Consider the following 57,671-nt stretch of genomic DNA (forward strand, 5'->3'; position numbering starts at 1 on the left):
GTGCATCCAGGAGGATTCGAACCTCCGACCGCTCGGTTCGTAGCCGAGTACTCTATCCAGCTGAGCTATGGATGCATCGAAAATGGCGGTGAGGGAGGGATTCGAACCCTCGATACAGCTTTTGACCGTATACTCCCTTAGCAGGGGAGCGCCTTCAGCCTCTCGGCCACCTCACCTTACGCTTTCTTTCGAACCGTGCGTCTGAACTTGTTTCTGCTCATCGGCACTGCGTGGCGCACATATTACTTTCCCGGACTTTTAAGTCAAACAATTTTTCCGAAACTTTGTTTGATTGAGCAAATCACACACAATTGGGGCAAAATGAAGACAAAAAGAGTGAATTATCAACAATGAGAGAGGATGACGTTAACTAAATAGGGAGAAAGCGGGAGAGAAGAAAAGAGAGGATTTTTAGACAAAGCGGTAGCGCCTCGCACAGGTGCGAGACGCTGAATCCGTTAAACGCTGGTTTGTTGCGTTTTTTCAGCCTGGATGCGTTGATAGATCTCTTCGCGATGCACAGACACTTCTTTCGGTGCGTTAACCCCAATACGTACCTGGTTACCTTTAACACCCAGCACCGTTACAGTTACCTCATCACCGATCATGAGGGTTTCACCAACTCGACGAGTTAGAATAAGCATTCTTTGCTCCTTGAAAGATTAAAAGAGTCGGGCTTGTACAGGCTCCCGGCATTATCCATCATTTAACGCTGCACATTGACTATGAGAGATACACCAATGCACATCGATGCGCCAATACATTCTGCTGATAGTTAGTTTAGCCGAAATACACTACATCAGCCTGACTTTGTCATTTGCTGCTTTAGCATCGTATTAAAAAGCGCCGGAACCAGAGTTCTGACGCTTTTTACAATGCCTTGTTCTAAGTCATTAAAGGCGGCTGTTAACCCAGCTCTCAACGCCTGCCAGAGCGCCTTTCAGCCCTTTAGCATCTGTACCACCCGCTTGTGCCATATCAGGACGGCCACCGCCCTTCCCGCCTACCTGCTGTGCCAGACCGGCGATCAACTCGCCCGCTTTAATACGGTCAGTCAGATCTTTGGTCACACCGGCAATCAGCGACACCTTACCTTCGGCAACCGTCGCCAGCACGATAATCGCAGACCCGAGTTGATTCTTGAGGTCATCAACCATGGTACGCAACATCTTAGGCTCGACATTGTTGAGCTCGCTGACCAGCAGTTTCACGCCCTTAACATCGATGGCATTGCTACTCAGTGAAGCGCTCTCCTGGGCAGCTTGCTGGTCGCGCAGTTGCTGCAACTCTTTCTCCAGAGCCCGCACATGGTCAACGAGACCACGCACTTTCTCGTTCAGGTTGCTGCTGTTCGCTTTAACCAGTTGCGCAAGATCCTGCAGCTGACTGCTTTGCGCATTAACCTGTGCCAGCGCGCCTTCACCCGTAATAGCTTCGATACGACGGATACCTGCTGCCGTACCTGACTCAGCCTGAATACGGAACAGGCCGATATCACCGGTGCGTGCAGCGTGAGTACCACCACACAATTCGACTGAGAAATCACCCATGGTCAGAACGCGCACGCGCTGATCATATTTCTCGCCAAACAGTGCCATTGCACCTTTAGACTTCGCCGCATCCAGATCCATCACTTCCGTTTCAACCGGCAGGTTGCGACGAATCTGCGCATTGACGATATCTTCGACCTGACGAATCTCCTGAGGTTTCATCGCTTCGAAATGCGAGAAGTCAAAACGCAGGTATTTGTCGTTAACCAGCGAGCCTTTTTGCGCCACATGCTCACCTAAAACCTGACGCAATGCGGCATGCAATAAGTGGGTAGCAGAGTGGTTCAGACGGATGCGCGCACGACGTGCCGCATCAACCTGCGCCTCAAGACGATCACCGATACGCAACTGCCCTGCGGTCAGCTTACCGACATGACCGATTGCCTGACCATATTTTTGTGTATCCTGGACGCTAAATTCAGCATTCTTCCCTTTCAGCAGACCGGTATCGCCTACCTGACCACCTGATTCGCCATAGAATGGCGTTTCATCCAGCACGACCACGGCATCCTGACCTGCGGTCACTTCATCTACCGCTTCGCCCGCAACATAGAGCGCTTTTACCGTGGCAGCTAAATCGAGCTGGTCATAACCTTTGAATGATGAGGCGGCATCAATGCGAATAACATTGCTGTAGTCAGCACCGAAGCCACTCGCTTCACGTGCGCGCTGACGCTGCTGCTCCATCGCCTGCTCAAAGCCCGCTTCGTCGATTTTCAGATTGCGTTCGCGGCAGACGTCAGCCGTTAAGTCAGCCGGGAAGCCAAAGGTATCGTAAAGACGGAAGACGATTTCGCCATCCAGCGTGTCGCCCTGCAGTTTTTCCAGCTCTTCATCCAGCAGCGCCAGTCCGCGCTCCAGCGTTCTGGCAAACTGGTCTTCTTCGCTTTTCAGCACCTGCTCAACCTGAGCCTGCTGACGCTGCAACTCTTCGCCTGCCGCGCCCATGACCTCAATCAGTGGTGCAACCAGCTTATAGAAGAAGGCTTCTTTGGCGCCCAGCATGTTGCCATGACGCACGGCACGACGAATGATACGACGCAGCACATAGCCACGGTTCTCATTCGACGGGATCACACCATCGGCAATCAGGAAAGCACAGGAACGGATGTGGTCGGCAATAACGCGCAGCGATTTGTTGCTGAGGTCAGTTGCACCGGTAACCTGTGCAACGGCCTGAATCAGTTTCTGGAACAGGTCGATTTCATAGTTGGAGTTAACATGTTGCAGAACGGCGGAAATGCGCTCAAGGCCCATTCCGGTATCAACCGACGGTTTTGGCAGCGGCAGCATGGTGCCATCTGCCTGACGGTTGAACTGCATAAAGACAATGTTCCAGATTTCAATGTAACGATCGCCATCTTCTTCCGGGCTGCCTGGTGGGCCACCCCAGATGTGATCGCCGTGATCGTAGAAAATCTCGCTGCATGGACCACAAGGACCGGTATCGCCCATCTGCCAGAAGTTATCAGACGCGTATGCGCTGCCCTTGTTGTCACCGATGCGAATAATGCGCTCGCGCGGCACACCGATTTCATTCGCCCAGATATCAAAGGCTTCATCGTCGGTTTCATAGACCGTCACCCACAGACGCTCTTTTGGCAGGCTGAACCACTGCTCGCTCGTCAGCAGTTCCCAGGCAAAACCAATCGCCTCTCTCTTGAAGTAGTCACCAAAGCTGAAGTTACCCAGCATTTCAAAGAAGGTGTGATGACGTGCGGTGTAACCGACATTTTCAAGATCGTTGTGTTTACCGCCTGCGCGTACGCAGCGCTGTGACGTGGTCGCACGTGTGTAATCACGTTTGTCCTGCCCGAGGAACACATCTTTAAACTGGTTCATCCCGGCGTTGGTAAACAACAAGGTTGGATCGTTATTCGGTACGAGGGAGCTGCTGGTTACAACCTCATGTCCCTTGCTATGAAAAAAGTCGAGAAACGCTTGACGGATCTCAGCAGTGCTCTTGCTCATATATGTCCTGGAATCACGCTAACGAACGTTCCCTCTGATCGGCGCGACCACACTTTCGTGGTGCCTGATTAGTGGAACAAAAAGTGGGAATAAGATAAATTTTCTTCAGTGGGAAGTAAAATTACATCGGCTTTTAGTCATCAAAATTTCTGAAAACGGATTGGATATCTTCGGTCATAAAGCCCTTTGACTGCAGATAGCGTAGTACTTTCGCTTTCTCTTTCCACTCTGTGGGCAATGGGTGTCCGAATTTTCGTTCCGCCAGCTGAGCCGCGCACACCGCCCAGTCGACTTCCGTCTCTTCCATCGCAAGATCAATGGATTCACGGTCAATGCCTTTCTGGGCCAGTTCGAGGCGCACACGTTGCGACCCAAAACCTTTGCGGCTTCGACTCTGAATAAAACGCTCGGTAAAACGTTCGTCATTGAGCCAGCCGCTCTCCTGGCACCAATTCAGTACCTGTTCAAGCAGCGCTTCAGTGACAATTTCAGGCTCTTTTTTCTGTGCCCATGCGGAACGCTGCGCTGATTGTTGCAGCTTACGGGCTAATTCTGCACGGCTGTGATCGCGCTGGCCAAGAATACGCATCGCACGGTCCAGCAGACGGGAATAGGAGACGACATCAGGTTGGGGCTGAGAGGGTTCAGTCATACTGCGCACCTTGTACAAACAGGAGTGAGATTATGGCGACAGAACAGGACAGAGGGAAGGCAAGAAGAGTAATGGCGGGGGGAAACAACGATGGGAGAGGCTTTCGCCCCTCCCGCATCAGTGATTAGAAGTCTTCGTTCGCTTCACTTGCTGCGTTTTCTTTCTCGGCAGCCTTGTCAGCTGCTGCGAGTTTTTCATCCGCGCCGTTGAGCAGCATCTCACGCAACTTCAGATCAATTTCGTTTGCCACAGCAGCATTCTCTTTCAGGAAGTTGCCGGCATTCGATTTGCCCTGACCAATCTTGTCGCCGTTATAGCTGTACCACGCACCCGCTTTTTCAATCAGCTTGTGCTTCACGCCCAGGTCGACCAGCTCACCAAAGGTATTGATACCTTCGCCATACATGATCTGGAACTCAGCCTGTTTGAATGGCGCGGCGATTTTGTTTTTCACCACTTTAACGCGGGTCTCACTGCCGACCACGTTATCGCCCTCTTTGATTGCGCCGATACGACGGATATCAAGGCGGACAGAAGCGTAGAACTTCAGCGCGTTACCACCGGTGGTGGTTTCCGGGTTACCAAACATCACACCAATTTTCATACGGATCTGGTTGATGAAGATCAGCAGGGTATTAGACTGCTTCAGGTTACCGGCCAGCTTACGCATGGCCTGGCTCATCATACGTGCCGCGAGGCCCATGTGAGAGTCACCGATTTCACCTTCAATTTCTGCTTTAGGCGTCAGAGCGGCAACGGAGTCGACGATGATGACATCAACCGCACCAGAGCGCGCCAGCGCATCACAGATTTCCAGCGCCTGCTCACCCGTATCGGGCTGAGAACAGAGCAGGTTCTCAATGTCTACGCCCAGTTTCTTGGCGTAAACCGGATCGAGCGCATGCTCAGCATCGATAAAGGCACAGGTTTTGCCTTTACGCTGCGCAGACGCGATAACCTGCAGGGTCAGCGTGGTTTTACCAGAAGACTCCGGTCCGTAGATCTCAACGATACGACCCATTGGCAGACCGCCTGCGCCTAACGCGATATCCAGCGACAGCGAACCAGTAGAGATGGTTTCCACATCCATTGAGCGGTCTTCACCCAAGCGCATGATGGAGCCTTTACCAAATTGTTTCTCAATCTGGCCAAGCGCGGCAGCTAAAGCCTTCTGTTTGTTTTCATCAATCGCCATTTCAACTCCTAATCAAGCCGGGTAAACACGCACTCAGGGTGCCTGTACTCTTTCTGTTGCCAGTAATTATACTGTATAGTCATACAGTATCAAGTTTAATTTGTCAGAAATTCGCCATACAGCGTCTGTAAGGCCCATGCCACCGACTGGCGGCGAACGGCCTCACGATCGCCGTTAAAATGTTGCTTCAACGCCAACACGTTGTCCTGTGGACCGGCAAAGCCGAACCACACCGTACCCACCGGTTTTTCTTCATTGCCGCCATCCGGGCCCGCAATACCGCTGACAGAGATCGCGTAGTCAGCATGGGCCGCCTTGCGGGCACCCTGCGCCATCTCGCGCACCACCGCTTCACTGACCGCGCCATACTGCGCCAGCGAGTCAGCCTGCACATCCACCATCTGTTGTTTTGCTTCATTGCTGTAGGTCACAAAACCGCGTTCGAACCAGGCGGAACTGCCGCTGATATCGGTAAAGACTTTAGCAATCCATCCACCCGTGCAGGATTCCGCACAGGTTACGGTGGCATTGCGTTGCTTCAGCTTCTCACCTATCTGCGCACTAAGCGCCTGCAACTGCTGATCATCCATTACCATTTCTCCCTGGGTTGTGGATTGAAGGTGGTGCAGAAAGTCTGCTTTTTCAAGGACGCTTATCCCGATTGCACTGTTTTTGCGACCGGCTTTCCATCGTACTTACTCTTTTTTCATCGCAACCATGAAAAGACGCGGGAAAGCGAGCAGAACCTGACCATCGGCCTGAGCCGGATAGGCGGTAAGCAGACGCTGATGATAATCAGACAGAAAAGCTGTCTGTTCAGACGCATCCAGCGTCGCCAGGAAAGGCCGTAAGCCCGTCGCCTGCAGCCAGCTGATAATCGCCTGCGCATCGGCCATTACGTGATAGTAGGTGGTACGCCAGATATCCACCTCACAACCGGCCTGCACCAGCAGATTGTAGTACTCGCCTGTTGAAAGCAGCTCTGTACGTTCAACTGCACTGGCATTGATGCGTGAATGCCAGCGCTCTGTTGCCGCCACCTCGCGCATCAGTTGATGCGAGGGCTCATTAAGGTTATCAGGCATCTGGATAGCCAGCACGCCTCCGATTGCCAGCTGGCTGACAAGATGAGGAAACAGCAGGGTGTGGTTGTCGAGCCATTGCAGAGAAGCGTTGGCATAAATAACCTGCTGCGGCACCTCTGCCTGCCAGCTGCGAATATCTGCCTGAACAAAACGGCAGTGCGGCAGGCGTTCGCTGGCCTGAGATAACATCGCCGCTGAACTGTCGAGTCCGGTGACCTGCGCCAGCGGCCAGGTATCGGCGAGCAGTTCGGTACTGTTGCCGGGCCCGCATCCCAGATCGGTTACCTGCTCAACCTGTTCAAGGCTAATGCGCGCCAGCAATTCGCGGGCTGGACGGGTTCGTTCCGCTTCAAATTTACGATACAGCACAGGATCCCACTCTTTCATCATGACCTCTCGCTCAGTTATCAGATGCATCCGCTTACTGAGACGGACGAAAGACGAAAAAGTGCGACACGTTGCTCACTTTTGAATCATGTGCTGGCAGAGACGGACTGGAATAATTAAGTTAAAACACTGTTTCATTTTTTTAACGCCCCATCCAGGAGTTCGCTATGAGTGAAAAATCGGCTTTTGCCGGCGTCTGGTGCCCTAGCGTCACCCCGTTCAATGCGCAGGGTGAACTCGATATCGACGCGCTCGGACGACATTTTGCCCGCCTCAATGATTCCGGTCTGGATACCTTGTTGGTGATGGGCAGCATTGGTGAATTCGCCTCACTGACACAGCAGGAGCGTTTACAGCTGATCAGGGAAGCCAGGCCGTTGTCACCCCTAAAAATGGTGGCAAATGTCTCGGCGACCTGTATCCCTTACATGCTGGAACTGACTGAAGCCGCCTGGAAAAATAACTTTGACGCAGTGATGGTGCTGCCGCCCTACTATTACGGCCAGACGCAACAGCAACTGATGCACTACTTCGAAGCACTTGACGCGCAGCTTGGGGGAAAATGGTTTGCCTATAATTTTCCGGCACGCACCGGCTGTGATTTGACGCCGGCGCTGATTGCCGCGCTGGCAGCAAAGTTACCCAACTTTGTGGGTATCAAAGATACGGTGGATTGCCTGTCGCATAACCGGGCGATGATTGAGGAGACCAGCAAAGTGCGCAGTGATTTCGCCGTGCTGTCAGGCTATGACGAATACCTGCTTCCCAATCTTCTGGCGGGCGGCGCCGGGGTGATTTCAGGTCTGAATAATCTTGTACCAGAGTACTTTGCGCAGATGATGGCCGCGTGGCGAAATGGCAATCTGTCTGAGCTGACGCGTCTGCAGCAGCAGATCGGCAGGCTGATGGCAATTTACAGTATTGGCGATGATTTTGTGACGACGATTAAGACGGCCGTGGCACGTCGTTATGACTCAATGAACAGCGCCTCACGCAACTACGGGGGTGCGCTGAATGCGGAACAGTGCGCCGCGATCGATCGGCTTTTCAGCTAACTGAATAACGGGCGCATCCCTGCGCCCCGGATCTCAGTTCTTTTTCACGAACTCAGATTTCAATTTCATCTGACCAAAACCGTCAATTTTACAATCGATGTTGTGATCCCCTTCCACCAGACGGATGCTTTTCACTTTGGTACCAATCTTCAGCGATGAGGAGCTGCCCTTCACCTTGAGATCTTTAATCACCGTGACGCTGTCGCCATCTGCCAACAGATTGCCATTGGCATCACGCACTTCCAGCGATCCGTTGCTGCTGTCACCCTCTCCTTCGGTCCAGATATGACCGCAGGAGGGGCAGTTGAGGTTATCGCCATCTTGCCAGGTGTAATCGGCGTGACAAGCTGGGCAGGCAGGTAAAGACATAACGACTCCAGAGATATCAGTGGCTGTGTGGCCTGAAAAAGGGCGTCATCATATAACCTTACAGTTAACAAGGATAGCCTTTATAACAGGCCACCCTGCCGTGCCTTGCTCACCGCCTCACCCAGCTGCCACACCGCCATCGCATAATGGGTGCTGTGGTTGTAGCGGGTAATGACATAGAAATTCGGTAAGCCGTACCAGTACTGGTAGCTGGTGCCTAAGTCGAGGCGCAGCAGACTGACCTGATCGTTTCCGTCCAGCGAGCCCTGTGGTGACAGGCCTGACGCCGCCAGCATGCTCACGCTGTAACGGGTTTTGAAGCCATCTTCCAGCATCGGTGCCTGACCGCTGGCCGGAACCGCCACATTTTCGCCGCTGCGCCAGCCGTGCTTCTGGAAGTAGTGCGCCACGCTGCCGATAGCATCCTCCGGATCCCACAGGTTTGCGTGACCGTCGCCGTTGAAGTCAACCGCATAATCATTGTAAGACGACGGCATAAACTGGCCATAGCCCATCGCCCCGGCGAAAGACCCTTTCAGCGCCAGCGGGTCATCCTGCTCTTTACGCGACATCAGAAGGAAGGTTTCCAGCTCGCTGCTGAAGTACTCGGCGCGGCGCGGATAGTTAAACGATAAGGTTGCAAGCGCATCCAGGATCCGCGTTTTCCCCATCACGCGACCCCAGCGGGTTTCCACGCCAATGATGCCGACAATAATTTCTGGCGGCACACCATAGACCTGCTGCGCACGTTGCAGCGCATCCTGATACTGGTTCCAGAACGCCACACCGTTTTGTACGTTATCGGGCGTAATAAACTTGTTGCGATAGCGGATCCAGGCACCGTTAGGCCCCGGCGCAGGTGTGTAGCTCGGCGCCTGACGATCCATCAGCCGCAGCACATAATCCAGTCGCTTAGCCTGACCGATGATGTTGTGCAGCTGCTCACGATCAAAGTCATGCTTCTCCACCATCTTATCGATAAATTGCTCTGCTGCCGGATTACCTGCGAAGTCGCCGAACATCGCCTGTCCGCTGTGGGACGGCTGCAGTAAAAAACCGCCCTGTGGTGCAGCCAGCATCTTCTGCTGGGACGGAACTTCAGGTTTGCTGCTGCAGGAGGCCAGAAGCGGGATGAACGCAAGGAGGGCTAACTTGAGACGCATCGGTTATCCATAAACGAGGGGTAAATTCAGATGCGGTAATAGTAGTCGTTCAGCGCAATGACATACAGTCCGGAATGTTAAAAAAATGTCAACGCCGCAGTGGATCAGACAGGGCTGCGGGGCGGTATCTCCCCCGCAGCCATCGGGCGTTTAGCGGCGGTTTCTCACCAGCTGATAACGACGGGTCAGATACTCAACCGGCGCGCTCCAGATATGCACCAGTCGGCAGAACGGGAACAGCAGGAACAGCGTCATGCCCAGCACCATGTGCACGCGGTAGATAAACGCCACGCCTTCCAGATGCTGCGACGCGCCACCGTGGAAGGTCACCACTGCCTGAGCCCAGCCCACCAGCTTCATCATCTCACTGCCGTCCATATGCTGAGCGGAGAACGGAATGGTCAGCAGGCCCAGCGTGGCCTGAGCCACCAGCAGTGTCAGGATCAGAATGTCGCCGACGCTACTGGTGGCCCGCACCCGAGGATTGGTCAGACGGCGCTTCAGCAATAGCGCGCCACCCGCCAGCGTCAATGCACCAAACAGGCCTCCGGCTATCATCGCCAGCTTCTGCTTCACGTCGATTGGCAGGAACGATTCATACATCCAGTGCGGCGTCAGCATCCCGACGATATGGCCGAAGAAGATACCGATGATGCCGATATGGAACAGGTTAGAGGCAAGACGCATTCCTTTTTTGTCCAGCATCTGACTGGAGCCGGCCCGCCAGCTGTACTGCCCATAGTCATAGCGCAGCCAGCTCCCCACCAGGAAGACCGTTCCGGCAAGATAGGGGTAAATATCGAAGAAAAAAGTGTTAATAAAATTCATGCTGATTCTCCCGTGCTGCGCGCCGTCGCCGCGGCAATATCCAGATACTGCGGCGCAACCGCATCGGCGAAGCGACGCTGATGCATCGCCTGCTGCGCCGAGGCGCAACCCTGTTCGCCGAGAAATTTAATCTGCTCCTCTTCCCAGACCGCATCCAGTGCTGTCGGGGTATCGTCCCGCGCTTCCTGCGCCACCTGGGGCTTGAGGGCCGCAGGATCGACCGCGCTACCGGATAGCGTCAGTAACACCCTGAAAAGGTCAGCATAAGGACTCTGACGCGCTTCCAGCCGCGCAGCCAGCAAAGCCAGGATCGGCACGATGTCATCCAGCCCCTGACGCGCGGCTTCATCGCTTTTACAGGCGAGATATTCCAGGTAAAGCGGCAGATAATCGGGCAACTCTTTGCTGTCCAGCTCCAGACCGTCGGCCCGGTACTGTTCAAGCAGATCGACCATCGCCTGACCGCGATCGCGGGATTCCCCGTGTACATGTTCAAACAGCAGCAGCGAGGTGGCGCGGCCGCGATCAAACTGCTCGCAGTAATCAGCCTGCACATCCAGTATTGGCCGGGCGCAGAGCTCATGGATAAAGCGCACCAGCCGTGCGCTCTGCTGCAGGTTAAGTTCACTGGCCTCTTCCAGTACCGCAATCAGGTCGGGATAGTGCGTAAACAACGCCTCGTCCGGGTAGTCCAGCAGGCGTGACAGAACACGCAGCGTCATCATGAGGCCTCCTCGGGACGGCTGGTTTTTTTGCTGACATCGATGGCATCAATACGCCGGCTGTTGAACAAATTGAATTTGGTGTCACTGCCGTGGCAGCCATCGCCAAAGCTAAAACCGCAGCCTTTGCTTTCCGGGAAGGCTTCACGTGCCAGTTCGCGGTGGCTGGAGGGCACCACAAAGCGATCTTCATAGTTTGCGATCGCCAGATAGCGGTACATCTCCTGCGCCTGCGCTTCGGTCAGACCGACCTGCTCCAGCGCCCGGATATCATGCTCACCGTCCACACTTTCTGCGCGCTTGTAATGGCGCATCGCCAGCATGCGTTTCAGCGCCAGCAACACCGGTGCGGTGTCACCTGCGGTCAGCAGGTTCGCCAGGTACTCAACCGGAATGCGCAGGCTTTCCACATCCGGCAGCACGCCGGTGTGCGCCAGCGCCCCACCATCCACCACCGACTGAATCGGTGACAACGGCGGCACATACCAGACCATCGGCAACGTGCGGTATTCAGGGTGAAGCGGCAGCGCCAGCTTCCACTCCATCGCCATTTTATAAACCGGGGATCGCTGTGCTGCGTCGATCACGCTCTGCGCGACGCCATCTTTCAGCGCCTGCGCAATCACCACGGGATCATTAGGATCAAGGAAAATATCCAGCTGGCTCTGATAGAGATCTTTCTCGTTTTCTGCGGCGGCAGCCTCTTCAATGCGGTCAGCGTCATAGAGCAGCACGCCGAGGTAGCGAATACGGCCAACACAGGTTTCTGAGCAGACGGTGGGCTGACCCGCTTCGATACGCGGATAACAGAAAATACATTTTTCTGACTTGCCGCTTTTCCAGTTGAAGTAGATCTTCTTGTACGGACAGCCGGTCAGGCACATGCGCCAGCCGCGACATTTATCCTGGTCGATCAGCACGATGCCATCTTCGCCGCGCTTGTAGATCGCGCCGCTAGGACAGGTCGCCACACATGCCGGATTAAGGCAGTGCTCACACAGGCGTGGCAGGTACATCATGAAGGTGTGTTCAAACTGGCCGTAAATCTCCTTCTGGATGTTATCGAAGTTTTTATCCTGCGCGCGTTTGGCAAACTCGCCGCCGAGGATCTCTTCCCAGTTCGGGCCGTTTTCGATCTTTTTCATCCGCTGACCGGTGATCAGCGAACGCGGGCGTGCGATCGGCTGATGTTTACCGGCCGGCGCAGTGTGCAGATGCTGATAATCGAAATCGAACGGCTCGTAATAATCATCCAGCGCCGGCACATCCGGGTTGGCGAAGATCTTCGACAGCAGGCCGACGCGACTGCCCATGCGCGGTTCCAGCTTGCCGTTGATCTTACGGATCCAGCCGCCCTTCCACTTCTGCTGATCTTCCCAGGCGTGCGGATAGCCGACGCCAGGTTTGCTTTCGACGTTGTTGAACCAGGCGTATTCCATGCCCTCGCGGCTGGTCCAGACATTTTTACAGGTCACCGAGCAGGTGTGGCAGCCGATACATTTGTCGAGGTTCAGCACCATGCCAACCTGTGAGCGAATTTTCATGGTTTTACCTCCTGCTGGCTGCCCTGGCAGGCATCGTTGCCTTCCCCATCTAACCAGTTAACGTTGTTCATTTTTCTCACCACCACGAATTCATCGCGGTTGGAGCCGACAGTGCCGTAGTAGTTAAAGCCCCAGGAGAGCTGCGCATAGCCGCCGATCATATGGGTCGGTTTCGGGCAGGTTCGCGTCACCGAGTTATGAATACCGCCACGCTGGCTGGTGATTTCCGAGCCGGGGATATTCACGATGCGCTCCTGGGCGTGGTACATCATGGTCATACCGGCCGGGATGCGCTGGCTCACGACCGCACGCGCAGTCAGCGCGCCGTTGGCGTTGAACGCCTCGATCCAGTCGTTATCCACAATGCCCAGCTCGCGGGCGTCATCTTCACTCATCCAGACGATGGGTCCGCCACGTGACAGCGTCAGCATCAGCAGGTTGTCGCTGTAGGTTGAGTGAATGCCCCACTTCTGGTGTGGCGTCAGGAAGTTCAGCGCCTTCTCCGGATTACCGTTGGGCTTGCTGTTCAGCAACGGCTTCGCCGCGCGGGTATCAATGGGCGGACGATAGACCATCAGGCTTTCCCCGAAGGCGCGCATCCACTCATGATCCTGATAAAGCTGCTGACGGCCGCTCAGGGTGCGCCACGGGATCAGCTCATGAACATTGGTGTAGCAGGCGTTGTAAGAAACGTGTTCATCTTCAAGACCTGACCAGGTCGGGCTGGAGATAATTTTGCGCGGCTGCGCCTGGATATCGCGGAAGCGGATTTTCTCGTCTTCTTTGTTGAGTGCCAGATGCGTGTGGTCACGACCCGTAATAGCGCCCAGCGCCTGCCAGGCTTTCACCGCCACCTGACCATTGGTTTCCGGTGCCAGCGCCAGGATCACTTCTGCTGCATCGATCGCCGTATCAATATTCGGCCGTCCTGCCGCCGGGCCATCCGCTTTGACGTAGTTCAGCTGTTTGAGGAAATCGACTTCTTTGCTGGTGTTCCAGCTGATGCCTTTGCCACCGTTACCCAGGCTATCCAGCAACGGTCCCAGCGAGGTAAAACGCGCCCAGGTCGCCGGATAGTCGCGCTCGACCACCATAATATGTGGCGCGGTTTTGCCTGGAATCAGGTCGCACTCCCCTTTTTTCCAGTCTTTTGCCTCAAACGGCTGCGCCAGTTCGGCTGGCGAATCATGCAATACCGGCAGCGTAACCACGTCAGTTTCAACGCCTAAATGGCCAGGGCAGAGATCAGAGAAAGCTTTGGCAATGCCTTTGTAGATCTCCCAGTCGCTTTTTGAATCCCAGGCAGGATCGACAGCGGCCGAAAGCGGATGAATAAACGGATGCATATCCGAGGTATTCATATCGTCTTTTTCATACCAGGTGGCGGTAGGCAACACCACGTCGGAATAGAGACAGGTGCTCGACATGCGGAAGTCGAGTGTGACCACCAGATCCAGTTTGCCTTCGGCGCCCTGGTCCAGCCATTCAACTTCTTCGGGCTTCACGCAGCCCTGCTGGCCCAAATCTTTGCCCTGAATACCGTTTTCGGTACCCAGCAGGTATTTCAGCATGTACTCATGCCCTTTACCGGAAGAGCCAAGCAGATTGGACCGCCAGACAAACAGGTTGCGCGGGAAGTTCTGCGGGTCGTCCGGCTGTTCAGCGGCGAACCGCATGGTGCCCTGCTTCAGGCTCTCCACGGTATAATCCAGCGGTGACTGACCGGCGGCTTTCGCCTGTGCCGCGATGTGCAGCGGGTTGACGTTAAGCTGAGGCGCAGACGGCAGCCAGCCCATACGTTCGGACCGTACGTTAAGGTCGATCAGGCTGCCGCTGTAGCGGCTTTTGTCCGCCAGCGGTGACAGCAGTTCGCTGGTGGCCAGGGTTTCATAACGCCACTGACTGGAGTGGTTATAGAAGAAGGAGGTGCTGTTCATCTGCCGTGGCGGACGCTGCCAGTCGAGTCCAAAGGCCAGCGGGGCCCAGCCGGTCTGCGGACGGAGTTTTTCCTGGCCGACATAGTGCGCCCAGCCACCTCCGCTCTGACCCACGCAGCCGCAGAAAATCAGCATGTTCATCAGGCCACGGTAGTTCATATCCATGTGATACCAGTGGTTCATACCGGCACCGACGATGATCATTGAACGGCCACGGGTTTTCTCAGCGTTTTCGGCAAACTCACGGGCAATGCGGATGATGTTCTGACGGGAGACGCCCGTAATCTGCTCCGCCCAGGCCGGACTGTAGGCTTTGATCTCATCGTAGTTTTGCGCGCAGTTGGCATCACCCAGACCGCGCTCCAGACCATAGTTTGCCAGGGTCAGGTCGTAAACGCTGGTGACCAGCGCTTCGCTGCCATCGGCCAGTTTCAGGCGTTTCACTGGCAGTTTGTGCAGCAGGATCTCATCCAGCGCGACGCTGTTGAAATGCTCACTGGTGATGCCGCCAAAGTAAGGGAAACCGACCTCAACCACCTCATCGTGGCTGCCGAGCAGGCTAAGCTGCAGTTCCACTTCTTTTTGTGACAGACCGTCGCGCTGCTCCAGGTTCCATTTGCCTTTTTCGCCCCAGCGGAAGCCGATAGATCCCTGCGGCGCGGTAAGCTCGCCGGTCGCCTCGTTGATTGCGACGGTTTTCCATTCCGGGTTATTTTCCTGACCCAGACCATCCACCAGATCGCTGGCGCGCAGCTGACGGCCTGCTGCGAAGTAGCCGCCCTCGCGCGGTTCCAGCATGACCAGCATCGGCATATCGGTATAACGTCGCACGTAGTCGCGGAAATAGCCAACCTCGCGATCAAGATGAAACTCTTTCAGCATCACATGGCCCATTGCCAGCGCCATCGCGCTGTCGGTGCCCTGCTTCGGACTCAGCCACTGATCGCACAGCTTCGCGACTTCAGCGTAGTCCGGGGTGATCGCCACGGTTTTCGTTCCCTTATAACGGACTTCGGTAAAGAAGTGGGCGTCCGGGGTGCGGGTCTGCGGCACGTTAGAGCCCCAGGCGATGATGTAAGAGGAGTTGTACCAGTCAGCCGATTCCGGCACGTCGGTCTGCTCGCCCCAGGTCATCGGTGACGCTGGTGGCAGGTCACAATACCAGTCGTAAAAGCTCAGGCAGGTGCCACCAATCAGCGACAGGTAACGTGCGCCTGCCGCATAAGAGACCATCGACATTGCCGGAATCGGCGAGAATCCGACAATGCGGTCAGGGCCGTAAGTTTTCGCGGTGCAGATGTTCGCAGCGGCGATCATCTCATTGACTTCCTGCCAGCTGGAACGAACAAAGCCCCCGCGGCCACGCGCCTGCTTATAACTTTTTGCTTTTTCCGGATTGCTGATGATGGATGCCCAGGCCTCCACCGGATCGCTGTGCTGCGCTTTCGCGTCGCGCCACAACTGAATCAGCTTCTTGCGCATCAGCGGATATTTCAGGCGATTAGCGCTGTAGAGATACCAGGAGTAGCTTGCACCGCGTGGACAACCGCGCGGCTCATGGTTGGGCAGATCGGGACGGGTACGTGGATAGTCGGTCTGCTGGGTCTCCCAGGTGACCAGACCGTTTTTCACGTAGATTTTCCAGCTGCATGAGCCGGTACAGTTAACACCGTGGGTGGAGCGCACGATTTTATCGTGCTGCCAGCGGCTGCGATAGCCATCTTCCCAGTCGCGGTTGCTGTTTAAGGTCTGGCCATGCTGGCCGGAAAACGGCTCGGCCAGCTGTTTAAAATAACGAAATCGATCAAGAAACTTGCTCATCCGGAATACTCCTGAAGGCGTTGTATGACATTGCTGACTCTGCATCTGTCGTGACACAGAAAGGAAAATTTTGCCGGTGTGCCACACCGGCTTTATCGTTATCAGGCGCGGGCTTTTCGTCCGTAAACCAGCCAGGTCACTGCGATACAGCAGAGGTAAAAGACCAGGAAGATTTTCATCGCGCCAGCGGGTGAACCGGTCATCGCGAGCGACAGGCCAAAGGTCTGCGGAATAAAGAAGCCGCCCAGCGCGCCAATGGCGGAGATAAAGCCGAGCGCAGCCGAGGTTTCCGTTCCAGCTTCACGCTGCGCATGCGCATCGTCGCCGCCTTCAGCTTTGATACGTTCCAGCGTCAGCTTGCGGAAGAGCACCGCAATCATCTGGTAGGTAGAGCCGCTGCCCAGACCGGAGGTCAGGAACAGGCCCATAAATACGGCGAAGAAGGCGATAAATGAGCCGTCATGTCCGTCACCCGGCAGGGTGAGGAACAGCAGCGCGGTAAACAGCGCCATCAGGATGTAGTTGACCAGCGTGACGCGGGTGCCGCCGAGACGGTCAGAGATGATGCCACCTGCTGAACGGGCCAGCGCGCCAATCAGCGGGCCGAAAAAGGCGTAATGCATGATCACAACATCAGGGAATTGCGTCTTCGCCAGCATGGCAAAACCGGCCGAGAACCCAATAAATGAACCGAAGGTCGCCAGATAGAGCAATGCCATAACCCACAGGTGTGGGCGTTTCAGCACCGGCAACTGTTCACGCAGCGAGGATTTCGCCGCTGCCAGGTCGTTCATGCCGAACCAGGCCGCCAGCGTGCCGAGTGCCAGAAACGGCACCCATATCCAGGCCGCATTTTCCAGCCAGATGCTGTCGCCGGTGACGGTGGTATGGCCTGTATCCGCAAAACCAAAAATGGCGCAGGAGATGGCCAGCGGTGCAACAAACTGCATCACGCTGACGCCAAGATTACCCAGACCGCCGTTGATGCCCAGCGCGCCGCCCTGACGGGCTTTGGGGAAGAAGAAGCTGATGTTGCCCATGCTTGAAGCGAAGTTAGCACCGCCAAAACCGCACAGCAGAGCAATCACCATAAAAGTGGTGAATGAAGTCTGGCTGTCCTGTACAGCAAAACCCAGCCACAGACAGGGAATGATCAGGATGCCAGTGCTGAAGGCTGTCCAGCGGCGTCCGCCAAAGATGGGAATAACAAAAGAGTAAGGAACACGCAGCAAGGCGCCAGAGACCGACGGCAGTGCGGTCAGTAAAAAGAGCTGTTCGGTGCTGAAGTTAAAGCCCACTTTATTGAGGTTAACCGCGACGGTGCTGAACAACATCCAGACACAGAAACCCTGCAACAGGCAGAAAACAGAAATCCACAGGTTACGGCTGGCGATACGCTTACCGCGCGCCTGCCAGAACGCCTCGTTTTCCGGCTGCCAGTCCTGAATTAATGCGCCGCGCATCGGAGTTTGCAAAGGAGCGGATTGGGTCATAAATTTCTCATCAGCAGAATAATAATTGTGCATATCCTGCGTATCCGGCCTGGCGGCTTGCTTGATACAAATCAACGGCAAGGCAGGTTACAAAGGCGCGGCAATCCCTGACCATCCCGGTTAAGTAGTTAGCTGGCTGCTTATAACCCTTATAAATCATGCGGTTTAATGGCAGCCGCAAGCGCCGTCAGCAAAGGGATGTCTGAATGGAAATAAAGGAGTAGTCCATAAGGGGTATATAGCGACCGGACTTCCCCGTTAAGATAGGCATTGTCGCCCGCCGGGGCTGACGCAGATGACAGGAACAGGAGCCATAGTGACGGACGGGAAATTTACGCTTTTACTGATCGATGACCATCCCATGCTGCGTAGTGGACTTAAGCAGCTGATTGCGCTGGATGAGCGACTGCAGGTCGTTGCCGAAGCAGGTAATGGCATTGATGGCCTGACGCTGGCACAGCTGCACGATCCCGATCTGATCCTGCTTGATCTCAATATGCCAGGCCTGAACGGACTGGATACGCTAACCCAGCTGCGTGAAATCGCCCTCTCTGGCCGGGTGGTGGTATTCAGCGTTTCAGATAATGAAGAGGATGTGATCAGCGCGCTGAAACGCGGTGCTGATGGTTATCTGCTGAAAGATATGGAACCGGAAGACCTGCTGAAAGCGCTGCATCATGCGGCTGCCGGACAGATCGTGCTGAGCGAAGCGTTGACACCGATTCTGGTTGCCCGATTACGCGAAGCGCAGCCTGGTCAGACGCGCGACATTAATCAGCTGACCCGGCGCGAACGCGAGATCCTGCAACTGATCAGCGACGGCATGACCAACAAAGCCATCGCCCGCAAACTGGACATCAGTGAAAGTACGGTCAAGGTCCACGTCAAATATCTGCTGAAGAAAATGAACCTTAAGTCGCGACTTGAAGCCGCCGTCTGGGCGCTGCAAAACGGGCTGCACTGATCTGCAACACGCCCTGATGCGGCGTGTTGCCGCCCTGCCCGCCGAAAGCTGTCGCAGAAACCGCGAGCTGTCTCGCAGCCCCACATCAGAATCAGGAAACCAGGTACTTTTCTGTCGCCAGCGGCCGCCACATTTGTCAGGATGCCAGCCAGGTTATACCCGGTCAGGATCGGGGTGATTATCAGGCTGGCATATGCACTGCCCTATTCGTTATCATCTGATCATCCAGCGCGCCTGGAATCCTTTCGGTTTCATGGGCGTTGATCGCCAGAAATTTACCGCATTAAAGATGAGCTAAAACCTTATGCAAGAGCCAACCGAAAAGGACTTTCCTTCTCACACACCCATGATGCAGCAGTACCTGCGCCTCAAGGCAGAGCATCCTGACATTCTGCTGTTTTACCGTATGGGTGACTTCTACGAGCTGTTTTATGACGACGCAAAGCGCGCCTCTCAGCTGCTGGAGATTTCACTCACCAAACGCGGTGCGTCAGCGGGTGAACCGATCCCGATGGCTGGCGTGCCCTATCATGCGGTTGAAGGTTATCTGGCAAAACTGGTGCAGCTGGGCGAGTCCGTGGCCATCTGTGAGCAGATAGGCGATCCGGCACTAAGCAAAGGCCCGGTTGAGCGCAAAGTGGTGCGAATCGTCACGCCAGGCACCATCAGTGACGAGGCGCTGCTGCAGGAGCGGCACGACAACCTGCTGGCTGCAATCGTGCAAAGTCCGCGCGGTTTTGGCTACGCCACGCTGGATATCAGTTCAGGCCGTTTCCGCCTGAGCGAGCCTGCCGATGCAGAAACCATGGCGGCAGAGCTGCAACGCACCAATCCCGCTGAACTGCTCTACCCCGAAGATTTTCAGGCGATGTCGCTGATCGATCAGCGACGTGGCCTGCGCCGCCGTCCGCTGTGGGAGTTTGAAATCGACACCGCGCGTCAGCAGCTGAACCTGCAATTTGGCACCCGCGATCTCAATGGCTTCGGCGTGGAGAATGCGCACCTCGGACTGAGTGCGGCGGGATGCCTGCTGCAATATGTCAAAGATACCCAGCGCACTACGCTGCCCCATATCCGCTCGCTGAGCATGGAGCGGCAGCAGGACAGCATCATCATGGATGCCGCCACCCGCCGTAATCTGGAGATCACCCAGAACCTGGCCGGCGGCACCGACAACACTTTAGCGGCCGTGCTGGATAAAACCGTCACGCCGATGGGCAGCCGGATGCTGAAGCGCTGGCTGCATATGCCGCTGCGTGATGCGCGCATCATCAACCAGCGTCAGGAGTCGATTGCTGAGCTGCAAAATCTCAGCGACGTATTGCAGCCAGTGCTGCGTCAGGTCGGCGATCTTGAGCGAATCCTGGCCCGCCTGGCGCTGCGTACAGCGCGTCCGCGCGATCTGGCCCGCATGCGTCATGCGTTTCAGCAACTGCCAGAACTGAACCAGCTGCTGGCCGATGTCGAAGCACCGCAGCTGCAGAAACTGCGCGCGCAGATGGGCGAGTTCACCGCGTTACGTGAGCTGCTGGAGCAGGCGGTGATTGAGTCACCGCCTGTGCTGATCCGTGACGGCGGAGTGATTGCGCCCGGTTATAACGCAGAGCTGGATGAGTGGCGCGCGCTGGCCGATGGCGCAACCGACTATCTTGACCGGCTGGAGATTCGCGAACGCGAAAAGCTGGGACTGGATACCCTTAAAGTCGGCTTTAACGGTGTGCATGGCTACTACATCCAGGTCAGCCGAGGACAGAGTCATCAGGTTCCGATGCACTATGTCCGTCGTCAGACGCTGAAAAACGCTGAGCGCTACATCATTCCAGAACTGAAAGAGTACGAAGACAAGGTCCTCACCTCCAAGGGCAAAGCGCTGTCGCTGGAGAAAAGCCTGTATGAGGCACTGTTCGACCAGCTGCTGCCGCACCTTGAAGCACTGCAGCTGAGTGCTGCCGCGCTGGCAGAGCTGGATGTGTTGAGCAACCTGGCGGAACGGGCCTGGTCACTGAACTATTGCCGTCCGGTCTTGCAGGAAAAAGCCGGGATTAAAATCAGCGGGGGTCGCCATCCGGTGGTGGAACAGGTTCTGAAAGAGCCGTTTATTGCCAACCCGCTGTCGCTGGCACCCCAGCGCAGGATGTTAATCATTACCGGGCCAAACATGGGCGGTAAGAGTACCTATATGCGGCAGGCAGCACTGATTGCACTGATGGCATGGATCGGCAGTTTTGTTCCCGCTGATGAGACGCTGATTGGGCCGCTGGATCGCATCTTTACCCGTGTCGGTGCCGCAGACGATCTCGCCTCCGGGCGCTCGACCTTTATGGTTGAAATGACCGAAACCGCTAACATCCTGCACAACGCCACCGAAAACAGCCTGGTGCTGATGGATGAGATTGGACGCGGAACCTCCACCTACGACGGTTTATCGCTGGCCTGGGCCTGCGCCGAAAACCTGGCGAATCGCATCAAGGCAATGACGCTGTTTGCTACCCATTACTTTGAGCTGACCACCCTGCCGGAAAAAATGGAAGGCGTGGTCAACGTCCATCTGGATGCGGTTGAGCACGGTGACACTATCGCCTTTATGCACAGCGTGCAGGAAGGGGCCGCGAGTAAGAGTTACGGTCTGGCGGTAGCAGCGCTGGCGGGCGTGCCTAAAGAGGTGATTAAGCGGGCGCGCAATAAGCTCAAAGAACTTGAGAACGTTTCAAACCATTCGGCTTCATCGACGGTCGATGGTTCTCAGCTACCGCTGCTGGTTGAAGAGACCTCGCCTGCCGTGGAAGCACTTGAGGCGCTGGATCCGGATACGCTGACACCGCGCCAGGCGCTCGACTGGATTTATCGTCTTAAATCGCTGGTCTGACAGTGTGGTGCACCGCGTTATTGCGCGGTGCGCCGTTAATCAACAGCAAAAATTTTCTGCTGACATAAAAAAAGCGATGGTTTTCACCATCGCTTTTTGCATTCGTACTCAGATCGTCTTATAAACGATTATTCACGAAACAGTGCTTCAATGCTGAGGCCCTGCGCCTGCAGGATTTCGCGCAGACGGCGCAAACCTTCAACCTGAATCTGGCGTACACGCTCGCGGGTTAAGCCGATTTCACGACCTACATCCTCAAGTGTTGCCGCTTCATAGCCCAACAGGCCGAAACGACGCGCCAGCACTTCACGCTGCTTGGCGTTCAGTTCGAACAGCCATTTGACGATGCTTTGTTTCATATCATCGTCCTGCGTGGTGTCTTCCGGGCCGTTGTCTTTTTCATCGGCCAGAATGTCCAGCAGCGCTTTTTCAGAATCACCGCCTAATGGCGTATCAACCGAGGTAATGCGTTCGTTAAGACGTAACATGCGGCTTACGTCATCAACCGGCTTATCCAGCTGTTCGGCGATCTCTTCCGCACTTGGCTCATGGTCGAGCTTGTGAGAAAGTTCACGCGCTGTACGCAGATAAACATTCAGTTCTTTTACAATGTGAATCGGCAGACGGATGGTACGGGTTTGATTCATGATCGCCCGTTCAATTGTCTGACGAATCCACCAGGTGGCGTACGTTGAGAAACGGAACCCGCGCTCCGGGTCAAATTTCTCTACGGCGCGAATCAGGCCGAGGTTACCTTCTTCAATCAGGTCCAGCAGAGCTAAACCACGATTGCTGTAACGACGGGCGATTTTCACCACCAAACGTAAGTTACTTTCGATCATACGGCGACGGGAAGGGATATCACCCCGCAATGCACGGCGAGCGAAGAAAACTTCTTCCTCTGCCGTTAACAACGGAGAATAGCCAATCTCCCCGAGATAGAGCTGCGTCGCATCTAATACACGCTGCGTCGCACCCTGTGAAAGCAACTCTTCTTCCGCTACGTCGCTATCACTGGCTTCGTTTTCAACGAGTGCCTTCTCGTCAAAAATTTCAGCTCCGTTCTCATCGAATTCCGCGTTCTCATGTAACTCGTTTACTTTCAGCGTATTCTGGCTCATAAGCGGCTCCTACCCGTGATTCCAGGGCAGAACATACATCTGTTTTGTTCTGCCGGATTATCGCTGCGGCAAATAACGCAACGGGTTTACGGATTTCCCCTTGTAACGAATTTCAAAGTGTAATCTGACTGAACTGGTTCCGGTGCTACCCATGGTAGCGATTTTTTGCCCCGCCTTAACTTCCTGTTGTTCCCGAACCAGCATTGTATCGTTGTGGGCGTAGGCGCTCAGGTAATCATCATTGTGTTTGATGATGATTAAATTACCGTAACCCCGGAGTGCGTTACCTGCGTAAACCACTCGTCCTGAAGCAGTGGCGACAACAGATTGTCCGCGCGTCCCGGCGATATCGATACCTTTATTGCCACCTTCGGCGGCAGAGAAGTTATCGATAATCTTCCCGTCAGTCGGCCAGCGCCAGCTTCCGACCGGCGTTGAACTGTTGGTTGTACTGCTAACCGTTGGGGGTGCGGTAACTACTGGAGCTGTTGTCGTTGCAACATTTGCTCCTTTCGAAGGCAACAATTTGCTGCCACCCGAATTACCCGAATCATCAGAATACGTAATAACAGGTTGCTGTGCAACAACAGGCGATTTAATTTGTGGTGCCACAGGGACCCCGCCCTGCGTTGCATCAGCAACGGTAATGGGATTGCCACCGGTAATCGGCTGACCCGACCCATTTCCAATCTGTAAAGTCTGGCCGACATTCAGGCTATAAGGCGCGGGAACGTTGTTGCGCTGGGCTAAGTCACGGAAATCATTGCCGGTAATCCAGGCAATATAAAACAATGTGTCGCCACGCTTAACGGTATATGTTTCACCGGAATAGCTACCCTTAGGAATATTCTGGTAACTGCGGTTGTACACTATCCGGCCATTCTGCGTCTCAACATTACTGCTGGTACTAATCATTCCACCATTGCTGGGGGTAGATGATGAATTTCTGCTTAACATTTGTCCCTGAGACGGCGCGGCTGGAATGCCACCAGAAACCTGGCCTCCTCCGGCCTGACTGTTCATCATGCCACCCTCATCGCCAACGCGACTGATAGGTGCCTGAGAATTGTCGCTGGAGCTGCAGCCTGCCAGCCAAAAACCTACCAGTGAAAGCGCCGCCAGACGGCGTAACTGAAAAAGTGTGCTTCCCGTGCTCATTAATCCCCCGTGATGGCAACTCTGATCTATCTGCTTCACTGTACCTGTCAGCAGAATGCTCTGCGTGGCGCGATAATTTCTGCATTTTTGTTGAATAAACTGGATAGTAACAACATCAGGTACGTGGTGCCATGAAACAGTTGTGAAGAAATACGAAGAGCATCAGGCCAGATCGCCCTGCACCAGCGGAACAAAACGCACCGGCTCAATGATCTCCTCGATGACCTCTTCGCCCTGACGACGCAGCCGCTTGAGTACCTGCTGCTCTTCGCCAACCGGCAGCACCATAATGCCGCCTTCTGCCAGTTGTGCTATCAGCGCAATCGGAATTTCCGGAGGTGCGGCAGTGACAATAATGGCGTCGAACGGCCCCCGTGAAGGCCAGCCCTCCCAGCCATCGCCATGGCGGGTAGAGACATTGTGCAGATCCAGCTGCTTCAGGCGGCGTTTAGCCTGCCATTGCAGGCCTTTGATGCGTTCCACTGAATAAACATGGTCCACCAGATGGGCAAGAATCGCCGTCTGGTAACCAGAACCTGTGCCAATCTCCAGCACACGCGAATGCGGATTAAGCCCGAGCAGCGCGGTCATCCGCGCGACCATGTAAGGCTGTGATATCGTCTGACCGGAGCCGATAGGTAAGGCAACATTGTCCCAGGCTTTATGCTCAAACGCCTCGTCGATAAAGCGTTCGCGCGGCACCTCGCTAATGGCTTTCAGCAGGTTTTCATCATCAATGCCCTGCTGACGCAGTTGTGACAGCAATGTCTCAATACGCCGATTCACCATGCCAGGTTCACCTCAGCTTTTGCCAGCCAGTCGCTGAGCACGTTCTGCGCGCTGTGCGCCGTTAAATCAACATGCAGCGCGGTGACAGAAACGTAGCCCTGATCAACGGCAGCGAAATCTGTATCCGGGCCTGCATCGAGTTTTTCGCCCGGTGGACCTATCCAGTAGAGGGTATTGCCGCGTGGATCCTGTTGCGCGATCACCTGATCAGCCGGATGGCGGCTGCCACAGCGCGTCACGCGGATACCTTTCAGCTCGGAGAGTGGCAGATCGGGGACATTGATATTGAGAATGCGGCCAGTGCGCAGGGGTTCATGCGTTAGCGCCCGGAGAAGCGCACAGGTCACTGCAGCTGCGGTCGCATAGTGCTGATGGCCATTGAGCGACACAGCGATTGCAGGCAGGCCAAGATGCCGCCCTTCCATCGCTGCTGCCACCGTACCGGAATAGATCACATCATCGCCCAGATTGGGACCGGCATTAATGCCTGACACCACAATGTCAGGGCGTGGCTGCATCAGCGCATTCACCCCCAGATAGACGCAATCGGTCGGCGTTCCCATCTGAACCGCGATATCGCCGTTTTCATGGGTAAAGGTACGCAGAGGTGTTTCCAGCGTTAATGAGTTAGAGGCACCGCTTCGGTTACGATCGGGGGCAACAACCTGCACGTCAGCAATCTGCCGCAGGGCTTTCGCCAGAGTCTGAATACCCGGTGCATGAATGCCGTCATCGTTGCTGAGCAATATCCGCATTTCGTTCTGACCTTTTTTTATTCGACTGGTCGCCGTGACTGAACCTGTTTTAACGGCATGGCAACAGGTGAGGAATGGACAGCGATTTTTGCATTCTAACGAGGCGCGCAAGGAAGTGGTAGGCGTAAATCACACAGCGGTGGGGGTTTGCCGCAACATTACCCACACTGCGGGTAATGTTGCAGCGAAGATTACTCATCAATCTGATCGAGCGAGTCTGCGGAGGTCAGCAGCTCCCGGACCACGCTGGTCGCAAAGCTCCCCGCGGGCAGCCAGAATGTCAGTTCCAGCGTGACGTCATCCCACCAGCGCCACTGCATATCCCGTGGCACCACCAGCATGGCGCGGCGGGCTGCATCGACCTTCTCACGTTCAATGAGGCTCAGCAGCGGCGTATCATTAGCCAGCGTCTGCTGTTCAAACGCCAGCGCATCAGCCTGCGTGCCAGCGTCCCCGCGTCCCGGCAGCGGCGCGGTAATCCGCAGCTCATGGTGATCAACCCGCCGTTGTGAGTCGGCCAGTTCTTCAGGCTGTGCCACAAACCAGCTGCCTCGACCGGTCAGCTGCAATGCATCGCCGTTGAGCACCTGAGTCAGACTGCCCTGCTGCTGCAGACGTGCACTGGTCACCTGATTAAACAGCGCACTGCGCGCGGCAGAGAGCATCAGGCTGCGCTTGTTGCGGTCACGGACAATGATCTCATTGCGCGCCCACTTTTCTGCCATCACCAGGTTATTGCCGCCGCGCCCAAAACGCTGCTCACCAAAATAGTTGGGCGCGCCCGCATCGCGGATCTGCGCCAGACGCGCTTCAACCGCATCACGATCGCTGATCTGACGGATGACCAGCCGGAACGCATTTCCGGCCAGTGCGCCGATGCGCAGCTTACGCTTGTGGCGCACCGCCTGCAGAATCTCAACCCCTTCCAGCGTAAAACCGCGCAGGTCGGGCATCGCATTGCCCGGCAGGCGAAAACAGAGGGTCTGTTCCGTCACCGCATGGCGATCTTTCATTCCGGCATAACTCATGTCGCGCGGATGAATACCCAGGTACTTAGCCAGCGCTTCTGCCACAAAACGGGTATTCGCACCTGTTTTACGGATCCGCACCAGCAGATGCTCACCTTCACCATCCGCGCCATAGCCGAGATCTTCAACCACCACGAAATCTTCGGGACTGGCTTTGATCACGCCAGAGGCCACAGGAGTGCCGTGCAGGTAATTCAGACTCATTGGCTGTCAGCTTTCAGGACTAACGCGACCGCTTCACAGGCAATGCCTTCACCGCGCCCGGTAAAGCCGAGTTTCTCGGTGGTGGTCGCTTTGACGTTGACCGCATCCATATGGCAGCCCAGATCTTCTGCGATGTTGATGCGCATCTGTGGCACATGCGGCAGCATTTTCGGTGCCTGAGCAATAATTGTGACGTCGACATTACCGATGCGATAGCCTTTGGCTTCGATACGACGCCAGGCCTCACGCAGCAGGCCGCGGCTGTCCGCCCCTTTAAAGGCCGGATCGGTGTCGGGGAATAACTTGCCGATATCGCCCATCGCCACAGCGCCCAGCAGCGCATCAGTCAGCGCATGCAGCGCCACATCGCCATCCGAATGGGCGATAAAACCGTGTTCAAATGGGATCCGCACACCGCCAATCACTAACGGACCCTCTCCGCCAAAGGCGTGAACGTCAAAACCGTGACCGATACGCATCATGCGCTCTCCTTTAATTGAATCTGACTCAGATAAAAAGCCGCCAGCGCCAGATCTTCTGGCCGGGTGACTTTGATGTTATCACTGCGTCCGCTGACCAGCAGCGGATGATAGCCGCAATACTCCAGCGCCGATGCTTCATCGGTGATGGTTGCGCCTTCTGTCAGCGCCCGCGTCAGGCAGGCAGTGAGCAGGGCATGCGGGAAGAATTGCGGCGTTAAGGCGTGCCAGAGATCGTCGCGTTCCACGGTATGGGCCACTGCGGCTTTGCCCGGCTCGCCCCGTTTCATGGTGTCGCGCACTGGCGCAGCCAGAATTCCGCCCACGTGGCTCTGTTCACGCACGTTAAGCAGTTTCTGAAGATCGTCGGGATGCAGACAGGGACGCGCAGCATCATGGACCAGCACCCAGGCGGAACCCTGTGCGGCCTGTAATCCGGCCAGCACCGATTCAGCCCGGGTCTCGCCGCCTGTGACCCTGAGCACACGCGGATCGCGTGCCAGCGGCAGTGAAGCAAAATGCTGGTCATCGGGACTGAGGGCGACAATCACCTGTCTGATGGCGGGATGGGAAAACAGACGTGCAATGCTGTGTTCCAGAAGGGTGTGCTGACCAATCGTCAGATACTGCTTCGGACAGGTTGCCTGCATGCGGCTGCCGATTCCGGCAGCGGGCACCACGGCAATCACATCCGCAAGGGAGGCCAGAGTGTTCATGTTTTATCGTTGTAGGTTTTGCGCTGATTGTTGCGCGTTACGTTTGTTCTGGTCAGGCACCAGACGATAGAAGGTCTCACCGGGCTTAATCATGCCCAGTTCATTGCGTGCACGCTCCTCGATCGCTTCCGAGCCGCCATTGAGATCGTCAATTTCGGCAAACAGCTGATCGTTTCGCGATTTAAGTTTGGCATTGTTTGCCTGTTGTACCGCGACATCATCATTGACGCGCGTATAGTCATGGATGCCATTTTTCCCCAGCCACAATGAATATTGCAGCCAGCCAAGCAGCACCAATAACAGTAACGTCAGTTTTCCCATCCCGCCCCCTAAAAACGGCCCAATCATCCCATAACTTTGCACAGGACTCCACACCAGCAGCGAAAATGGCGCGCTTTGCTGCGCCTCTGCGCAATCAGTACCGATTCTGACGGGAAAAGTTTTGTAACCTGCCGATGCGTTTGCACATCAGCACGGACGCCGTTAAGGCTTACCAGCCGGAGAGAAAGGAGAACATTAACCAGAAGAGAGTCACCACCATAATGACTGTGGCGAGGGCAGCCCAAATCCAGTGTCCGCTCAGCAGCGTATTCAGTGCGATGCCCGTGACCACGGCAACCGGCAGCAGCGCCAAAAAGAATGGCCAGGTATAGAGAAAGAAGAACAGCGTGTTAGAGCCGAACAGCAGGAAAGGAAGCGCCAGCGCACACCAGTAAGCGAGTAAGCCGATAACACCGCCCGGCAGCAATGAGCGTGGCTCATCCTGGGAGGAGTCATCTTTACGAGCGAGCATGGGTGTGACGTTCTGCATAGGCATCCTGTTGTTGCGAGGGCGGCAAACCCGAAGCGATTTGCCGCTGTCTCTTCAGGATCTGATGATATCGCGGTCGCGCAGCACGTCTAACAATTGGGCGGCCAGTTTTGTAACCAATTGTTCGCCATCCAGCTGGATTTCCGGGCTGTCGGGCGCTTCATAGACGCTGTCGATACCGGTGAAATTACGCAGTTCACCGGCACGTGCTTTGCGGTATAACCCTTTTGGATCGCGTGCTTCACACACCGCCAGCGGCGTATCGACAAACACTTCGATAAACTGACCCGGCTCCAGCAGGTCGCGCACCATCTGGCGCTCGGCGCGATGCGGTGAAATAAAGGCAGTAAGCACCACGAGCCCGGCATCCACCATCAGTTTCGCCACCTCGCCGACCCGACGGATATTCTCCTTGCGGTCATCGTCGCTGAAGCCGAGGTCACGACAGAGACCGTGACGCACATTGTCACCATCCAGCAGATAGGTGCTGACGCCAATACGGTGCAGCGCCTGCTCCAGCGCGCCTGCGACCGTGGATTTCCCCGAGCCCGAAAGCCCGGTGAACCACAGCACCACGCCCTGATGGCCATGCTGCTGTTCGCGTGAAGCACGAGTTACCGGATGGTCATGCCACACCACGTTATCATCGTGCTGAGCCATTATTGACCGCCCAGCAGGTCGCGCGCGTTCCAGTGTGGGAAGTGACGGCGCACCAGTGCATTCAGTTCCAGCTCAAACGCGCTGAACTCGCCGGTATTAACCGGAGCGTCATGGTTTGGCTGATGGATCATGCCGGCACCCACGGTCACGTTGGTCAGTCGATCGATAAAGATCATGCCGCCGGTCACCGGATTCTGCTGATAGCTGTCGAGCACCATCGGTTCGTCAAAGGTTAATTCAATGCGACCAATACCGTTTAGCGGCAGCGCATCGACCTGACGTGTCTCCAGCGAGTTAATCTCCACCTGATGCAGGACTTTCTCTACCCGTCCACGGGTTTTCTTACCGGCGATTTTCAGATCATAGCTCTGACCGGCCTGCAGAGGCTGTTCTGCCATCCAGACCACGTCAACGCTGGCAGACTGAACCGCAGCCAGCGTTTCGCTGGCATCAACCAGCAGATCGCCACGACTGATATCAATCTCATCCTGCAGCACCAGGGTGATCGCTTCACCTGCGCCCGCTTCCTGCAGATCGCCATCAAAGGTCACTATGCGGGCAATAGTCGACTCTACGCCAGACGGCAGCACTTTAACGCGCTGGCCCACCTGCACGCTGCCTGACGCCAGGGTACCGGCATAGCCACGGAAATCCAGGTTAGGACGGTTAACATACTGCACCGGGAAACGCATCGGCTGGTGATCCACCACGCGGTTCAGTTCCACTGTTTCCAGGACATCCAGCAGCGTCGGGCCGATGTACCATGGCATGGTCTGACTGGCGGATGCTACGTTATCCCCTTCCAGCGCCGACATCGGCACAAAGCGGATATCGAGGTCATCCGGTAACTGGCCTGCAAAGTCCAGGTAATCCTGTTTGATCTGCTCGTAGCGCGCCTGATCGTACTCAACCAGATCCATCTTATTAATCGCCACGACCAGATGTTTGATCCCCAGCAGCGTCGAAATAAAGCTGTGACGGCGGGTCTGATCCAGCACGCCTTTACGGGCATCGATCAGCAGAATCGCCAGGTCACAGGTTGATGCACCGGTCGCCATATTGCGGGTGTACTGCTCATGGCCCGGCGTATCGGCGATGATAAATTTACGCTTTTCAGTCGAGAAATAGCGGTAGGCCACATCAATGGTAATGCCCTGCTCACGCTCAGCCTGCAGACCATCCACCAGCAGCGCCAGATCGAGTTTCTCGCCCTGGGTGCCATGACGTTTGCTGTCGTTATGCAGCGATGAAAGCTGATCTTCATAGATCTGACGGGTGTCATGTAGCAGACGCCCAATCAGGGTACTTTTTCCGTCGTCAACGCTGCCGCAGGTCAGAAAACGCAGCAGGCTCTTATGCTGTTGCGCGGTCAGCCAGGCTTCAACGCCGCCCTGGTCGGCAATCTGTTGTGCAATTACGGTATTCATCTGGCGTCTCCTTAGAAATAACCCTGACGTTTTTTCAGTTCCATCGAACCGGATTGATCGCGGTCGATCATGCGGCCCTGACGCTCACTGGTTGTAGAGACCAGCATCTCTTCGATGATCTCAGGCAGCGTCTGCGCGTCGGACTCTACCGCGCCGGTCAGCGGCCAGCAGCCGAGCGTGCGGAAGCGAACCATCCGTTGGGTGATCTCTTCACCCGGCTGCAGGTTGATGCGATCGTCATCGATCATCATCAGCATGCCATCACGCTCCAGCACCGGACGCGGCGCGGCGAGGTAGAGCGGCACGATCTCGATGTTTTCCATGAAGATGTACTGCCAGATATCCAGTTCAGTCCAGTTCGACAGCGGGAAGACGCGGATGCTCTCGCCCTTGTTGATCTGGCCGTTGTAGTTGTGCCACAGCTCAGGACGCTGGTTTTTCGGGTCCCAGCGATGGAAGCGGTCGCGGAAAGAGTAGATACGCTCTTTGGCGCGAGACTTCTCTTCATCACGACGTGCGCCGCCAAAGGCCGCATCAAAACCATATTTATTCAGCGCCTGCTTCAGCCCTTCGGTTTTCATGATGTCAGTGTGTTTGGCACTGCCGTGGACAAACGGGTTAATCCCCATCGCCACGCCTTCCGGGTTGCGGTGAACCAGCAACTCTGCGCCCATCGCTTTCACGGTGCGGTCGCGAAACTCGTACATTTCACGGAATTTCCAGCCGGTATCCACATGCAGCAACGGGAACGGCAGCGTGCCAGGATAAAAGGCTTTACGCGCCAGATGCAGCATTACCGAGGAGTCTTTACCGATGGAGTACATCATCACCGGATTGCTGAACTCGGCCGCGACTTCGCGAATGATGTGGATACTCTCCGCCTCCAGCTGACGCAGATGAGTGAGTCGTTTTTGGTCCATGATTTTCCCTCAAGCCAGATTGACAACGGCGGACTCGCGAGCCCCCTGCTGTGCCGAATGTTTAAACCAGGCGAGTTGCCCGTGCAGATTAACCACCTCTCCGATCACCAGTAGCGCCGGAGTAGGTGCCGAGGCGGCCAGCGCCTCAAGTTGTTCTAAGGTGCCGGTCAGCACCTGTTGATCCTGACGGGTGCCGCGACTGATCACCGCCACCGGCGTTGATGGCGCGCGACCATGCTGAATCAGCGCCGCGCTGATGGCAGCAGCTTTAACCGTTCCCATGTAGATCGCCAGCGTCTGACGCGCACGCGCCAGTGATGGCCAGTCAATGTCATCCCCATCGGGACGGCAGTGACCCGTAATAAACATTACGCTCTGCGCATAATCGCGGTGGGTCAGCGGAATCCCGGCATAGGCCGTTGCACCGGCAGCCGCGGTAACGCCCGGCACCACCTGGAACGGAATGCCTGCCTGCTGAGCCGCCTGCAGCTCTTCGCCGCCACGGCCGAAGATAAAGGGATCGCCGCCCTTGAGGCGGACAACGCGCTTGCCTTTCAGCGCCAGTGAAACCAGCAACTGATTAATCTCTTCCTGCGGCAACGTGTGCGCGCTGGCTCGTTTGCCGACGCAGATGCGGTCGGCATCGCGGCGCACCAGGTCCAGCACCTCTTCACTGACCAGATGGTCGTAAAGCACCACATCCGCTAACTGCATCACCTGCAGGCCGCGCAGCGTCAGCAGGCCGCTGTCGCCCGGTCCGGCACCCACCAGGAAAATCTCGCCCTGACGGGTTGGCTCTTCCTGCAGTTCACGGTCCAGGGTACGTTTCGCCTCTTCGACGTTACCGGCTGACATCTCACTGGCGAACCGGCCATCGAAAGCGCGTTCCCAGAAGCGTCGACGGTCAGACATGCGGCTGAAGCGTGCTTTAACTTTATCGCGCCAGAGTCCGGCCACCTCAGCCATCTGGCCGAGACTGGCAGGCAACAGCGTTTCGATTTTTTCGCGCAGCATACGTGCCAGCACCGGTGCGGTGCCGCTGGAGGAGATCGCCACCACCAGAGGTGAGCGGTCAACAATCGAGGGGAAGATAAAGGTGCATTTTGGCTGGTCATCAACCACGTTAACCAGCTTCTGCCGCGCGTTAGCAGCTTCAAAGACCTGGGTGTTGAGATGGTTGTCGTCGGTCGCGGCGATCACCAGGAAAACCCCATCCAGCTGGGCCGGGTCAAATTCAGTCGCCAGCCACTCCAGCTCCTGCTTTTCCAGCAGTGCCTGCAGTTCAGGGCAGAGTTCACGCGAGGCGATCAGAACGCGCGCACGCGCACGGCGCAGTAGTTCAATTTTTCGCGCCGCAATATCTCCACCGCCGACAACCAGAACCGGGCGGCCAGAGAGATCGGCAAAAAGAGGCAAATAGTCCACGTTAACCCTGATGTTTTAACTTTGTATTAACGCGACTATACGTCGCCGGGTTTATGCAGTTGAAATTACGAATTGGAATGAGTAGTTACCGAATGGAATAAAGACTTCGCAAAGCACAGAACAATTTGGTCTTAGCAGATGAAATATAATGGCTTTTTCGTGAACAGGTTCACAGATTCACCTCTGTGCCTGTAACTGTAAAAGCAGATAAGTGCCAGCAATAAACACGCGTTACCCCATCATGTTAAGGCAGCAACTTATTCCGTTAACCAGGTCGCAGAACAAAGAGGGTATAATACGCGCGGCATGACTGACTCAGGTCCGCATGTTGAATGCCTATCGAATAATGAAAAAAGGACGCATTATGTTTTGTTCCCTCCGCCTGAGGGTAGCGACAGTTTTGTTTAGCGCACTCATTTCCCCGCTGGTTTTAGCCACGCCGACAGGTCAGTTTGCCGAACAGCAGGTCCGGCACATCGCCACTTATTTTCCTGGCCGCATGAGCGGCAGTCCGGCTGAATTGATGGCCACGGACTATCTGCAGCAACAATTTACCGCGCTGGGTTATAAAACCGATACCCGCCAGTTCAACACGGGCTACAAATGGCAGGAAGATGACGGCACGCAGCGCTGGCATAAACTGACGGCAACCTCCGTCATTGCTGCGCGCGCAGGCAGCGTGCCACAGGAGATTCTGATCGTGGCGCACCTGGATACCTGGACACCGCAAAACAGCAACCAGGTCCATCACAATCTGGGCGGCTTACGCCTGCAGGGTGTTGATGACAATGCGTCAGGTCTTGGCGTGATGCTGGAGCTGGCGCAGCAACTGAGTCGCAAGCCGCTTCACTATGGCATTCGCTTTGTGGCGCTGAGCGCCGGAGAAGCGGATCTGCACGGCCTGGATGATTATGTTGAGCGAATGAGCACCCGTGAGAAGAAGAACACGCTGCTGGTCATCAATCTGAATAGCCTGATAACCGGCGATCATCTCTATTTCAACAGCGGCATGAACACGCCCCGGGCGGTGCGCAAACAGACCAGCGATCGCGCCCTGCTACTGGCACGTCAGCAAGGCATTCCCGCTGCCAGTCATCAGCTGAATCGCAAGGACTTCAATGGCCTGAATGCCTTTGACAAGGCAGGCTTTCCGCTGCTGAATGTTACTGCCAGTAACTGGTCGCTGGGTAACAAAGATGGCGCACTACAGCGTCATCGTAGCCCGCACTTTCCTGATGGCGTGACCCGTCATCAGACTGACCTGGATAATCTGAACTATCTCGACCGCTGGCTGCCGGGCCAGATAGCCCTGCGCACCCGCGACAGTGTCCGCGTGCTGCTGCCGCTGCTCAGCGAACTGACCAATCCCAAAGTGTGAGGATCTGACATGTATGTGGTCTTTCTGAATTACATTCGTCCGATAGAAGAGGTTGAGGTGCTGCTGGCAGGCCATATTGAATGGCTTGACCGCTATTTTGAGGCAGGCAGTTTTATTGCCGCAGGACGTAAAGATCCACGCACAGGTGGCATGCTGCTGGTCAGGGAGATGGAGCGTGAAGCGCTGGATGCGATCTTAGCGGAAGATCCGTTTGTGACGGTGGCAGAGTATGAGGTGACGAAAGTGAATGTGACTCGTGCAGCGGAGGCGTTTGCCGGATTAAAAGGCGTTTAACTTTCCGCCTGAGCGTCAAGAAGCACTTCTCTCCCTGATTTCAGGGAGAGAAGCTCGGTATTACCCTTCGTGCAGACCACACTCGCGCTTGAGACCGAAGAAGCGTGTCTCTTCTTCTGCCATACCCGGCTCCCACTTGCGGGTGGTGTGGGTATCGCCCACCGAAAGATAGCCTTCATCCCACAGCGGATGGTACTTAAGCTTGTGCTGCTCCAGGTACTGATGAATCTGACGGTTATCCCAGTCGATAATCGGCAGCAGCTTAAAGACGCCACGCTGTACACCCAGCACCGGCAGATTCGCCCGGCTGCCTGACTGGTCGCGGCGGAGGCCAGCAAACCAGGTCTGTGCGCCCAGGGTTTCGATGGCGCGGTTCATCGGCTCGACTTTGTTAATCTCGTTATATTTCTCAATCCCCTCGACGCCCTGCTCCCACAGTTTGCCGTAACGCGCTTCCTGCCAGGCCGGTGAGGTCTCGGCGCGAAACACTTTGAGGTTGAGGTTGAGCTGGTCCGCCAGCTCATCAATAAAACGATAGGTCTCCGGGAACAGATAGCCGGTGTCAGTCAGGATCACCGGAATATCGGGCTGCTGGCGCGTCACCAGGTGCAGCGACACCGCGGCCTGAATACCGAAACTGGAGGAGAGCACATAAGCGCCCGGCAGATTCTCCAGCGCCCAGCTGACCCGCTCTTCCGCTGAAGACTTCTCCAGCTGCGCATTGGTCGCGGCCAGCGCCATGGCACGCTGGACTTTGGACATCTCATTCAGTGCTGCGAGGTCGGGCTGACTCATTTTGCTTCCTCCCAAAAATCGCGTGCCGGGTCCAGCACCGGCGCAACAATGCCCGCGCGGATGGTGAAGTCACCAAAGCCTTCTGCGGCCTGGCGCTCGGTGGCCCAGCGTCCCACCAGCTCATCAATCGTGGCGAGAATTTCGCTTTCGTTAATGTTTTCACGGTACATACGGGGAATACGCGTTCCGCTGCGGTTTCCGCCCAGATGCAGGTTGTAGCGGCCTGGCGCTTTACCCACCAGACCCAGCTCAGCCAGCATGGCACGGCCGCAACCGTTCGGACAACCGGTAACGCGTAACACTATGTGCTCATCGCCGACGCCATGCGCGTGCATGATGCCTTCTACTTTGGTCACAAACGCTGGCAGGAAACGTTCGGCTTCTGCCATCGCCAGCGGACAGGTCGGGAACGCGACGCAGGCCATCGAGTTTTCGCGCTGAGGCGTAACCTGATCCATCAGACCATGCTCACGGGCGATCGCTTCGATCTGCGCTTTCTCACTTTCCGGCACGCCTGCCACAATCAGATTCTGGTTGGCGGTCAGACGGAAATCACCCTGATGAATTTTCGCAATTTCAGCGATGCCGCTTTTCAGCGGTCGGCCCGGATAATCGAGCAGACGGCCATTTTCAATAAACAGCGTCAGGTGCCATTTGTTGTCGATGCCTTTGATCCAGCCAATACGATCGCCACGGGTGGTGAACTCATACGGACGAATCGGCTCAAACGTCACACCAGCACGTTTTTCAACTTCCGCTTTAAACGTCTCGACGCCAACGCGTTCCAGGGTGTATTTGGTTTTGGCGTTTTTACGATCGGTACGGTTGCCCCAGTCGCGCTGAGTCGTCACAACCGCCTCGGCCACATCAAGGATCTTCTCTACCGGGAAGTATCCAAACTCGCTGGCGGTGCGCGCGTAAGTCGCTTTGTTACCGTGCTCGATCGACAGGCCGCCGCCCACCAGCAGGTTGAAGCCCACCAGCTTGCCATTCTCAGCGACCGCAACAAAGTTCAGATCGTTGGCGTGCAGATCCACATCGTTGTGCGGCGGAATCACGACTGTGGTTTTGAATTTACGCGGCAGATAGGTTTCACCGAGAATCGGCTCTTCATCAGTGGTTGCGACTTTTTCTTTATCCCACCAGATCTCTGCATAGGCACGGGTGCGCGGCAGCAGATGCTCAGAGAGCTTCTTCGCCCACTCATAGGCTTCCTGATGCAGCTCAGACTCTACCGGGTTCGAGGTACAGAGCACGTTACGGTTTACGTCGTTGGCGGTCGCCAGCGCATCCAGTCCCACTTCATGCAGCATCTGATGCGTCGGCTTGACGTTCTTCTTCAGAATGCCGTGAAACTGGAAGGTCTGACGGTTGGTCAGACGGATGCTGCCGTAAATGGTTTTATCGGTAGCAAATTTGTCGATAGCCAGCCACTGGGTCGGCGTAATGATGCCGCCCGGCAGTCGGCAGCGCAGCATCATTGCGTGACGCGGCTCCAGCTTCTGCTCGGCACGTTCGGCGCGAATGTCGCGGTCATCCTGCTGGTACATGCCGTGAAAGCGGATCAGCAGGAAGTTGTCGCCGGTGAAACCGCCGGTCAGACCTTCTTCCAGATCTTCTTTGATGGTGCCGCGCAGATAGTTGCTCTGCTTCTTCAGACGCTCAGCGTCTGTTAATTTGCCTTCGACAACCAGCGGTCCAGGGTGTTTATCGCTCATTAGTAAACGTCTCGCTGATAACGGCGCTCAATGCGCAGCTCACTTAAAAATTCGTCGGCCGTTTCACGATCCATTCCGCCGTGTTCGACCACCACATCCAGCAGTGCCTGCTCGACGTCTTTTGCCATACGGTTCGCATCGCCACAGACATAAAGATGCGCGCCCTCTTCAATCCAGCGCCAGACTTCGGCCCCTTTCGCACGGATCTTATCCTGTACGTAAATCTTCTCTGCCTGATCGCGTGACCAGGCGAGGTCGATATTCGTCAGCAGGCCATCCTTCACATATTTCTGCCACTCCACCTGGTAGAGGAAATCGTCGGTGAAGTGCGGATTACCAAAGAATAGCCAGTTTTTACCGCTGGCACCGTCGTTGTCGCGTTGCTGCATAAAGGCGCGGAACGGCGCGATGCCGGTGCCCGGACCAATCATGATCACAGGCGCGTCCGGATTAGCCGGCAGGCGGAAATTGTCGTTGTGTTCGATGAAGACCCGGACCTCGCCCTCTTCTTCGATGCGATCGGCCAGCCAGGTCGAAGCGCCGCCGCCGCGCTGGCGACCTTCAATATCAAAGCGCACTGCACCTACGGTAATGTGAACTTCGGACTCGGTTTCGGCCTGTGAGGAGGCAATAGAGTAGAGTCGCGGCGTCAGCGGTCGCAGCAGGCCGGTCAGCTGTTCTGCGGTGAGCTCAGCCGGGGCCAGACGCACCATATCCACAATCGGATAGTGCTGCGCATACTGCTGCAGCCTGGCTTTATCATCCACCAGTGACAGCAGCTCGGCGTTGCGGGACAGCTGGGCGTACTGCGCCACGATCTGCGCAGTATTCACCGTCAGCTCGAAATGCTTCTGCAGCGCCTCAGCCAGCGGCAGGGTTTTGCCCTGAACCTCTACTGACTCATCGCCTTTCAGCCAGACCAGCTCCAGCAGCTCGCTGACCAGCGCCGCGTCATTTTCATACCAGACGCCCAGCGCATCGCCAGGCTGGTAGCGGAGACCTGAGTCGCCCAGATCGATTTCGATATGGCGCACATCTTTGTCTGAGTCACGTCCGGTGATTTTCTGATTTACCGCCAGACTGGCGCTGAGCGGAGACTCTTTGCTGTAGGGACTGGTGGTGACTTCGTTGACGCTGCCTGCCGCTGTCGCCGCAGCCTGCGCCGGGGATTCGGTCGGCACGCGCTTTTTCAGAATTTCCGTCAGCGCACTGCGCCAGGCGGAAGCCTGCTCAGCATACTCAACATCCGCATCGACGCGATCCAGCAGACGCTCGCCACCCAGCTCTGCCAGACGGTTGTCAAAATCTTTGCCCGCCTGACTGAAAAATTCGTACGAGGTGTCGCCCAGGCCAAACACCGCAAAGGCTGCACCGGCCATTTTCGGTGCCTTTTTCGACATCAGGAATTTATGCAGTGCCACCGCCTCTTCCGGCGGCTCACCTTCGCCCTGGGTGGAGGTCACCACGACCAGCATTTTTTCCTGGCCAATCTGTTTGAACTTGTAATCACCGGCGTTCACCAGGTTTACGTTGAGCTTCGCGGCCAGCAGGTCATCACGCAACTGCTCAGCCAGACGACGGGCATTGCCAGTCTGGGAGGCAGAAAGCAGCGTAATGGCGGGCACGTCTACCGGAGCGGGTGTACTGCCTGCGACGGCGCTACCTGGCGTCTGTTCTACCCGACCCCAGAAATAGCCGGACAGCCACGCCAGTTGAGTCGGGGAATAATCTGTCGTCGCCGCCTGTAAGCGGGCGAGTTGTTCCGGTGAGAGCGGAAGCATAGAACCAGGTGCCTGAGTCGTCATCGCGTTAAAAATTCCAGTATCAGAAGTCCGGACCGTAAATGGCGGAAGAGTGCGTAGGTTACCGGTCTGTATATTAACGATTAAATACACCTTCGACATATCAAATAACCAAAATGACTAAAGGGTTTTCCAGGTAGGCATAATCGTTAAAAGTGGTAAGCAAAGCGGTGATATATCAGTTGATTAGCTGGTTACCGGGAATTAACGCCGCGGGAAACGTATCGGTTTGTGCGGTGCGGGTGCGAAAAAAGCGGTAATCAGGTAGAATTCAGCGGTTTTTTAATGTCTGAGAACCACTATGTCTACCACCTTGTTTAAAGAGTTCCAGTTCGAAGCCGCGCACCATCTACCGAATGTGCCGGCCGGACACAAATGTGGCCGTCTGCACGGTCATTCGTTCCTGGTTCGTCTGGAGATTACCGGCGAAGTGGATGCGCATACCGGCTGGGTTATGGATTTTGCTGAACTGAAGGCGGCGTTTAAGCCCCTCTATAATCGGCTGGATCACTACTATCTGAATGATATTCCTGGCCTGGAAAATCCCACCAGCGAAGTGCTGGCAAAATGGATCTGGGATCAGATGAAGCCAGAACTGCCGCTGTTAAGCGCGGTGATGATCAAAGAAACCTGCACTGCAGGCTGCGTTTACCGCGGCTAAGCCTGTCGGATCGAACCCTTCGATCCGACGCTATTTCCTCTCCGTCCCGCCCTTCACGCTCGTTTCCCCGCGATTAACCACGCAATACGCTTAATCAGGCAATATTCAGGTACTTATGGGTTTGCATCGACAGACGCCAGTTACGTGCAATGCAGGTCTCGATGCAGAGTCGGGTGGCATCATCTTTGCGGCTGATCGGCTGTAACGCGATGATCCGGGCTTTAGTGTCGTCTATTCCTGCCAGCAGCAGATCCAGCGCGTCCACATCACGCTCGCGCGCCACCGGATGCTTGATTTCATCGGCCCGGCTCAGCGCCTGAGGCAGCACATCATAACCGCCGCGCATGTTGACTTTCGGGGAGACGGTCACCCAGGTCTGTTCGGAACAGTGAATCTCGTGCGTTCCGCTGGTCTCAATCTGGCACTGGAAACCGTGCTGTTCCAGCGCAGTCGTTAACGGACGCAGATCGTAAATCGCCGGTTCGCCGCCGGTAATCACCACGTGCCGGGCCGTCCAGCCCTGCTGTGCAATGGCATTCACCAGGGTCGCCGCGTCGGCATCACCCCACGCATCGCTTTCCACTGTCTTGATCAAAATATCGCCCAGCGACGTTTCCCGATCTGTCCGCTTTTCCCAGGTGTGTTTGGTATCGCACCAGCTACAGCCCACCGGGCATCCCTGTAAGCGAATGAAAATGGCAGGCACGCCGGTGTAATAACCTTCGCCCTGCAGTGTCTGGAACATTTCATTGATCGGGTATTGCATTACGGACTCGCTTGAAAAAAACAGGGCGCTGATTATGGCAGATTTGCCGCGCAGCTCAATCACGCGTTGTGCCTTTTATCCGCGCAGGACTAAAGCAAACTGTCACAACAGAGAGACGTCAGACAGTTAACAGGCTCAAAACGTGGCTGACGGGGATGCTACTTTTATACCTTTGCGATCGGGCCCTGTCATCCGCATCTGCACATTGCTCCCAACAAAAAGCCCCGCACAAGGCGGGGCTTCAGAGGCCGATGATGTCACTTAGCGCGACATCAACGCGCGGTCATTACTGACCTTTAACTTCTTTCAGACCGTTGAATGGCGCTTTAGAACCCAGCGCTTCTTCGATACGGATCAGCTGGTTGTACTTAGCAACACGGTCAGAACGGCTCATTGAACCGGTTTTGATCTGGCCCGCTGCAGTACCTACCGCCAGGTCAGCGATGGTGGCATCTTCAGTTTCGCCTGAACGGTGAGAGATCACGGCAGTGTAGCCCGCGTCTTTCGCCATTTTGATCGCAGCCAGGGTTTCGGTCAGAGAACCGATCTGGTTGAATTTGATCAGAATGGAGTTAGCGATACCTTTATCGATACCTTCTTTCAGGATTTTGGTGTTGGTGACGAACAGATCATCGCCCACCAGCTGGATTTTGTCGCCCAGCACTTTAGTCTGGTAAGCGAAGCCGTCCCAGTCAGATTCGTCCAGGCCATCTTCGATAGAAACGATCGGATACTGTTTAGTCAGATCTTCCAGGAAGTGGGTGAACTCTTCAGAGGTAAACGCTTTACCGCCTTCACCGGCCAGAACATATTTGCCATCTTTGTAGAACTCAGATGCTGCACAGTCCATTGCCAGGGTGATGTCTTTACCCAGCTCATAGCCTGCTGCTTTTACCGCTTCAGCGATAACGGCCAGGGCTTCTGCGTTAGAACCCAGGTTAGGCGCGTAGCCACCTTCGTCACCCACTGCAGTGCTCATGCCTTTGCTTTTCAGCACTTTTGCCAGGTTGTGGAAAACTTCAGAACCCATACGGATGGCTTCTTTCAGGTTTGCTGCACCAACCGGCTGAATCATGAATTCCTGGATGTCGACGTTGTTGTCGGCATGCTCGCCGCCGTTGATGATGTTCATCATTGGCAGTGGCATAGAGTATTTGCCTGGGGTGCCGTTCAGTTCAGCGATGTGCTCATACAGCGGCTGACCTTTAGAGGCTGCAGCAGCTTTAGCCGCTGCCAGTGAAACGGCCAGAATGGCGTTAGCACCGAAGTTAGATTTGTTCTCAGTACCGTCCAGGTCGATCATGATCTTATCGATGTTCGCCTGATCTTTCGCGTCTTTGCCTTTTACCGCTTCAGCAATCGGACCGTTTACTGCAGCAACGGCTTTGGTTACGCCTTTGCCCAGGAAACGTGATTTGTCACCGTCACGCAGTTCCAGCGCTTCGCGTGAACCGGTAGAGGCACCTGATGGCGCAGCGGCCAGGCCAACGAAACCGCCTTCCAGATGCACTTCAGCTTCAACAGTCGGGTTACCACGTGAGTCGATAATTTCGCGACCGATGACTTTTACGATTTTGGACATTACGATTTTCCTCAGTACAAGTTAGTCAATCCTAAGACAGGCAACGCGCGAAAAGTTCGCGCGCTGCCTGTGAAACTTACTTCGCTAAACGCTTCTGATGCTCATGCGCGGCTTTAACAAAGCCGGCAAACAACGGATGGCCGTCGCGTGGGGTCGAGGTAAACTCAGGGTGGAACTGGCAAGCCACAAACCACGGATGGTTCGGGAGTTCGATAATCTCAACCAGTTGATCATCACCCGAGCGACCTGCTACGCGCAGACCGGCTGCTTCAATCTGCTTTAACAGCATATTGTTCACTTCATAGCGGTGGCGATGGCGCTCAACGATGGTGTCAGAGCCGTAGAGCTGGCGAACCTGACTGCCCGGCGTTAACTGACACTGCTGGCTGCCCAGACGCATGGTGCCGCCCAGATCGCTCTGCTCGCTGCGGACTTCGACGTTGCCATCTTCGTCACGCCATTCGGTGATTAATGCCACCACCGGATATTTACAGTCTGGCACAAATTCAGTGGAGTTGGCGCCAGGCATGCCAGCGACATTGCGGGCAAACTCCATCAGCGCGACCTGCATACCCAGGCAGATGCCGAGGTAAGGCACGTTGTTTTCACGTGCGTATTGCGCGGTCATCAGCTTGCCTTCCACGCCACGGTAACCGAAGCCACCTGGAATCAGAATCGCATCCAAATCTTTCAGTAATTCGACACCACGTGACTCAACATCCTGCGAATCGATCAGTTTGATGTTCACAGTGACGCGATTTTTCAGGCCGCCATGTTTCAGCGCTTCGATGACTGACTTGTAGGCATCCGGCAGCTCAACATACTTGCCCACCATACCGATGGTGACTTCACCACCCGGATTGGCTTCTTCGTAAATCACCTGCTCCCACTCAGCCAGGTTGGCTTCCGGTGCATTCAGGTTGAAGCGCTTACAGATATAGTCATCCAGGCCCTGCGACTTCAGCATGCCAGGAATCTTGTAGATGGAATCAACGTCTTTCAGCGAAATAACCGCTTTTTCAGGGACGTTACAGAACAGGGCGATTTTGGCACGTTCATTGGCCGGTACGGCACGGTCAGAACGGCAAATCAGCACATCTGGCTGGATACCAATCGACAGCAGCTCTTTTACAGAGTGCTGAGTCGGTTTCGTTTTCACTTCACCCGCCGCCGCCATATAAGGCACCAGCGTCAGGTGCATATACATCGTGTGTTCGCGGCCCACATCCACGGCCATCTGGCGAATCGCTTCCAGGAACGGCAGTGATTCGATATCTCCTACCGTGCCGCCGATTTCAACCAGCACCACATCATGACCTTCACCGCCTTCAATGATGCGTTCTTTGATGGCGTTGGTGATGTGCGGGATAACCTGAATAGTTGCGCCCAGATAGTCGCCACGGCGTTCTTTGCGCAGGACTTCTGAATAGATACGGCCAGTGGTGAAGTTGTTACGACGCGACATTTTGGTGCGGATGAAGCGTTCGTAGTGACCCAAATCCAGATCGGTTTCAGCGCCGTCATCAGTGACGAAAACTTCACCGTGCTGTGTCGGGCTCATGGTGCCTGGATCCACGTTAATATACGGGTCCAGCTTCATGATGGTCACGTTCAGACCACGCGCTTCGAGAATGGCTGCGAGGGAGGCTGCGGCAATGCCTTTACCCAGAGAGGAAACGACCCCGCCGGTCACAAAAATATAATTCGTTGTCATGCTGAACCTGAGAGTTTAGGTTTAAAGACGGTGGAATAACCAGGACGGGAAAACAGTATACTGGAAACCGCTATCAGCCACAATTGATGAATCACAGCCATCCTCCAACGCATTGCTGCGTCTTAACATAGCGGATAGCTGCCGATGAAATGTTGATGTGCGTCACAAAGTTGCCGCCGCGCTGAATCGAGTAAGCGTAAACGGCGACTTTATGCACAGCGGTGGAATAATCAGCGCTTCTCGTCCTGTTTCACCTCCTGCCAGGCAGCCTCCATTTGCTCCAGTGTGGCGCCCGGCATGCTGAGACCTTGTGCATTGATAATCGCTTCCACTTCACGGAACCGGCGCTCAAACTTGTCATTCGCCTTTTGCAGTGCGGTTTCCGCTTTGCTGCCAAGATGACGCGAGAGGTTAACCGTGGCAAACAGCAGGTCGCCAATCTCCTCTTCCAGCTTCTCGCCATCCACCACGCTCTGCTGCGCCTCGTGCATCACTTCATCAATCTCTTCGTGCACTTTCGCCACCACCGGTCCCAGCGTAGTCCAGTCGAAGCCGACGTTGTGACAGCGCTTCTGAATCTTGTGGGCGCGCATCAATGCGGGCAGCGCTTTGGGGATATCATCCAGCGCGGAATGCTGGGCTTTGTCCGCACGCTCGGCAGTTTTAATCGCTTCCCAGTTTTTCAGCACGTCGCTGCTGGTTTCTGCTGTGGCATCGCCAAAAATATGCGGATGACGTCGCTCCAGCTTGTCGCTAATCGCGTGACAGATATCCTCGAAATTGAAGCGTTCCTGTTCGCTGGCCATCTGCGCATAGAACACCACCTGAAACAGCAGATCGCCCAGTTCGCCGCGCAGGTCGTCAAAATCTTCGCGCTGAATAGCGTCCAGCACTTCGTAAGTCTCTTCCAGGGTATAGGGCGCAATAGTGGCAAAGGTCTGTTCACGATCCCATGGGCAACCATGCTGTGGATCGCGCAGCGTTTTCATTATGCCAAGCAGGCGCTCAATAGCGTTCATTCAGGCGGTTCCTTGATGAGTCAGGTGATGGGCAACGATCAGAGAAGCAAGGCGTGCAACCCGGCCGGATGTGGTGAACAGCATCCGGCCGGGTTTCAGGGTGCAGAAAACGCCCGCGCAACCTCCTGTTGCCGGTTGCTTCAGAGCCTGACTGAATATCAGTGCAGGCGGCGGGCGTCAATGATATCAGAGACCTGGTTCAGTCGCGCCAGGACACGTCCCAGAACCTGGTGGTTGTAGATCTCAATATCCATATCGATAGTCGCCAGCTGCTTTTTGGTGTCGCTGCGGCTTGAGACGCCCAGTACATTCACTTTCTCGTTGGCGAGAATGGTGGTGATGTCGCGCAGTAAGCCGCTGCGATCGTTGGCGGTGACGCGCACCACCAGCGAGTAACCGCTGGAGTAGCTTTCGCCCCACACCGCATCGACGATACGTTCCGGCGCGTGCGATGTGAGTTCAGCCAGCTGGTCGCAGTCGGCGCGGTGAATGGAGATACCGCGCCCCTGGGTGATGAAGCCGACAATGTCATCCCCCGGAATCGGCTGGCAGCAGCGGGCGATGTGGTGCATCAGATTGCCTACGCCCTCCACGACTACGCGCCCACTCTCTTTGCGCGCAGGCTGAGAGTAGGCTTTCTGAGTCAGCTGGCGCAGCGCTTCACGATCTTCCTCTTCAGCACTCGGTTTGTTCAGCTTCGCCTGCAGGAAGTTAACCATCTGATTCAGACGAATATCGCCGCCGCCAATCGCCGCCAGCAACTCTTCAAGCGAGGTCACGTTATAGCGCGGCAGCAGCAGTTTTTCCGCTTCGCGCAGGCTGATATCAAGCTGATTCAGTTCGTTATCCAGAATCTGCCGTCCGGCGATAATATTCTTGTCGCGATCCTGCTTGCGGAACCAGTTGTGGATCTTCGAGCGTCCACGGCTGGTGGTAATGTAGCCCAGGTTCGGGTTGAGCCAGTCACGGCTCGGGTTCGGCTGTTTCTGGGTAATCACTTCAACCTGGTCGCCCATCTGCAGCTGGTAGGTGAACGGCACGATGCGGCCACCAATTTTTGCGCCGATGCAGCGGTGACCGATGTCACTGTGAATGTGGTAGGCGAAGTCGAGCGGTGTCGAACCTGCGGGTAGATCCACGACGTCGCCTTTTGGCGTAAAGACGTAGACCCGGTCATCAAACACCTGGCTACGGACTTCTTCCAGCAACTCGCCGGAGTCAGCCATCTCTTCCTGCCAGCTGATCAGCTTACGCAGCCAGGCAATGCGCTCTTCGTGACCCGCTGCGCCACGCGCGCTGCTGGAGGTGGGGCCCTCTTTGTACTTCCAGTGTGCCGCAACGCCCAGTTCGGCATCTTCGTGCATCTGTCGGGTACGGATCTGGATCTCCACCGTTTTGCCCTGCGGCCCAAGCACGACGGTATGAATCGACTGGTAGCCGTTGGGCTTGGGGTTGGCCACGTAGTCATCGAACTCGCTGGGCAGATGGCGATAAAGCGTATGTACCGTACCCAGTGCGCCGTAGCAATCCTGCAGGCGGTCGGCGACGATACGCACCGCACGCACATCAAACAGCTCATCAAAGGCCAGCGACTTTTTCTGCATCTTGCGCCAGATGCTGTAGATATGTTTCGGACGACCATAAACTTCGGCGCGCACGCCCTCTTTCGCCATCTCTTTGCGCAGGTTGCTGACAAAATTGTCGATGTACTGCTCACGATCAATTCGCCGCTCATGCAGTAGTTTGGCAATGCGCTTGTATTCGTCGGGATGGAGATAGCGGAAGCAATAATCTTCCAGCTCCCATTTGAGCTGACCGATACCCAGACGGTTGGCCAGAGGTGCATAGATGTTGGTGCTCTCTTTGGCCGCCAGCACCCGCTCATCTTCCGGCGCATCTTTCATTTCGCGCAGGTTCATGATGCGTTCGGCCAGCTTCAGCACTACGCAGCGGAAATCTTCCACCATTGCCAGCAGCATGCGGCGGACATTATCCACCTGTTCAGAGGCCATGGAGTCGTTGTGAATCGCTTTCAGCTGGCGAATGGCGTCCATGTCACGCACGCCGTGCACCAGCGAGACAATGCCTTTACCGACGGCGGTTTCCAGCTCTTCTTCACTGACCACTTCATCGTTAGCCAGCGGGAAAATCAGTGCTGCACACAGGCTTTCAATATCCATGCTGAGCATTGAGAGGATTTCCACCATCTCGATACCGCGCCACAGAAGCAGCGACTGATCGGGATGGCCCTGCGTCTGCGCTTCGCAGTAGCGCCAGGTCTCGGCAACGCGTTGACATGATTGCGGGTTGGCAATACCGAGACTGGCGATCCACTGGTCGAGGGCGAAATCTCCCTCGGTATTTAAATGCGCACTTCTGACCGCAACCATAACCTCTCCTGCACAACGACATTCATCGCTTATGTTTTTCTGAACAGCACCATGGATTCGAGATGACGGGTATGAGGAAACATATCCAGCATCGCGACCCTTTCCAATTGGTAGCCTGCTGACAGCAATATCTGGCTGTCGCGGGCGAGTGTTGTGGGATTACACGAAACATAGACCACACGTTCTGGTGCAAGTTTAACCACATGCGCCATTACGCCCGCAGCCCCGGCGCGTGCCGGATCGAGTAATACCTTGTTAAACCCCTGTGTCGCCCACGGCTGGCGCGACACCTCTTCTTCCAGATTATGCTGAAAGAAACTTACATTTTTAAGATTATTCAAATCAGCATTATACGCTGCCTGCCGCACTAATGCTGCAATCCCCTCCACACCAACCACATTTTGTACGAAGATTCCTACAGGAAGTGTGAAGTTTCCCATGCCACAAAACAGATCCAGCACGCGGTCTTCCGGCTGCAAATCCAGCCAGGCGATCGCCTTCGCGACCATCTGCTGATTCACCCCATCATTAACCTGGATAAAATCCTGTGGATTGAAGGTTAGCTTAAGTTGATGAGAGTGATAAAAGGGCATCGATTCACTTAACGCCGTCAGATTTTCATCGCCCGCATCCAGGAACAGCATCAGCTGATGTTTATGCGAAAACTGTTCCAGTTTTTCACGGTCATCTGTATGCAGCGCATCAAGATGGCGCAGAATCATCAGCGGGCCATTGTCCGCCAGCACCAGTTCCACATGCCCGAGACGCCTGACAGCTCGCAGGTCGCTGAGACACTGGTGCAGCGGAACCAGCAATGCCTCAAGTTCGGGCACTAAAACGGGGCAGTGCTGTATATCGACCAGATCGTTGCTGGCTTCCTGCCGGAATCCCATCTGCAATCGCTGCGCTTTATTTTGCCATTGCAGACCCAGACGCGCACGACGGCGGTAACCCCAGGGCTGACCGGCGATCACCTCATCCACCGCGACACTCTGTGAGGCGGCCTGGCTCAGCATCCGGCTCAGGGCCTGCGCTTTGCTCTGCTGTTGCAGTGCCACATCGGCATGCTGCTGCTGGCAACCGCCGCAGCGATCATAGTGCGGGCAGCGCGGTGTCACCCGAGCCGGACTGCGGCTAATCAGCCGTGTCACTTTCGCCCGGGCAAATTGACGTTTATCCTCTGTCAGCACAATCTCAGCCTGTTCACCCGGCAGGGCACCCGCGACAAACAGGGTTTTGCCCTTGTGGCGTGCCACACCTTGTCCAAACGGGTCAAGCTCCTCAATGGTGACGGTAAGGCGTTGTTGCGTCGTCACGCGCTGTTTTGCAACGTAGAATTGCGCCATAGTGTTATTTATTCTCTTTATCGAAAAACGACCTGCATAGCTTTATCGACAGCATGCACAGGGACGTTAATGCCGGAGTAGCCAGGCGACTATTATGACCAAATACAGCCTTCGGGCGCGAATGATGATTTTAATTCTGGCACCCACGCTGATGGTTGGCCTGCTGCTCAGCTCATTTTTTGTGGTGCACCGCTACAATGAGCTACAGCGACAGGTAATCGATGCCGGGGCCAACATCATCGAACCCCTGGCGATTTCCAGCGAATACAGCATGACCTGGCACAATCGTGATGCCATGCGTGAACTGGTCAGCCTGCTGCATCGTCGCCACTCCGCCATTGTTCGGGCGATCTCGGTGTTTGATAACCACAATCAGCTCTACGTCACCTCCAATCACAAGCAAAACCTCAGCCTGTTGCAACAGGATGACATCCGCGGCCTGCCCGACGATGTTTCAATGGAACGTCACGGCAGCATACTGATTCTGCGCACGCCGATTACCACCGAACGTTACGATGTGGATGAATTACCGGATGAAGATGCCAAGCCATCGGGCAATCCGCTGGGCTATGTGGCAATAGAGCTGGATCTGCAGTCGGTGCGTTTACAGCAGTATAAAGAGGTGTTTGTCGCCACGCTGATGCTGCTCTTCTGCCTCTGCCTTGCCATGCTGTTTGCTTACCGTCTGATGCGCGATGTCACCGGCCCGATCCGCAATATGGTCACCACCGTTGACCGCATCCGTCGCGGCCAGCTTGATAGCCGCGTTGAGGGTTACATGCTGGGTGAACTCAGCATTCTGAAAAACGGGATTAACGCGATGGCCATGTCGCTGACCGCCTATCACGAAGAGATGCAGCACAATATCGATCAGGCGACCTACGATCTGCGGGAAACACTGGAACAGCTGGAGATTCAGAACGTTGAGCTGGATCTGGCGAAGAAACGCGCCCAGGAAGCGGCGCGCATCAAATCTGAGTTTCTGGCCAATATGTCCCATGAGCTGCGAACGCCGCTGAATGGCGTGCTGGGCTTTACCCGCCAGATGCTGAAAACCCAGCTGCGCACGACGCAGCGCGACTATATGCAGACCATTGAACGTTCGGCTAATAACCTGCTCAGCATCATCAATGACGTGCTCGATTTCTCGAAGCTGGAAGCGGGCAAGCTGATGCTGGAGGCCATCCCCTTCCCGCTACGCGCCACGCTGGATGAAACTCTGGTGCTGCTGGCGCCGTCGGCACATGATAAAGGGCTGGAGCTGACGGTGGTGTGTGACAGCAGCGTGCCGGACAACGTGATTGGCGATGCGCTGCGCCTGCAACAGATCCTGATCAACCTGATCGGAAACGCCATCAAGTTTACCGAGAAGGGATACATCGGCCTGCGCGTCGGACAGCGGGTGATTACGCAGTCGCGCGTCGAGCTGGAGATTCAGGTTGAGGACAGCGGCATCGGCATCTCTGAGCAGCAACAGACCCAGATGTTCCAGGCGTTTCGTCAGGCTGACGCCAGTATTTCGCGCCGTCATGGCGGTACCGGGCTGGGGCTGGTCATCACCCAGAAACTGGTACGGGAGATGGGCGGCGAAATCACCTTTAGCAGCCAGCCGGATCAAGGCTCTGTCTTTGTCATTCGCGTACAGCTGGATCTTAATCCTAATGCACCCGGCATGCCGCGCGTGCTGGATGCGCTGTCACATGCGCGCATTGCCTACGTGGAACCGGATGCTTATGTTGCCAGCGCAGCGCTGGAGATGCTGAGCGCGACACCGTTGCAGATTGACTACAGCGAAACGCTGGAGGGATTAAAAGCACCTCACTATCCGCTGCTGCTGATGGCGATGCCCGTCGATATCAGCCAGCCCGAACTGCTCAACGAGCGCAGGATTAATGGGCTGCTGGATCGGGCTGACAATGTGCTGATGGCGCTTCCCAGCCCGATGATGTTGCTGGCTGATGAGCTGAAGGCGCGGGGCATTGACGGCTGCATTGCGAAACCAATCTCTCTGACGCGACTCCTGCCGATGTTACTGGATCTCCATACCCGTCAGATGAGTGAACTGCCGCCATCTCCCCGCCTGCCGCTGACGGTGATGGCGGTGGATGATAATCCCGCCAATCTTAAACTGATTGGCGCGCTGCTCGAGGAGCAGGTGCAGAATATCCTGCTGTGCAGCAGCGCTGAACACGCTATTCGCGAGGCTCGCCAGCAGCCGCTGGATGTGATTCTGATGGATATTCAGATGCCTGAGATTGATGGCATTCGCGCCAGCGAAATTATCCGTAGCCTGCCTCAACACGCCAGCACGCCGATTGTGGCAGTGACCGCCCATGCCATTGATGGCGAGCGCGAGCAGTTGATCAAGGCAGGCATGAATGACTACCTTGCGAAGCCAATTGATGAGAGCAAGTTAAGGCAGCTTCTGGCGCGCTATACGCCGCCGCCGGTGGTCCCTGTGCCTGAACTGCTGCCAATATTACCCACGCTCGACTGGCAACTGGCACTGCGACAGGCGGCGAATAAACCCGATCTGGCACGCGATCTGCTGCGGATGCTGCTGGAATTTTTACCGGAAGTGCATGCGAAGATGGCGCAGTTTATGGCGACCAATGAGGTCAACGCCCTGCGTGAGATTATTCACAAGCTGCACGGCAGCGCCAGCTACAGCGGCGTACCGCGCATGAAACAACTCTGCCATCAGCTGGAGCGAGGACTGCTGGAGGCCAGCGACATCGCGGCACTGGAACCGGAGCTGCTGGAGTTGCAGGATGAGATGGAAAACGTCGCCAGAGAAGCCCGTCAGCTGTTAGGAATTGGATAAGGCTGGCGGCAGCTGCCGCCGAACCTGCCACTGTCTCAAACGCTAACCGGCTTGCAGGGCTAACTTACAGCGCGCTGGCCAGAAAAGAGCGTGGTGCTTAAACAGACATTCTGAATATCAACGCCCTTTTCAGTCTGCTCAATGTCCGCTCAATCCGGCTGGGCTTAATAATCAGGTGCGCCTGCCGGTTACCTGAATCCGGCCAGTTTCAGCGTGGCAGCCACGTTACGTGCCGTCATCTCAACATTTTTTCCGGCACTGGCCAGTGCTTCATCCAGCGAACAGATGGTGTAAAGCACGCTGAATACCGCATCGATTCCATGTTGATGCACCACGCCAACATCCGCCGTCAGGCTGCCGGCAATACCAATCACTGGCTTGTTAAAACGTTTTGCCACGCTGGCGACACCAATTGGCACCTTGCCATTAATACTCTGGCTGTCGATACGCCCTTCACCGGTAATCACCAGATCAGCATCTTTCACCTGGTCAGCCAGCCCCAGAGCCTCTGTGACAATTTCAATGCCGCGTCGCAGTTCCGCCCGACAAAAGGCGTGCAGTGCCGCCCCCATCCCGCCCGCTGCACCACCGCCAGGAATGTGCAGGACATCAATATCCAGATCGCGATGAATAATGGCGGCGTAATGCACCAATGCCTGATCGAGCTGCTGCACCAGCGCCGGTGTCGCGCCTTTCTGCGGACCGAAGATGGCCGATGCGCCTTCTTTTCCGGTGAGCGGATTAGAAACATCACACGCCACTTCGATGCGGCACTGATGAATGCGGGCATCCAGTGCATCAATATCAATGCTGGCAAGCGCAGAGAGTGCGCCGCCTCCGTGACCAATCTCGCCGCCCTGGGCGTCCAGCAGTCGGGCGCCGAGCGCCTGCATCATCCCGGCACCGCCATCATTGGTGGCGCTGCCGCCGATACCAATGATGATATGGCCGACGCCCTTATCCAGCGCATGCCTGATCAACTCGCCGGTGCCGAATGAGGTCGTTATCAGCGGGTCACGCTGTGCTGCCGGAACCTGTTCCAGTCCGCTGGCCGCGGCCATTTCGATATAGGCCGTGGACTCATCGCCGGACAGGCCATAAAAGGCATCAACCTGCGTGCCCAACGGTCCGGTCACCTTCAGCCTGACGATTTTTCCCTTCGTCGCCGCCACCATCGCTTCTACCGTGCCTTCGCCACCGTCGGCGACCGGTATTTTCACGTAATGTGCATCGGGGAAGATGTCACGGAAACCCGCTTCAATCGCTGATGCCACATCCAGGGCGGATAAACTCTCTTTATATGAATCCGGTGCGATTACGATTTTCATAGGCAATCCGAGCGCAGTTGGGTGATTGAAACGGCTCTGAACCAGTCCGGTGTTGGGGAGACCGGCATCGGGTTTTAGCGGGCGATTTCAACCTTCGCTAACTTCTCATAATAGCAGGCCAGTGCGCTGTGGTCGGCGTTACCCTGCCCGTCATTGCGCAGCGCCTGCATCATCTCCATCACTGCTGCCGTCAGCGGCAGGTGCGCACCGATGCTGTGCGACGTATCCAGCGCGTTCGCCAGATCTTTGATGTGCAGGTCAATCCGGAAACCGGGCTTGAAGTTACGATCCATCACCATCGGCGCTTTGGCATCCAGCACCGTGCTGCCCGCCAGGCCGCCACGAATCGCCTGATAAACCAGATCCGGATTCACACCCGCTTTGGTCGCCAGCGATAACGCTTCGGACATCGCCGCAATGTTCAGTGCCACAATCACCTGGTTAGCCAGCTTAGTCACGTTGCCCGCACCGATGTCGCCGGTATGCACCACCGAGCCCGCCATCGCTTTCATGATGTCATAGCAGGAATCGAACACGGCTTTATCACCGCCGACCATCACCGAAAGCGTTCCTTCAATCGCTTTGGGTTCGCCGCCACTGACCGGCGCATCGAGCATTTTGATCTGCTTTTCTGCCAGCGCATCGTGTACCTCACGGCTCGCCAGCGGCGCAATGGAACTCATGTCGATGACCACCAGACCTGGCTTCGCCCCTTCGATAATGCCGTTTTTCCCCAGGCAGACGTCAATAACCTGCGGTGAATTAGGCACCATGGTAATCACCACATCGCACTGCTCAGCCACCTCTTTTGGCGTTTTCGCCACGGTTGCACCCAGTTTAGCCAGTTCCGCTTCGTTTTCGGTGTTGTTGTCGCGCACTACCAGCGAATACCCGGCTTTCACCAGATTTTTACTCATGGGTTTGCCCATGATGCCCAGGCCGATAAATCCAATTTTCATGACGTTTCCCCTTAATCGATTAGCGCTTAAATTTGTCGCATAACGCCTGCGAGGCGTTGCGGAACATCCCGACATCGCTGCCGACAGCCACAAAGGTGGCGCCCCACTCCAGATAGCGACGCGCGTCCGCTTCTACCGGTGCCAGAATGCCGCTCGGCTTACCGGCGGCTTTGGCTCGTTCAAAAATGTGCTTAATCACTTTCAGTACTTCGGGATGTGCGGGCTGACCGAGATAGCCCAGCGCAGCGGAGAGATCGCCCGGCCCGACAAAAATGCCGTCGACACCGTCCACCGCTGCGATGGCATCAATGTTGTCAACCGCCTGCTGAGTTTCGATCTGCACCAGCACCGTGATGTTGTCATTGATGGTGCTGTTGTAATCCGGCAGCGTGCCGTACATGTTGCTGCGATGCGACACCGAAACACCACGAATCCCGGCTGGCGGATAACGGGTTGAGGCAACAGCCCGCAGGGCTTCCTCTTCGGTTTCGACAAACGGCACCAGAAGATTGTTAAACCCGATATCCAGCAGACGCTTAATGATCACCGGCTCGTTGCAGGGCGGACGCACCACGGGCGCACTGTGGCTGCCTTTCAGCGCCATCAGCTGCGGTACAAAGGTGGTGATGTCGTTGGGCGCGTGCTCTCCATCCAGGACCAGCCAGTCGAAACCGGCCAGCCCCAGAATTTCAGTCGAGATCGGACTGGCCAGCGCGCACCAGCTGCCAATCAGGGTATCGCCCGCTAACAGGCGACGACGAAATCCATTGGGCCAGGCTGCATTACTCATGGTTGAACTCCTGTGACGATGGCTCCGCTTGGGGAGCCGAAAAGGTTAACGAACCAGGCATGGGCGCTTATTGTCGAACGTCCATCCCGGCACTAAAAACTGCATCGCTTCAGCATCGTCACGTGCACCCAGTCCCTGCTTCTGATAGAGCGCATTGGCCTGCATCACCTGATCCATATCCAGCTCTACGCCGAGACCCGGTTTCTGCGGCACCTGCACCATACCGCCTTTAATCTGGAACGGCTCTTTGGTCAGACGCTGATTGCCCTCCTGCCAGATCCAGTGGGTATCAATGGCGGTAATCGCACCCGGCGCGGCAGCGGCAACGTGGGTGAACATCGCCAGCGAAATGTCGAAGTGGTTATTGGAGTGCGAGCCCCAGGTCAGACCGAAGTCGTGACACATCTGCGCCACGCGCACCGAACCCTGCATGGTCCAGAAATGTGGATCAGCCAGCGGAATGTCGACTGACTGCAGCGACAGGGTATGGCCCATCTGCCGCCAGTCGGTGGCGATCATATTGGTGGCCGTTGGCATGCCGGTGGCGCGGCGGAACTCAGCCATCACTTCGCGACCGGAGTAGCCCTGTTCGGCTCCACAAGGATCTTCTGCGTAGGCCAGCACATCTTTAAGCTGTTTGCCGAGCATGATCGCCTCGTTGAGCGACCAGGCTCCATTGGGATCGAGGGTGATACGGGCTTCAGGAAAACGTTTTGCCAGCGCGGTAACGGCTTCAGCCTCTTCGCCGCCGCGCAGCACGCCACCTTTGAGTTTGAAATCGTTAAAGCCATATTTCTCATAAGCCGCTTCCGCCAGACGCACGACCGCATCCGGCGTGAGCGCCTCTTCATGGCGCAGGCGATACCAGTCGCACGGATCGTTCTGCTGGTTCTGATAAGAGAGCGAGGTTTTATTGCGGTCGCCGATGTAGAACAGGTAGCCGAGCATCTCCACGCGGTCGCGCTGCTGACCGTCACCCAGCAGCGAGGCGACGTTGACGCCCAGGTGCTGACCCAGCAAATCAAGCAGCGCCGCTTCGATACCGGTCACCACATGGATCGTGGTGCGCAGATCAAAGGTCTGGTTACCGCGCCCGTTCGCATCGCGGTCAGCAAAGGTGCTGCGCACCAGGCTGAGGGTATTTTTGTACTCACCCAGCGTTTTGCCGATCACCAGCGAGGCCGCATCTTCCAGCGTCTGGCGAATCTTCTCGCCGCCCGGAATTTCGCCAACACCAGTGTGTCCGGCGTTATCTTTGATAATCACAATGTTGCGGGTAAAGAATGGTGAGTGAGCGCCGCTGAGGTTTAGCAGCATGCTGTCATAGCCTGCGACCGGAATAACCTGCATGGCGGTCACTTTCGGTGTTGAACTCATCTCTTGCTCCTTATGCTGTTGCACGGCCAAATGCCGGACGCTTGCGATCAAAAGTCCAGCCAGGGACCAGATACTGCATCGCCGTGGCGTCGTTACGCGCACCGGCGGGCAGTGACTGATAAAGCTGATGGGCTTTGTTTACCTGCTCCCAGTCGAGCTCAATGCCCAGGCCAGGCGCATCCGGTACGGCAATTTTGCCGTTGCGGATTTGCAGCGGATTTTTCGTCAGGCGCTGATCGCCCTCCTGCCAGATCCAGTGGGTATCAATCGCGGTCGGGTTGCCTGGCGCTGCTGCACCCACATGGGTAAACATCGCCAGCGAAATATCAAAGTGGTTATTGGAGTGACAGCCCCAGGTGAGGCCCCATTCATCGCACAGCTGCGCGACCCGAACAGCACCGCTCAGCGTCCAGAAATGCGGATCGGCCAGCGGAATATCGACCGCATTGACCATCACCGCGTGGTTCATCTCGCGCCAGTTGGTGGCGATCATATTTGTGGCGACGGGCAGGCCGGTTGCGCGCCGGAACTCAGCCATCACTTCCCGGCCCGAATAGCCCTGCTCCGCGCCACAGGGATCTTCGGCGTAGCTCAGCACATCATGCATTCCTTTACACAGCGCGATGGCTTCATCCAGCAGCCAGGCTCCATTGGGATCGACGGTGATACGGGCATCGGGAAAACGCTGCTTGAGCGCCGCCGCCGTGGCGATCTCCTGCTCACCCGGCAGCACGCCACCTTTGAGCTTGAAATCTTTAAAGCCATATTTATCCTGTGCCGCTTCAGCCAGGCGCACGACAGCATCGCTGGTCAGTGCTTCCTGATGACGCAGGTGATACCAGTCGTGGCTGGCCTGATCACCGCTCAGGTAGGGGAGATCGGTTTTACGGCGGTCGCCAAGATAGAACAGGTAGCCCAGCACCGTGACTTCATCACGCTGTTTGCCCGGCCCCAGCAGTTCAGCCACCGGTACGCCCAGACACTGTCCCAGCAGATCGAGCAGCGCGGCTTCCAGCGCAGCCACTGCATTAACGCGCAGTTCAAAGGTCCATGCACCGTTACCGAAAGTGGTGAAGTCGGCGGACTGATTGCCTTTGTGTACCTGCTGCACCAGACGATTCATTCGGGCAATCTGCTGGCCTTTCACCTGCGGAATCGCCTCCACCAGCGTCTGATAGATGGTGTCGCCGCCCGGCGCCTCACCGACGCCGGTGTGACCGGCACTATCAGTGAGCACCACAATGTTGCGGGTAAAACAGGCGTTGTGTGCACCGCCAATATTGAGCAGCATACTGTCGTAACCGGCGACCGGGATAACCCGCATGTCAGTAATCACCGGCGAACTTTGCGTATTCATGATGCATCCTTACCAGGCCAGGTTTTCAGTTCGACACGTTTGATATCGCCGGCAATGACCAGGAAGCTGAATGCCGCGACAAAGGCGTGAATCCCCACATAAACCAGCGCGCCTTCAAATGAACCGCTGGTAGCAATGATGTAACCGATGGCGATAGGCGTGACGATGCCGGAGAAGTTACCGAACATGTTGAACAAACCACCGCTCAGGCCGCTGATCTCTTTCGGCGCGGTATCTGCCATCACCGCCCAGCCCAGCGCGCCGATGCCTTTACCAAAGAAGGCCAGTGCCATAAAGAACACCACCATCCATTCGGTATTGGTGTAGTTACACATCACCATTGAGATAGAGAGCAGCATGCCGAGAACGATTGGCGTTTTACGTGCGATATTCAGCGAGCCGGTTTTACGCATCAGCCAGTCAGAGATCACCCCGCCCAGTACGCCGCCGAGGAAGCCGCACACCGCCGGAATCGA

General features: G+C 55.9%; 48 protein-coding genes and 2 tRNA genes (1 of these 50 running past the window's edge). 7 read left to right on the forward strand and 43 right to left on the reverse strand.

Annotated elements, in window-relative coordinates:
* Position 1: 1 nt before the first annotated feature.
* From Q7C21_RS20600 to tam, 8 genes are all read right to left on the reverse strand, one after another.
* A tRNA-Arg gene (locus Q7C21_RS20600) sits at positions 2-75 on the reverse strand.
* Between the two features lie 8 nt (positions 76-83).
* A tRNA-Ser gene (locus Q7C21_RS20605) sits at positions 84-176 on the reverse strand.
* A gap of 282 nt (positions 177-458) precedes the next feature.
* A complete protein-coding gene (gene csrA / locus Q7C21_RS20610; protein ID WP_008927091.1) occupies positions 459-644 on the reverse strand; it encodes a carbon storage regulator CsrA in 186 nt (61 codons plus the stop codon).
* A 249-nt stretch (positions 645-893) separates the two neighbouring features.
* The gene (gene alaS / locus Q7C21_RS20615) at positions 894-3,521 is read right to left on the reverse strand and encodes an alanine--tRNA ligase (RefSeq protein ID WP_375151068.1); all 2,628 of its coding nucleotides are present in this window, start codon (positions 3,519-3,521) and stop codon (positions 894-896) included.
* A 133-nt stretch (positions 3,522-3,654) separates the two neighbouring features.
* Positions 3,655-4,173 (reverse strand): regulatory protein RecX, encoded by a 519-nt coding sequence (locus Q7C21_RS20620; RefSeq protein ID WP_008927093.1) that lies wholly within the window; start codon positions 4,171-4,173, stop codon positions 3,655-3,657.
* 124 nt (positions 4,174-4,297) lie between these two features.
* A complete protein-coding gene (gene recA / locus Q7C21_RS20625) occupies positions 4,298-5,368 on the reverse strand; it encodes a recombinase RecA (RefSeq protein WP_003849064.1) in 1,071 nt (356 codons plus the stop codon).
* 95 nt (positions 5,369-5,463) lie between these two features.
* Positions 5,464-5,958: a nicotinamide-nucleotide amidase gene (gene pncC / locus Q7C21_RS20630; RefSeq protein WP_003849065.1), complete on the reverse strand. Its 495-nt coding sequence runs from the start codon at positions 5,956-5,958 to the stop codon at positions 5,464-5,466.
* A gap of 105 nt (positions 5,959-6,063) precedes the next feature.
* Positions 6,064-6,840 carry a trans-aconitate 2-methyltransferase gene (gene tam / locus Q7C21_RS20635; RefSeq protein ID WP_140916657.1) on the reverse strand — a complete coding sequence of 259 codons (777 nt, stop codon included), beginning with the start codon at positions 6,838-6,840 and terminating at the stop codon, positions 6,064-6,066.
* A gap of 167 nt (positions 6,841-7,007) precedes the next feature.
* Between tam and Q7C21_RS20640 the strand changes: the two genes are divergently transcribed.
* The gene (locus Q7C21_RS20640) at positions 7,008-7,895 is read left to right on the forward strand and encodes a dihydrodipicolinate synthase family protein (RefSeq protein WP_154926990.1); all 888 of its coding nucleotides are present in this window, start codon (positions 7,008-7,010) and stop codon (positions 7,893-7,895) included.
* Between the two features lie 33 nt (positions 7,896-7,928).
* Here Q7C21_RS20640 and Q7C21_RS20645 read toward each other — a convergent pair whose 3' ends face one another.
* From Q7C21_RS20645 to Q7C21_RS20675, 7 genes are all read right to left on the reverse strand, one after another.
* Positions 7,929-8,264 (reverse strand): zinc ribbon domain-containing protein YjdM, encoded by a 336-nt coding sequence (locus Q7C21_RS20645; protein WP_003849071.1) that lies wholly within the window; start codon positions 8,262-8,264, stop codon positions 7,929-7,931.
* A gap of 80 nt (positions 8,265-8,344) precedes the next feature.
* The gene (gene mltB, locus Q7C21_RS20650; protein WP_003849072.1) at positions 8,345-9,427 is read right to left on the reverse strand and encodes a lytic murein transglycosylase B; all 1,083 of its coding nucleotides are present in this window, start codon (positions 9,425-9,427) and stop codon (positions 8,345-8,347) included.
* 150 nt (positions 9,428-9,577) lie between these two features.
* Positions 9,578-10,255 carry a respiratory nitrate reductase subunit gamma gene (gene narI, locus Q7C21_RS20655; RefSeq protein ID WP_008927097.1) on the reverse strand — a complete coding sequence of 226 codons (678 nt, stop codon included), beginning with the start codon at positions 10,253-10,255 and terminating at the stop codon, positions 9,578-9,580.
* Positions 10,252-10,980, reverse strand: coding sequence for a nitrate reductase molybdenum cofactor assembly chaperone (gene narJ, locus Q7C21_RS20660; RefSeq protein WP_140034055.1), 729 nt, complete (start codon positions 10,978-10,980; stop codon positions 10,252-10,254). Before narJ ends, narI begins: the two co-directional genes overlap by 4 nt.
* Entirely contained in the window at positions 10,977-12,521 is a 1,545-nt protein-coding gene (gene narH / locus Q7C21_RS20665; protein WP_039660777.1) for a nitrate reductase subunit beta, read from the reverse strand. Before narH ends, narJ begins: the two co-directional genes overlap by 4 nt.
* Positions 12,518-16,279, reverse strand: a complete 3,762-nt coding sequence (locus Q7C21_RS20670) for a nitrate reductase subunit alpha (RefSeq protein ID WP_375151069.1) — start codon at positions 16,277-16,279, stop codon at positions 12,518-12,520. Before Q7C21_RS20670 ends, narH begins: the two co-directional genes overlap by 4 nt.
* Before the next feature lie 101 nt (positions 16,280-16,380).
* Positions 16,381-17,772 carry a NarK family nitrate/nitrite MFS transporter gene (locus tag Q7C21_RS20675; RefSeq protein WP_033761595.1) on the reverse strand — a complete coding sequence of 464 codons (1,392 nt, stop codon included), beginning with the start codon at positions 17,770-17,772 and terminating at the stop codon, positions 16,381-16,383.
* A gap of 295 nt (positions 17,773-18,067) precedes the next feature.
* On the opposite strand from Q7C21_RS20675, the gene narL reads away from it, so the two are divergent.
* Complete coding sequence (gene narL / locus Q7C21_RS20680) at positions 18,068-18,736, forward strand: two-component system response regulator NarL (protein WP_052250649.1); 669 nt, start codon at positions 18,068-18,070, stop codon at positions 18,734-18,736.
* A 304-nt stretch (positions 18,737-19,040) separates the two neighbouring features.
* A complete protein-coding gene (gene mutS, locus Q7C21_RS20685) occupies positions 19,041-21,602 on the forward strand; it encodes a DNA mismatch repair protein MutS (RefSeq protein WP_008927102.1) in 2,562 nt (853 codons plus the stop codon).
* Positions 21,603-21,730: 128 nt separating this feature from the next.
* On the opposite strand, the gene rpoS is transcribed toward mutS, so the two are convergent.
* The 13 genes from rpoS to cysG form a co-directional block, all read right to left on the reverse strand.
* Positions 21,731-22,723, reverse strand: a complete 993-nt coding sequence (gene rpoS / locus Q7C21_RS20690; protein ID WP_003849090.1) for an RNA polymerase sigma factor RpoS — start codon at positions 22,721-22,723, stop codon at positions 21,731-21,733.
* Between the two features lie 57 nt (positions 22,724-22,780).
* Positions 22,781-23,881 carry a murein hydrolase activator NlpD gene (gene nlpD, locus Q7C21_RS20695; RefSeq protein ID WP_033743626.1) on the reverse strand — a complete coding sequence of 367 codons (1,101 nt, stop codon included), beginning with the start codon at positions 23,879-23,881 and terminating at the stop codon, positions 22,781-22,783.
* A gap of 162 nt (positions 23,882-24,043) precedes the next feature.
* The gene (locus tag Q7C21_RS20700) at positions 24,044-24,670 is read right to left on the reverse strand and encodes a protein-L-isoaspartate(D-aspartate) O-methyltransferase (RefSeq protein WP_003849097.1); all 627 of its coding nucleotides are present in this window, start codon (positions 24,668-24,670) and stop codon (positions 24,044-24,046) included.
* Positions 24,664-25,425 (reverse strand): 5'/3'-nucleotidase SurE, encoded by a 762-nt coding sequence (gene surE, locus Q7C21_RS20705; RefSeq protein WP_003849099.1) that lies wholly within the window; start codon positions 25,423-25,425, stop codon positions 24,664-24,666. Before surE ends, Q7C21_RS20700 begins: the two co-directional genes overlap by 7 nt.
* A gap of 191 nt (positions 25,426-25,616) precedes the next feature.
* Positions 25,617-26,657 carry a tRNA pseudouridine(13) synthase TruD gene (truD, locus tag Q7C21_RS20710; RefSeq protein WP_008927106.1) on the reverse strand — a complete coding sequence of 347 codons (1,041 nt, stop codon included), beginning with the start codon at positions 26,655-26,657 and terminating at the stop codon, positions 25,617-25,619.
* Positions 26,654-27,136, reverse strand: coding sequence for a 2-C-methyl-D-erythritol 2,4-cyclodiphosphate synthase (gene ispF, locus Q7C21_RS20715; RefSeq protein WP_008927107.1), 483 nt, complete (start codon positions 27,134-27,136; stop codon positions 26,654-26,656). Before ispF ends, truD begins: the two co-directional genes overlap by 4 nt.
* Positions 27,136-27,852 (reverse strand): 2-C-methyl-D-erythritol 4-phosphate cytidylyltransferase, encoded by a 717-nt coding sequence (gene ispD / locus Q7C21_RS20720; protein ID WP_003849105.1) that lies wholly within the window; start codon positions 27,850-27,852, stop codon positions 27,136-27,138. Before ispD ends, ispF begins: the two co-directional genes overlap by 1 nt.
* 3 nt (positions 27,853-27,855) lie before the next feature.
* Positions 27,856-28,173, reverse strand: coding sequence for a cell division protein FtsB (gene ftsB / locus Q7C21_RS20725; protein WP_003849108.1), 318 nt, complete (start codon positions 28,171-28,173; stop codon positions 27,856-27,858).
* A gap of 169 nt (positions 28,174-28,342) precedes the next feature.
* The gene (locus tag Q7C21_RS20730) at positions 28,343-28,663 is read right to left on the reverse strand and encodes a DUF3561 family protein (protein ID WP_140916649.1); all 321 of its coding nucleotides are present in this window, start codon (positions 28,661-28,663) and stop codon (positions 28,343-28,345) included.
* Positions 28,664-28,717: 54 nt separating this feature from the next.
* On the reverse strand, positions 28,718-29,323 hold the full coding sequence (cysC, locus tag Q7C21_RS20735) for an adenylyl-sulfate kinase (RefSeq protein WP_004571202.1): 606 nt from the start codon (positions 29,321-29,323) through the stop codon (positions 28,718-28,720).
* Positions 29,323-30,750 carry a sulfate adenylyltransferase subunit CysN gene (cysN, locus tag Q7C21_RS20740; RefSeq protein WP_286865560.1) on the reverse strand — a complete coding sequence of 476 codons (1,428 nt, stop codon included), beginning with the start codon at positions 30,748-30,750 and terminating at the stop codon, positions 29,323-29,325. Before cysN ends, cysC begins: the two co-directional genes overlap by 1 nt.
* Before the next feature lie 11 nt (positions 30,751-30,761).
* On the reverse strand, positions 30,762-31,670 hold the full coding sequence (gene cysD / locus Q7C21_RS20745) for a sulfate adenylyltransferase subunit CysD (RefSeq protein WP_375151070.1): 909 nt from the start codon (positions 31,668-31,670) through the stop codon (positions 30,762-30,764).
* Between the two features lie 9 nt (positions 31,671-31,679).
* Positions 31,680-33,095, reverse strand: a complete 1,416-nt coding sequence (gene cysG, locus Q7C21_RS20750; RefSeq protein WP_105099862.1) for a siroheme synthase CysG — start codon at positions 33,093-33,095, stop codon at positions 31,680-31,682.
* A gap of 364 nt (positions 33,096-33,459) precedes the next feature.
* Between cysG and Q7C21_RS20755 the strand changes: the two genes are divergently transcribed.
* The gene (locus Q7C21_RS20755) at positions 33,460-34,473 is read left to right on the forward strand and encodes an aminopeptidase (RefSeq protein ID WP_110411053.1); all 1,014 of its coding nucleotides are present in this window, start codon (positions 33,460-33,462) and stop codon (positions 34,471-34,473) included.
* Positions 34,474-34,482: 9 nt separating this feature from the next.
* Complete coding sequence (locus Q7C21_RS20760) at positions 34,483-34,767, forward strand: YciI family protein (protein ID WP_375151071.1); 285 nt, start codon at positions 34,483-34,485, stop codon at positions 34,765-34,767.
* 60 nt (positions 34,768-34,827) lie between these two features.
* Here Q7C21_RS20760 and Q7C21_RS20765 read toward each other — a convergent pair whose 3' ends face one another.
* The 3 genes from Q7C21_RS20765 to cysJ are packed head-to-tail and all read right to left on the reverse strand — an operon-like array spanning position 34,828 to position 39,085.
* Positions 34,828-35,562: a phosphoadenylyl-sulfate reductase gene (locus Q7C21_RS20765; protein WP_004571209.1), complete on the reverse strand. Its 735-nt coding sequence runs from the start codon at positions 35,560-35,562 to the stop codon at positions 34,828-34,830.
* Positions 35,559-37,280, reverse strand: coding sequence for an assimilatory sulfite reductase (NADPH) hemoprotein subunit (gene cysI, locus Q7C21_RS20770; RefSeq protein ID WP_004571210.1), 1,722 nt, complete (start codon positions 37,278-37,280; stop codon positions 35,559-35,561). The genes Q7C21_RS20765 and cysI overlap by 4 nt, the downstream gene beginning before the upstream one ends.
* Positions 37,280-39,085, reverse strand: a complete 1,806-nt coding sequence (gene cysJ / locus Q7C21_RS20775; RefSeq protein ID WP_033743630.1) for an NADPH-dependent assimilatory sulfite reductase flavoprotein subunit — start codon at positions 39,083-39,085, stop codon at positions 37,280-37,282. The genes cysI and cysJ overlap by 1 nt, the downstream gene beginning before the upstream one ends.
* Before the next feature lie 298 nt (positions 39,086-39,383).
* Between cysJ and queD the strand changes: the two genes are divergently transcribed.
* Entirely contained in the window at positions 39,384-39,743 is a 360-nt protein-coding gene (queD, locus tag Q7C21_RS20780; RefSeq protein WP_004571212.1) for a 6-carboxytetrahydropterin synthase QueD, read from the forward strand.
* A gap of 94 nt (positions 39,744-39,837) precedes the next feature.
* Here queD and queE read toward each other — a convergent pair whose 3' ends face one another.
* The 6 genes from queE to rlmD form a co-directional block, all read right to left on the reverse strand.
* The gene (queE, locus tag Q7C21_RS20785; protein ID WP_033761597.1) at positions 39,838-40,509 is read right to left on the reverse strand and encodes a 7-carboxy-7-deazaguanine synthase QueE; all 672 of its coding nucleotides are present in this window, start codon (positions 40,507-40,509) and stop codon (positions 39,838-39,840) included.
* Between the two features lie 286 nt (positions 40,510-40,795).
* Positions 40,796-42,091 carry a phosphopyruvate hydratase gene (eno, locus tag Q7C21_RS20790; protein WP_008927112.1) on the reverse strand — a complete coding sequence of 432 codons (1,296 nt, stop codon included), beginning with the start codon at positions 42,089-42,091 and terminating at the stop codon, positions 40,796-40,798.
* A 76-nt stretch (positions 42,092-42,167) separates the two neighbouring features.
* Positions 42,168-43,805, reverse strand: coding sequence for a glutamine hydrolyzing CTP synthase (gene pyrG / locus Q7C21_RS20795; protein WP_003854607.1), 1,638 nt, complete (start codon positions 43,803-43,805; stop codon positions 42,168-42,170).
* A gap of 230 nt (positions 43,806-44,035) precedes the next feature.
* Entirely contained in the window at positions 44,036-44,824 is a 789-nt protein-coding gene (gene mazG, locus Q7C21_RS20800; RefSeq protein WP_375151072.1) for a nucleoside triphosphate pyrophosphohydrolase, read from the reverse strand.
* 158 nt (positions 44,825-44,982) lie between these two features.
* Positions 44,983-47,214 carry a GTP diphosphokinase gene (relA, locus tag Q7C21_RS20805; protein ID WP_003854613.1) on the reverse strand — a complete coding sequence of 744 codons (2,232 nt, stop codon included), beginning with the start codon at positions 47,212-47,214 and terminating at the stop codon, positions 44,983-44,985.
* A gap of 29 nt (positions 47,215-47,243) precedes the next feature.
* Entirely contained in the window at positions 47,244-48,560 is a 1,317-nt protein-coding gene (gene rlmD / locus Q7C21_RS20810; RefSeq protein ID WP_003854615.1) for a 23S rRNA (uracil(1939)-C(5))-methyltransferase RlmD, read from the reverse strand.
* 94 nt (positions 48,561-48,654) lie between these two features.
* On the opposite strand from rlmD, the gene barA reads away from it, so the two are divergent.
* Positions 48,655-51,384 (forward strand): two-component sensor histidine kinase BarA, encoded by a 2,730-nt coding sequence (gene barA / locus Q7C21_RS20815; RefSeq protein WP_008927114.1) that lies wholly within the window; start codon positions 48,655-48,657, stop codon positions 51,382-51,384.
* 188 nt (positions 51,385-51,572) lie between these two features.
* Here the strand turns inward: barA and Q7C21_RS20820 are convergent, their stop codons facing one another.
* From Q7C21_RS20820 to Q7C21_RS20845, 6 genes are all read right to left on the reverse strand, one after another.
* Complete coding sequence (locus Q7C21_RS20820; protein ID WP_003854619.1) at positions 51,573-52,712, reverse strand: glycerate kinase; 1,140 nt, start codon at positions 52,710-52,712, stop codon at positions 51,573-51,575.
* Positions 52,713-52,786: 74 nt separating this feature from the next.
* A complete protein-coding gene (gene garR, locus Q7C21_RS20825) occupies positions 52,787-53,671 on the reverse strand; it encodes a 2-hydroxy-3-oxopropionate reductase (protein WP_003854621.1) in 885 nt (294 codons plus the stop codon).
* Positions 53,672-53,690: 19 nt separating this feature from the next.
* A complete protein-coding gene (garL, locus tag Q7C21_RS20830; RefSeq protein ID WP_003854622.1) occupies positions 53,691-54,461 on the reverse strand; it encodes a 2-dehydro-3-deoxyglucarate aldolase in 771 nt (256 codons plus the stop codon).
* A 45-nt stretch (positions 54,462-54,506) separates the two neighbouring features.
* On the reverse strand, positions 54,507-55,838 hold the full coding sequence (gene gudD / locus Q7C21_RS20835) for a glucarate dehydratase (RefSeq protein ID WP_008927115.1): 1,332 nt from the start codon (positions 55,836-55,838) through the stop codon (positions 54,507-54,509).
* Between the two features lie 10 nt (positions 55,839-55,848).
* Positions 55,849-57,195 carry an enolase C-terminal domain-like protein gene (locus Q7C21_RS20840; RefSeq protein ID WP_033763209.1) on the reverse strand — a complete coding sequence of 449 codons (1,347 nt, stop codon included), beginning with the start codon at positions 57,193-57,195 and terminating at the stop codon, positions 55,849-55,851.
* On the reverse strand, positions 57,192-57,671 hold the final stretch of the coding sequence (locus tag Q7C21_RS20845; protein ID WP_286865542.1) for an MFS transporter. It continues 882 nt past the right edge of the window; only the last 480 of its 1,362 coding nucleotides appear in the window; the start codon falls outside the window, past its right edge; it ends in the stop codon at positions 57,192-57,194. Before Q7C21_RS20845 ends, Q7C21_RS20840 begins: the two co-directional genes overlap by 4 nt.

Origin of the sequence: Pantoea sp. ANP04 (assembly GCF_041982285.1) — a bacterium.
Classification (GTDB): Bacteria; Pseudomonadota; Gammaproteobacteria; order Enterobacterales; family Enterobacteriaceae; genus Pantoea; species Pantoea eucalypti.

Bases quoted from the DNA above. Each gene is read 5' to 3' on its own strand.
- csrA (WP_008927091.1), bottom strand. From the start codon at position 644: ATGCTTATTCTAACTCGTCGAGTTGGTGAAACCCTCATGATCGGTGAT.
- alaS (WP_375151068.1), bottom strand. From the start codon at position 3,521: ATGAGCAAGAGCACTGCTGAGATCCGTCAAGCGTTTCTCGACTTTTTT.
- Q7C21_RS20620 (WP_008927093.1), bottom strand. From the start codon at position 4,173: ATGACTGAACCCTCTCAGCCCCAACCTGATGTCGTCTCCTATTCCCGT.
- recA (WP_003849064.1), bottom strand. From the start codon at position 5,368: ATGGCGATTGATGAAAACAAACAGAAGGCTTTAGCTGCCGCGCTTGGC.
- pncC (WP_003849065.1), bottom strand. From the start codon at position 5,958: ATGGATGATCAGCAGTTGCAGGCGCTTAGTGCGCAGATAGGTGAGAAG.
- tam (WP_140916657.1), bottom strand. From the start codon at position 6,840: ATGAAAGAGTGGGATCCTGTGCTGTATCGTAAATTTGAAGCGGAACGA.
- Q7C21_RS20640 (WP_154926990.1), top strand. From the start codon at position 7,008: ATGAGTGAAAAATCGGCTTTTGCCGGCGTCTGGTGCCCTAGCGTCACC.
- Q7C21_RS20645 (WP_003849071.1), bottom strand. From the start codon at position 8,264: ATGTCTTTACCTGCCTGCCCAGCTTGTCACGCCGATTACACCTGGCAA.
- mltB (WP_003849072.1), bottom strand. From the start codon at position 9,427: ATGCGTCTCAAGTTAGCCCTCCTTGCGTTCATCCCGCTTCTGGCCTCC.
- narI (WP_008927097.1), bottom strand. From the start codon at position 10,255: ATGAATTTTATTAACACTTTTTTCTTCGATATTTACCCCTATCTTGCC.
- narJ (WP_140034055.1), bottom strand. From the start codon at position 10,980: ATGATGACGCTGCGTGTTCTGTCACGCCTGCTGGACTACCCGGACGAG.
- narH (WP_039660777.1), bottom strand. From the start codon at position 12,521: ATGAAAATTCGCTCACAGGTTGGCATGGTGCTGAACCTCGACAAATGT.
- Q7C21_RS20670 (WP_375151069.1), bottom strand. From the start codon at position 16,279: ATGAGCAAGTTTCTTGATCGATTTCGTTATTTTAAACAGCTGGCCGAG.
- Q7C21_RS20675 (WP_033761595.1), bottom strand. From the start codon at position 17,772: ATGACCCAATCCGCTCCTTTGCAAACTCCGATGCGCGGCGCATTAATT.
- narL (WP_052250649.1), top strand. From the start codon at position 18,068: ATGACAGGAACAGGAGCCATAGTGACGGACGGGAAATTTACGCTTTTA.
- mutS (WP_008927102.1), top strand. From the start codon at position 19,041: ATGCAAGAGCCAACCGAAAAGGACTTTCCTTCTCACACACCCATGATG.
- rpoS (WP_003849090.1), bottom strand. From the start codon at position 22,723: ATGAGCCAGAATACGCTGAAAGTAAACGAGTTACATGAGAACGCGGAA.
- nlpD (WP_033743626.1), bottom strand. From the start codon at position 23,881: ATGAGCACGGGAAGCACACTTTTTCAGTTACGCCGTCTGGCGGCGCTT.
- Q7C21_RS20700 (WP_003849097.1), bottom strand. From the start codon at position 24,670: ATGGTGAATCGGCGTATTGAGACATTGCTGTCACAACTGCGTCAGCAG.
- surE (WP_003849099.1), bottom strand. From the start codon at position 25,425: ATGCGGATATTGCTCAGCAACGATGACGGCATTCATGCACCGGGTATT.
- truD (WP_008927106.1), bottom strand. From the start codon at position 26,657: ATGAGTCTGAATTACCTGCACGGCACTCCTGTGGCCTCTGGCGTGATC.
- ispF (WP_008927107.1), bottom strand. From the start codon at position 27,136: ATGCGTATCGGTCACGGTTTTGACGTTCACGCCTTTGGCGGAGAGGGT.
- ispD (WP_003849105.1), bottom strand. From the start codon at position 27,852: ATGAACACTCTGGCCTCCCTTGCGGATGTGATTGCCGTGGTGCCCGCT.
- ftsB (WP_003849108.1), bottom strand. From the start codon at position 28,173: ATGGGAAAACTGACGTTACTGTTATTGGTGCTGCTTGGCTGGCTGCAA.
- Q7C21_RS20730 (WP_140916649.1), bottom strand. From the start codon at position 28,663: ATGCAGAACGTCACACCCATGCTCGCTCGTAAAGATGACTCCTCCCAG.
- cysC (WP_004571202.1), bottom strand. From the start codon at position 29,323: ATGGCTCAGCACGATGATAACGTGGTGTGGCATGACCATCCGGTAACT.
- cysN (WP_286865560.1), bottom strand. From the start codon at position 30,750: ATGAATACCGTAATTGCACAACAGATTGCCGACCAGGGCGGCGTTGAA.
- cysD (WP_375151070.1), bottom strand. From the start codon at position 31,670: ATGGACCAAAAACGACTCACTCATCTGCGTCAGCTGGAGGCGGAGAGT.
- Q7C21_RS20755 (WP_110411053.1), top strand. From the start codon at position 33,460: ATGTTTTGTTCCCTCCGCCTGAGGGTAGCGACAGTTTTGTTTAGCGCA.
- Q7C21_RS20760 (WP_375151071.1), top strand. From the start codon at position 34,483: ATGTATGTGGTCTTTCTGAATTACATTCGTCCGATAGAAGAGGTTGAG.
- Q7C21_RS20765 (WP_004571209.1), bottom strand. From the start codon at position 35,562: ATGAGTCAGCCCGACCTCGCAGCACTGAATGAGATGTCCAAAGTCCAG.
- cysI (WP_004571210.1), bottom strand. From the start codon at position 37,280: ATGAGCGATAAACACCCTGGACCGCTGGTTGTCGAAGGCAAATTAACA.
- cysJ (WP_033743630.1), bottom strand. From the start codon at position 39,085: ATGACGACTCAGGCACCTGGTTCTATGCTTCCGCTCTCACCGGAACAA.
- queD (WP_004571212.1), top strand. From the start codon at position 39,384: ATGTCTACCACCTTGTTTAAAGAGTTCCAGTTCGAAGCCGCGCACCAT.
- queE (WP_033761597.1), bottom strand. From the start codon at position 40,509: ATGCAATACCCGATCAATGAAATGTTCCAGACACTGCAGGGCGAAGGT.
- eno (WP_008927112.1), bottom strand. From the start codon at position 42,091: ATGTCCAAAATCGTAAAAGTCATCGGTCGCGAAATTATCGACTCACGT.
- pyrG (WP_003854607.1), bottom strand. From the start codon at position 43,805: ATGACAACGAATTATATTTTTGTGACCGGCGGGGTCGTTTCCTCTCTG.
- mazG (WP_375151072.1), bottom strand. From the start codon at position 44,824: ATGAACGCTATTGAGCGCCTGCTTGGCATAATGAAAACGCTGCGCGAT.
- relA (WP_003854613.1), bottom strand. From the start codon at position 47,214: ATGGTTGCGGTCAGAAGTGCGCATTTAAATACCGAGGGAGATTTCGCC.
- rlmD (WP_003854615.1), bottom strand. From the start codon at position 48,560: ATGGCGCAATTCTACGTTGCAAAACAGCGCGTGACGACGCAACAACGC.
- barA (WP_008927114.1), top strand. From the start codon at position 48,655: ATGACCAAATACAGCCTTCGGGCGCGAATGATGATTTTAATTCTGGCA.
- Q7C21_RS20820 (WP_003854619.1), bottom strand. From the start codon at position 52,712: ATGAAAATCGTAATCGCACCGGATTCATATAAAGAGAGTTTATCCGCC.
- garR (WP_003854621.1), bottom strand. From the start codon at position 53,671: ATGAAAATTGGATTTATCGGCCTGGGCATCATGGGCAAACCCATGAGT.
- garL (WP_003854622.1), bottom strand. From the start codon at position 54,461: ATGAGTAATGCAGCCTGGCCCAATGGATTTCGTCGTCGCCTGTTAGCG.
- gudD (WP_008927115.1), bottom strand. From the start codon at position 55,838: ATGAGTTCAACACCGAAAGTGACCGCCATGCAGGTTATTCCGGTCGCA.
- Q7C21_RS20840 (WP_033763209.1), bottom strand. From the start codon at position 57,195: ATGAATACGCAAAGTTCGCCGGTGATTACTGACATGCGGGTTATCCCG.